Source organism: Paenarthrobacter sp. NPDC056912, assembly GCF_042786555.1.
In the GTDB taxonomy this organism is placed as follows: Bacteria; Actinomycetota; Actinomycetes; order Actinomycetales; family Micrococcaceae; genus Arthrobacter.
Map to the genome: position 1 here is coordinate 339100 of NZ_JBHUCD010000002.1, position 56154 is coordinate 395253.

Consider the following 56154-nt stretch of genomic DNA (forward strand, 5'->3'; position numbering starts at 1 on the left):
GCTGCCGCAGCCAAGCCGATAGGGCCAGCACCGATCACGGCGACAGGAAGGTTCTCATCCATGTGTTACTCGTTCCTCAGTCGGGGATTTGCTCAGAAGTGGGTGGGCTCTTCGACCAGTGCCGTGGCGATGCTGTCAGCGTCGTCCAAGGCTGCGAGGTACCGTTCGGCGTCCAAAGCAGCTGAGCATCCAGTGCCAGCGGCGGTGATGGCCTGGCGATAGCGATGATCCACGGCGTCGCCGCACGCGAAGACGCCGGAGAGATTGGTGCAGGTGGTCGGTGAATCCACCTTGATGTAGCCCTCGGCGTCGAGGTCCACCTGTCCTTCAACCAGTTCAGTCCGTGGCAAGTGGCCGATGGCAACGAAGATTCCAGTTGCCGCCTGTTCCCGGGTTTCACCGGTACGCGTGTCTTTGAGCGTCACGCCCGTGACCTTGGTGTCGCCGTGAATGGCCGTAATGGCTGAGTTCCAGGCAAACGTGATCTTGGGATTGTCCTTGGCACGCTGGGCCATGATCCGTGACGCCCGCAGTTCATCCTTCCGGACCACTACCGTGACGGACCTCCCAAAGCGCGTCAGGAAGGTGGCTTCCTCCATCGCGGAGTCGCCGCCGCCCACAACAATGATGTCCTGCTCCCGAAAGAAGAAGCCGTCGCACGTGGCACACCAGGACACTCCGTGGCCGCTGAGCTTCTTCTCTTCCGGCAGGCCAAGCTCTTTGTAGGCCGAGCCAGTGGCGAGGATGACGGCAGGTGCTTCGTGAGTTTCGCCGGCCCCGGTGACCACGCGCTTGAGGTGACCCTTGAGATCAACCTCAGTGACGTCGTCGAACACTATCCGCGCGCCGAACTTTTCAGCTTGTTCCTGGAGACCGTCCATGAGCTCGGGGCCCTGGATGCCGGCGGGGAAACCAGGGAAATTTTCCACCTCCGTGGTGTTCATGAGGGCGCCGCCGGCTGTGACCGAGCCGGCCAGCACCAAAGGGCTCAACCCCGCACGGGCAGCGTAGATGGCCGCCGTGTAGCCGGCAGGGCCGGACCCGATGATGATGAGTTGTTCGTTGCTCACGGGAGTCGCTCCTGGGTTGTCGGGATTACTTGGCGGCGGGGATTAGTGAGGCGATCAGGCCCTCGATGCGGGCTTTGATCTCATCGCGGATGGGACGCACGGCATCAACACCTTGCCCGGCGGGATCTTCAAGAACCCAGTCCTCGTAGCGTTTGCCGGGGAAGTACGGGCATTCGTCGCCGCAGCCCATGGTGATGACCACATCGGATTCCTTCACGGCCTCGGTGGTGAGGACCTTGGGGATTTCCGCGGACATGTCGATGCCGAGTTCGGACATCGCTTCAACGGCAGCCGGGTTGACCTTGTCGGCCGGCTGGGAACCCGCGGAGCGGACCTCGATGGCACCTTGGGAAAGGGTGGTGAGGAACGCGGCGGCCATCTGCGAGCGCCCGGCATTGTGGACGCAGACGAAAAGGACGGAAGGCTTCTTGGCGGTTTCGGTGGTCATCAATTTTTCCTCGAAGGTCAGGCAGCGATGGCGGTGGGGGTGAAATAGCGCTTGCGCGCCCAGAGGGCTACATACACAAGTGCAACAAGGACGGGTACTTCAATCAAGGGTCCAACGACGCCGGCGAGGGCCTGCCCTGACGTCATGCCGAAGGTTCCGATCGCTACGGCGATGGCGAGTTCGAAGTTGTTGCCGGCCGCCGTGAACGCGAGCGTGGTGGTTTTCGCGTATCCGAGATTCAACAACCGGCCGATCACCATCCCGGCGCCGAACACCACCAGGAAGTAGACGACCAGTGGCAAGGCGATCCGAAGAACATCCATCGGCCTGGAGATGATGGTGCCGCCTTGGAGCGCGAACAAGAGCGTAATGGTGAAAAGGAGGCCGTAGAGCGCCCACGGACCAATCGTGGGCAGGAGGATTCCCTCATACCAGCTGCGGCCTTTGACCTTCTCGCCAACAACTCGTGTGAGGAAGCCTGCGAGCAATGGGATGCCAAGAAATATCAGCACTGAGAACGTAATGGCCCAGAAGGAGAAGTCAGCAGCCGTGGTGGGAAGACCCAAGAGGGACGGCAGCCACTGGAGGTAGAACCAACCCAGAGCACCGAAGGCGATCACCTGGAAGGCTGAGTTGACGAACACGAGCACGGCCGCGGATTCACGGTCTCCGCAGGCGAGGTCGTTCCAGATCATGACCATGGCGATGCAGCGGGCCAGGCCAACAATGATCAGTCCGGTCCGGTATTCCGGGAGGTCGGGGATGAACGCCCACGCCAACGCGAACATGAAGGCTGGAGCGAGGACCCAGTTGATCACCAGCGAGGTGACCATGAGCTTCCGGTCGGCCAGCACTCGGTGCGCTTGGTCGTAGCGGACCTTGGCGAGGACCGGGTACATCATCACCAGCAGGCCCAGGGCGATAGGCAGCGACACTTCGCCGACCTTCACGGCCTCGAGCGCGCTGTTCAAGCCCGGAACGAGGCTGCCCAGCAGCAAACCCAGCGCCATGGCGGCGATGATCCAGACCGGCAGGAAGCGATCCATTGCGGAGAGCTTCCCAACGACGCCGGACTCGGGGGTGGCATCACGGGCTGCGGTTTGCGTCGGGGTGCTCACAAGACTCCTGGCTCTAACGCCCACAAACGAACTGGGCAAAGATTGATGAACTTCGATATTGAGTATGTCCAGGTATATCGATGATTGTCAATGTATGTGCATAATGGATGCATGGAATCCGGGCAAACTGTGGAGCTGACACCAGTGGAGGCCGAAGCGTGCTGCGAGCCGTCGGGGCAACAGGCCATCGACGACTACGAGGCACAGCTAAGGGCCTCGGTTTTCAAAGCCCTTGCAGACCCCAACCGCCTGCGCCTCTTGTCCATCGTCAAGGGTTCAGAGGGGGGCGAGGCCTGCGTGTGCGACCTCACCGAGCCCTTGGACCTCGGCCAGCCAACGGTGTCCCATCACCTGAGAATCCTTGTGGACGCAGGCCTCCTCCACCGCGAGAAGCGTGGCACGTGGGCCTATTACTCCCTTGTCCCGGGAGCCATTGAACGGACCACCGGCCTCTTGGAGACCCTGTGACCGGCCTTGCGGCAACCAGCTCGCGCCCGAACGACGCCGAGGACTGGCCACCCGCATCATGACAGCCCTGCCAGAGCCCGTCAGCTGGATAGCACCAGGCAAAGGCGTGTGGGCACGCAATTTCCGGCTCGGTGAGTGGCTCCCTGATCCGTTGACACCGCTGTTTGCGAACTGGCTCATTCCCCGGGTCGAGAGCGGGTTCCTCGACGGCATGGAGGATGACGTCCACGTGCGTGTGCCGTTTCGATACGGCTCTGTGAACGGCTGGTATTTCAACTCCCCGCCAATTCCTACCCCGTGGACCGTGGCGCCGCTGATACTCCGCAGCCGGGGTCGTCTGCCTTGGTTCCTCATCAACGCCCTTCTCCGCGCGTCAACCAACCCGGCTGCGGCGCACCGCGCAGTTCTCCACGGCTTGGAGCTGAAGTGGCGTGAACAATTGCTGCCTGGATACCAGGAACTCGTGAGGCAAACGGAAGGGGAAGTCGAGACGGCATCGCCGGCCAGGCTCATTGAGTTGGTTGACGCGATCAGCCGGCAGGCCGGGATCCAGCTGTGGTCATTGTCGGTAGTAGGCGGATCGGCCTGGAAGATGGAGGCCGCGTTGGCTGTCTTCTGGAAGAAGCATCTTGCCGGCCCGCTCGGCGACACACCAGCGGGAAACCAAGGACACCAGGTGCTTCTTCGCGGCTTCACGGGCACCCGGCCTTCGGAGGCGAACCACGCCGTCTACTCCCTCGACTGGTACTACCCCACCGCCGGAGAGACCCGAAACGCGGGGAGAGACGCGGACACGGATTCAGAGACTCCAGGTACGCAAGCGCTCATAGCCCGGCGGAACGAAGCAGAAGCTGCGGCCCGGAAGGTATTGCTTGATACTCGAGGGAAGCTGGTTCACTTCGATTCCCTCCTGGCCATGGCCCGCTACTACGCCGTCCTCCGCGAAGAACAATCCCTGAACTTGACGCTCGCCTGGCCCGTACTGCGCCGCTGCGCCCAAAGGCTAGGCGAACACCACGCCATCACGGGTGCCATCGACCACCCCCAGGACGTTCACTTCCTTACCTTGGACGAAGTCCGCCACCCTGAGGGGGACTACCGCGCACAGGTTGAGGTTCGCCGCAGCACCTGGCAGCGGCAAAGGCAGTTGGACGCGCCACTGACCATCGGCGAACCCGTGAGGTTCGGAGGCGAACCGGGCAGGTCCGGAAGCGACCCCGTCGGAAACGCCGTAGCAGCAGCCAGAACCACATCCGAATATCCCAAGGACGCCATCATCGGCCACCCGGCCAGCAGCGGACGCATTGGCGGCAGGGTGCGGGTGATGGCAGGACCGGAAGACGCCACCAGCTTCCAAGCGGGCGAAATCCTCGTGGCCCGTTCAACTGCGCCGGTTTGGACTCCGCTCTTCGCCCGTGCCGCCGCCGTGGTCACCGACGGCGGAAGCCTCGCAGCCCATGCCTCGCTCATTGCCCGCGAATACGGAATCCCCGCCGTGGTGGGAACGGGCGACGCTACCCGGCGCCTCCATACAGGCCAATTTGTGACCGTTGATGGCGGCGCCGGCTACGTCGACCCAAACAACCAGCAAGCCTGACTAGCGCCCCACGGGCGCCTCTTCTTCCTCGCGCGGCCCAAGCGAAGCTGCGGAAGGCTCACGCCCCAGCTTTCCCGGCCACCAGATCTTGCTGCCAATGTCGTACGCCAAAGCGGGCACCAGCAGGGAGCGGACCAGCACAGTGTCCAGCAGCACCCCGAACGCCACGATGAACGCCAGTTGCACCAGGAACATGATGGGGATGACTCCCAAGGCGGCAAACGTTGCTGCCAGCACAACACCGGCAGACGTAATGACTCCACCCGTAACGGCCAGTCCGCGCAGGATCCCGGGCCTGGTCCCGTGCTTCAGCGACTCTTCGCGGACACGGCTCATCAGGAAGATGTTGTAGTCCACGCCAAGGGCCACCAGGAACACGAATCCGAACAGCGGCACGGTGGCGTCGGCCCCGGAGAATCCGAAGATCCCGTTGAACACCCAGGCGGAAACACCCATCGCGGCGCCGTAGGACAGGACCACGGAGAGCACCAGCAGCACCGGCGCCACTACGGACCGCAGCAGAAGCATCAGGATGAAAAGAATGACCACCAGGACAATCGGGATGATGACCACCAAGTCGCGTTGCGCGGTGGTGTTGGTGTCCAGGGCAGTGGCGGTGACCCCGCCAACCAACGCTCCGGCGTCGACCTCGCGGACCGCCACCCGCAGCGACTTCACCGCTTCCTCGGCCTCGATCGAATCGGCCGCTGAGTTCAGCGTTGCGTTGATCAGCACCTTGCCGTCGCGGACCGCCGGTTCCGCCGGTGTGCCGGGCGCACCGGTGATGGGCACACTGCCTTCGGCCAGGAGGTACGCGTCGCCGATGCCGTCGGAGGCCTTCACTTTGTCCAGGACCTGCTGCGCGGCACCTTGGGAGGCGACCACGACGGCGGGGCTGCCGCTGCCGGCGTCGAAGTGGCGCGCCAGCGCGTCCTGGCCGTCCACGGCGTCGGACTGGGACAGGATGACATCCGTTTGCGGGACGCCGTTGGCCTTCAATTGCAGGACGCCGACGGAGGCGACCAGCAGCACCAGGACCGATGCCACCCACACCACCCGCGGCCGCTTGGAAACGATAGTGCCGATGCCTCGCCACAGACCCTTTTGCCCCTCAAGCCCGGTGAGGATCTCAGGTTCGCGTTCGTCGTCGGGCAGCAACTTGGGCCGGAAGGGCCAGAACGCCGCGCGACCCAGCAGCGCCATAAGAGCGGGCAACAGCGTGAGCGCAGCGAACAACGAGCAGAGGATGCCGGCCGCCGCGACAGGACCGAGCGCCTTGTTGGAGTTCAGGTCCGAGAAGAGCAGGCACAGCAGGGCGATGATGACGGTCGCACCCGAGGCAAGAATCGGCTCAAAGGAGGCCTTCCACGCGGTGATGACGGCCTGGGTGCGGTTGGTGGTGTGCGTCAGCGCCTCACGGAACCGCGCCACAAACAGCAGCGCATAGTCGGTCGCCGCGCCAATCACCAGGATGGACAGGATGCCTTGGCTCTGGCCGTTCAGCTGGATCCAGCCCAGCTTGGCCATGCCGAATACCAGCAGGATCGCCGCGCACAGGGCGAACACCGACGTGAACAGTACCGCCAAGGGCAGCACCACCGAGCGGTACACCAGCAGCAGGATCACGAAGACCGCGCCCAGCGCCACCAGCAGCAGGATGCCGTCGATCCCCCCGAATGCGTTGACGAGGTCGGCGGTCAGGCCGGCCGGACCCGTCACGTAGGCGCGCATGCCGTCCGGGGCGCCGGGTTGGACAGTGTCGCGCAGCAGTTGGACCGACTCGCGCAACTCATCGGACGACGCCATGGGAACGATGAACTGGACCGCTTTGCCGTCTTCCGACGGGATAGGCCCGACGACGGCGCTCCCCAGCTTGAGTGCCTCAATATCGGCTTTCAGCTGGGCTGCTTCGCCCAGCTGGGCCGGGGTGAATGCGGCGTCGTTCTCCACGATGACCACGGCAGGGATCTCCTCGGAGTCCCGGAACTTGGCCTGCCAGTCCCCGGCCTCGGTCGCTTCGGCGCCAGCGGGGAGGAACGAGGCCTGGTCATTGGACGAGACCTCGTCCAGACGCCCGAACGTGGGGCCGCCAATTCCGGCGATGCCCAGCCACGTGACCACCAGCACCACGGGCACCAGCCAGCGCAGCCAGAACGGTACTTTCTGCAGGTTCATGAGTCCTTCTTCTCCGGGGATGCGTGATGTCTTTATTCCACCATAGATTATCTCTACCATGGAACTAATCCAAGGGCGGGGAAGCTGATGCCGGATTCCCCAGCCGCTGGGAGTAATATCCGGAAGGCAACAACAAGAGACCACCCTGGCAGGAGGGCAGACATGAACACCGCACCCCAGGAGCTCGTCCGCCTCCTCCAAGACTTCACCCTCGAGGCAAACCACTACGTCGACGCCGCAGGCGGACAAAACGACATGCACCGGACGGACCTCAACGCGCTCGCCGTGATCATGCGCCATTCCGCCGCAGGCCGGGTGGTCACCCCGGGCGTCCTCCGCGCCGAACTCCGGCTCAGCTCCCCCGCCACCACAGCGCTTATCGACCGGCTGCACGCCTCGGGGCATGTGGTCCGCGAGCGTCTTGGGACGGACCGCCGGCAAGTCCAGCTGCACATGACTCCCAAGGCGCACCGCGACGGAAGTGCCATGTTCATGCCGCTCGCCATCCGCATGGGCCAGGCCATGGCGGCGTACAGTGCCGAGGAATTGGAACTCGTCCGGCGCTTCATGACGGACATGGTGGACGCCACGCTGGCCGCACGCGAGGAAGCCACCCACAAGAGCGACTGACCGCGTTCCGCCTAAATTCACCTTTCAAGTTGTAGCGTTTCCCTATGAACGCGCAGCAGCCTGAAGATGTCTACACCCACGGGCACCACGAGTCAGTTGTCCGGGCCCACGCCTCACGAACGGTCGAGAATTCGGCCGCGTTTGTCATCCCCCATCTCACCGCCGGAACATCAGTGCTCGACGTCGGATGCGGGCCTGGCAGCATCACGTGCGACTTCGCGGGACTGGTTGCGCCCGCGCAAGTGATCGGCTTGGACCGCTCGGCGGATATCGTGGCCCAGGCAGCAGAACTCGCTACCGAGCGCGGCGTGGACAACGTGGAATTCCGGACCGGCAATATCTACGATCTCGACTTCGAGGACGAGTCCTTCGATCTCGTCCACGCCCACCAGGTCCTACAACATCTGACCGACCCGGTGGCCGCACTGCGTGAGATGCGCCGGGTGGCCAAGCCCGGCGCCATTGTGGCCGTGCGCGACGCCGACTTCCACGGCATGAGCTGGTACCCGGAAGTTCCGGAACTCGACGACTGGATGACGCTGTACCAAAAGATCGCCCGCCGCAACGGAGCAGAGCCCGACGCCGGCCGTCGGCTGGTGTCCTGGGCCCAGCAGGCGGGATTCACCCAAGTGGCGCCCACCAGCAGCAACTGGCTCTACGCCACAGCCCAACAGCGAGCATGGCAGTCACGGGTGTGGAGTGAACGCGTCCTGCACTCCGCTTTCGCCGAGCAGGCTTTGGAGTACGGCTTCGCCAACGAAGCCGACCTTGCCCGGATCGCTGCCGGCTGGCACCGCTGGGGAGCCACGGATGACGGCTACTTCCTCATTCCCAACGGTGAAGTGATCGCCCGGGCCTGAAAAGCCAAAAAGAATTTCCCCGGCGATGTAGAAAAGCCCGCCCCGGTTCCGACCCATGAGTGAAAGCACCCAAACAGGGCGCCCTTCATAAGGAGTTTTGAGATGAAATACATGATCATGATGTTCGGGTCCGCCGAGGGCATGATGGAGACCGCCGACCCTGAATGGATCAAGGAAATGATCGGCTTCATGATCCAGATCGACAAGGACCTGACCGAGTCCGGCGAGCTCGTCTTCAACGCCGGACTGGCCGACGGCAGCACGGCGAAGCTCGTGAAGCAGACTCCGGATGGAGTCATCACCACGGACGGCCCCTATGCCGAAGCCAAGGAATCCCTGGTGGGCTACTGGGTGGTGGATGTGGCCAGCGAGGAACGCGCTGTGGAGATCTGCTCAAGCATCGTCAAGTACTCGCAGGTTGTGGAGCTCCGCGCCATCCCGGACGGCCCGCCGGAGGTATAGCTCTATTGGCCGAAACCCCGCGGGACACGCGAATCGAGGACCTGCTGCGCAGCTTGGCGCCGCAGGTCCTCGGCGTGCTGGCCCGCAAGCACGGGCAGTTCGATGCCTGTGAGGACGCGGTCCAGGAAGCCCTTATCGAAGCTTCAATCCAGTGGCCCGCAGTGGTGCCGGACAATCCGAAGGCATGGCTGATTGCCGTCGCCACCCGACGCCTGATTGACGCGTGGCGGAGCGACAACGCACGCCGGGCGCGGGAGGAACGCGTTGCGGCCATGGAGGTGGATCTTTCGTCCAGCTCCGCATCGGAAGCAGACGACACCCTCACGCTGATGTTCCTCTGCTGCCACCCGGCATTGTCCGCACCGTCGCAACTCGCCTTGACGCTGCGTGCAGTCGGCGGACTCACGACGGCGGAAATCGCCTCCGCTTTCCTCGTCCCCGAGGCGACCATGGGCCAGCGCATCAGCCGTGCGAAACAGGGGATCCAGAAGGCGGGAGGCAAGTTCAGCATGCCGCCGGCCGATGAGCGCAAGGCGCGGCTCGGCGTCGTACTTCACGTCCTGTACCTGATCTTCAACGAAGGTTACGCAGCGAGCTCGGGTCCCTCCCTGCAGCGTGAGGAGCTCACCACGGAGGCCATTCGGTTGACGCGCCTGGTGCTGGGCGCGGCGCCGGGAGAGTTGGAGGCCGGCGGCCTGCTGGCGCTGATGCTGCTGACCGATTCGCGGCGGGCCGCGCGCGCCCTCCCGGATGGAACGCCGGTGCCGCTGGCCGAGCAGGACCGAAGCCTGTGGAACCCGGGACAGATCGAGGAGGGCATAGCACTGCTGTCCTCCGTCCTCGGACGTGGGGCACCTGGCCCCTATCAACTCCAGGCCGCGATTGCCGCCCTTCATGCCGAAGCTTCCTCTGATGCTGAGACCGACTGGCGGCAGATCGTTGCCCTGTACACCGTCCTCGAGGCCGTGGCCCCCAGTCCCGTTGTGACGCTGAACCGGGCAGTTGCTGTGGCCATGGTGGATGGTCCCGAAGCCGGCCTTGAGCTGTTGGGGGGATTGGATTCAGCGCTGGGTCGTTCGCACCGCTTGGACGCCGTTCGCGGGCATTTGCTGGACATGGCGGGCTCCCCTGCCGAGGCCCGCGCAGCGTACCTTGCCGCGGCGAAGAAGACCGGCAGCCTGCAGGAACGGCGGTACCTAATGGGAAAAGTGGCCAGGCTGTCCAACGACTGACCGCCTATAGTCGAACCCATGGAACAGCGCATACTTGGCAAGACAGGCAGATCAGTTTCCACGGTTGGACTCGGCACGTGGCAACTGGGAGCCGACTGGGGAGACGTCACCGAAGAGGATGCAGTCGCGGTCCTCGAGGCCTCGGTGGACGCGGGCGTCAACTTCTTCGACACCGCCGACGTCTATGGGGATGGCCGCAGCGAACAGATCATCGGACGCTTCCTCCGCATCAACCCTGACCTCAACATCACCGTAGCCACCAAAATGGGCCGGCGCGTGGACCAAGTACCCGAGAACTACACCCTGGAAAACTTCCGCGCCTGGACCGACCGTTCGCGGCGCAACCTGCAGCAGGACACCCTGGACCTGGTCCAGTTGCACTGCCCGCCGACTGCCGTGTACAGCAACTCCGAGGTCTACGACGCGCTGGATACCTTGGTCAGCGAAGGGGCCATCCGCAACTACGGCGTCAGCGTCGAAGGCACGGACGAGGCCCTCGAAGCCATCAAGCGCGGGAACACCGCGACAGTGCAGATTATCCTGAACGCCTTCCGCCTGAAGCCGCTCGACGAGGTCCTCCCCGCAGCACGGCAGGCCGGGGTAGGCATCATCGCCAGGGTGCCGCTGGCCTCCGGTTTGCTCTCCGGAAAGTACACGGCGGAAACGGAATTCCCCGAGGACGATCACCGCAATTACAACCGCGACGGGTCTTCTTTCGACGTCGGCGAGACCTTTTCCGGCGTCGACTTCGCCACCGGCGTCAGGGCCGCCCAGGAGTTCAGCGCTTTGGTGACCGACGGCGTCAGTACAGTGCAAGCGGCCCTCGCCTGGGTCATCGCGCAGGAAGGCGTTACGGCAGTCATCCCCGGGGCCCGTTCCGCCGAGCAGGCGCGCGCCAACGCTGAGGCGGGAGAGCTGCAGTCCGTCGGAGCCGGGCTCACCGCCGGTGTGCAGGACATCTACGACCGTTTCTTCCGCGAAGCGATTCACCCGCGCTGGTAAGTGGGTGCCGGCGTCGGGCGTCCTGCGGTGACGAGCCGCCGCGGGGCTACCAGCCGCCGCGCTGCTACCAGCCGCCCCGCGTGGGCGTGTGTCCTTGTCGGGCTTCTTCCGGCATGGACATTTCGGCCCGCAATCCGAGTAGCCGAATCGGGCGATCCGGCTCAATCTTGGCGGTGAGATCCAGGGCCTGCGCGAGGACTTCGTTCCGGTCGAAAGTTTCGGGGATCTTCCTTGCGTAGGTCTTGGTGAAGAACGGCACATAGCGCACTTTGAGGGTTAGCCCGATCACCGGGCGCCCTTCCGCTGCGACGTCTTCCAAGACGCGGGCGGTCAGCTCCTTGAGAGCGTTTTCGATTTGCCCGGCTTCGGTCAGGTCCTTTTGGAACGTGGTTTCGCGACCATGTGCCCGGGCAACCCACGGAGTGTCATCCACTTCGCTGGAGCCCTCCCCGCGTCCAAGTTGCGCGTACCAAGGTCCCATTTTGGGGCCAAACTCCGGGACCAATTCCTGGGGATCGACTGCCGCGAGCTCAGCGACCGTGGTGATGTCATGCTTCGCCAACCGCTGGGACACTTTGGGCCCGACGCCCCACAACTCCCTGGTGGGCCTGGCACCCATGACGTCGAGCCAGTTCTCTTGAGTCAGCCGGAAGATGCCGGCGGGTTTGCCAAAATCCGTCGCGTTCTTGGCCCGGACCAAGGTGTCGCCGATGCCCACGCTGCAATGCAGCTGCGTGTTTTCCAAGACGGCACTTTGGATCTGCTTGGCGTAGGCTTCAGGGTCCTCCGTGGTCACGCCGACGAACGCCTCGTCCCAGCCGAGTACCTGAACGGTAGCCCCGGGCTGCTCCCGGAGAGTGGACATCACCACGTCCGACGCCGCGAGGTAGGCCTCCTGATCGACGGGCAGGATGATGGCGTCCGGCACCTTCCGCGCCGCGATACGCAACGGCATCCCGGAACCGACGCCGAACGCCCTGGCTTCATAGGAAGCGGTGGACACGACAGCCCGTTCGGTGGGATCTCCCCGTCCGCCCACGATGATCGGCTTGCCGGCGAGCTCAGGCCGACGGAGTACCTCGACCGCCGCAATGAACTGGTCGAGATCAACGTGCAGCACCCACGGGATTCCGCTCACGCCACCAGTGTGCCTCATGGGCTGGCTGTGGCTGTACCTTCCCGACCCTCTTTGAGCTCCTGAATCGCGGAAATCAACCCATTCCGGGTGCATTCCGTGGCTGGCGCGGCCAAAGTGGGTCGTGGCGGCACGCGTCCCGACCACCCGGTCGAGGGGCACACGTCACGAAGCGCTGACCTCGAGCACAAAATCAGTGGGCACTAAGGCCGGGAGCTCGTTCTCTTCTGTCCAAGCAATCTGAGTTGTCCCCCAAAAGACTTCAACGTCGACTGATCCCGCAAGTAGAGATGCTCCTGCGGTCTGCGTACAGCGGAGATTTCGCAACGAGCACCAGCCCTGGCACCGCAGGGATACTATCGAGCAAGTTTAGGCTCAGTCTGGCTAAGTGGTCTTCGTCGGCACTCGGTGTTGCCCTCGTTGCTGCCTTGGTCACTTGGGTGTTGGACAATGTTCAACTCCACCAATAGCCATGGCTTCCAGGCCGGGTTGAAAACCGTGATTCGTCGGCGAATGTCCCTCGCGGGAAAGAGGCTTGCATTCCCTTAGGCTTGACGAATCAGGAAGAAGTCCTGTGGTGCCGTTAAAGAACAATGGACCCGATAGCAGTCGGGTCCCTGTTCAGCGCGGTGCGCGCTCATTTGGTGCGGTTGGAGGGCTGTAGAACCTCAAACATCACCTCTTGAGTCTATGGCCCCACATACTAAAGGCGCAACGTTTGTTGCTCCGCTAGTGTGGCCGTGCCCTGTTCCCTCGGGAGGAGGTGCCCGGTATGACTTCCAAACGTAAACGCGAGGAATCATGGGGCGCCTGGAACCTTGCGGTCAACATCATTCGACTGGTCGTTGATGTTACCCGGTGGTTCTGGCACAACATCCCCTAACCGGGAGCGGTGGCCGCCAGCAATGCTTGGTGGCCACCGTCTGATTCAGCGGTAAAGTCATGGCCGCAAGTCGGGAAGGCACGCGTCCACACCACCCGCCTCACCGGCATAAGCTGAGATGGTGCAATTTTCCCTTTGGCTGGCCTTGGTTGGTGCCGGCACCCTGATCAGTTTCACTCCCGGCGCCGGGGCAATCTTCACTATGAGCAACTCGCTCAACTCGGGCTTCCGACGATCCATCTGGGGAATTCTCGGCCAGCAGGTCGCCTTGGTCATCCACATCGTGATTGTGGCCTTGGGCGTGGGCGTCCTGGTGTCCAATTCGCCGGTGATCTTCAACATCATCCGCTACGCCGGTGCAGCGTACCTTGTGTACCTGGGCATCCGGCAATTCCTGCACAAACCGGACCTGGACAAGGAGCAAGTCGAGGACAAGAAGAACGAGTCCGCCCTGTCCATGTTCCAGCGGGGCATTTGGGTGAACCTGTTGAACCCCAAGGCCATCGTGTTTTTCCTGGCCTTCATGCCGCAGTTCATCAGGCCGGACCAGCCGCTGCTGCAGCAATACGTGATGCTTACAGTCACGATTCTCGCCATCGACATCATGGTGATGTGGTTCTTCTTCGCCCTTGCTGCCCGGTCCTTCCAACGCTTCACCCACGACCAACACGGCCAGAAGGTCCTGAACCGCATCTTCGGCTGCCTGTTCGTACTGGTCGGAATCCTGCTGGCGGTCATCCACTAGGGATCAGGGCGTCCTTTAGGAAGGCGCCGTAGATCCCCGCACCACCAGCGTGCTCTCGAGTGTCACGTGGGGCTCGTCCAAAGGAAGACCCTCCATCAGCCCCTTCAGCTGCTCCCCTGCTTTGCGGCCAAGCGGCGTTGCAGGCAGGTGCACGGTGGTGAGGCCGGGATTGCTCGTGGCTGAGTAGGGAAGGTCATCGAAGCCAGCCACAGCCAACTCCTCAGGGATCCGGACGCCCTCAACGCGGGCTTCCTGCAACACGCCATAGGCGTGCGTATCGGTACCGCAGACGACGGCGGTCACCCCCTCTCGCTGCCACTCCGGCCAGGCGTCGGCGAAGGCGGCCGCGGCAGCACCGACGTCGATGGAGGTGCTGACGATGTGCCCGTCCGCCACCGAGAGCCCACAGCGCGAGGCTTCCTCCAGGAAGGCTTCCCGGCGCAGCTGGAACGTAGTGGTGCCGGTAACGCCGTCCACGTAGGCGGCCCGCCGATGCCCCAGGGAGGCAAGGTGCCGGGCTAGTTGGCGGGCTCCCTGTGCCACGTCGAGGTTCACGGACGGCGCGAAGGATTCCAGTCCGGGTGCATCCAGCAAGACAAGGGGTCCGGCCGCGGAAAGGTCTTCAAGGAATTGCGCGCTGGGGGCACCCACGAGCAAGCCGGCAGGCCGGAGCGCCAATAGTTTGCGGACGTCGTCGGCTTGCGGCGATTCCCCGGCGTCGGTTACTGAAAGCAACAATTGGTACTCGGACCCGAGCGATTCCCGCACCCCGGCGATGACGTTGGCGAAGAACGGGTTGGAGACGTCCGGGGTCACCAGAATGACGATCGAGCTGACCCCGCGAGCCAGTGAACTTCCGATGCTGTCCACCACGTACCCGAGTTCGGCGATGGCTGTCCGGACGCGGGAAATGTTGTCATCGGAGACCCGGCCCTGCGTTTTCCCGTTGGCTACCAGGGACACGGTTGCCGTGGACACACCGGCACGCGCTGCCACCATCGCAGCCGTCACGCGGGGCGCGCGTGCGTTGCGCCGATCCAGGGTATCCATGCATCGATCGTAGCGGTGTTCCGCCGGTCTGGCCCGCCGCAAGGCATCAAGCGCTTGACGCGATCTACGTTAAGCGTTTGACGCGATCTACGTTAAGCGTTTGACGCGATCTACGTTAAGCGTTTGACGTAACCCACCGAGCAGTGCCAGAATTCCCCTGAATGCTTAGCGCCCTGCCCCGGGCTAGTACCAGGCAGGCCCCAATGACGTGGAGAGAAACGTGGACCCCAAACCCATAACAGCACGCAAGAAGATCATTCTTGACTGCGACCCCGGCCATGACGATGCCGTGGCCTTGCTGCTGGCACACGGCAACCCGGACATCGAACTTCTGGCCGTCACCACGGTGGTGGGCAACCAGACCCTCGAAAAGGTCACCCGCAACGCCCTCTCGGTAGGCACCATTGCAGGAATCACGGGAGTACCGTTCGCCGCAGGCTGCGACCGCCCCTTGGTCCGCACCATCGAAACTGCCCCCAGCATCCACGGTGATTCCGGCATGGATGGCCCGGAGCAGCCCGAGTCCGCCATCGAGCTGGACCCGCGCCACGCCGTCGACCTCATCATTGAAACCGTCATGGCGCATGAGCCGGGCACGGTCACCCTGGTCCCCACGGCAGGCCTCACCAACATCGCGATGGCCGCCCGCAAGGAACCGCGCATCGTGGAGCGCGTCAAGGAAGTCGTCCTCATGGGCGGCGGCTACCACGTGGGCAACTGGAGCGCCGTAGCCGAATTCAACATCATCATCGATCCCGAAGCCGCGCACATCGTCTTCAACGAGAGCTGGCCCGTGGTGATGGTTGGCCTCGACCTCACGCACCAGGCACTGGCTACCGACGAGGTAGTGGACCGCATCGCCGCCATCGGCACCAAGCCGGCCAAGTTCGTCCTGGAACTGATGGAATTCTTCAAGAAGACCTACAAGGACGCCCAGGGCTTCGACTTCCCGCCGGTCCACGATCCGTGCGCCGTGGCCTACGTGATCGACCCCACCGTCATGACCACCCGCAAGGTTCCCGTGGACATCGAACTGCAGGGCAAGCTCACCCTCGGCATGACCGTGGCTGACTTCCGCGCACCCGCGCCGGAGGACTGCACCACATCGGTGGCCGTGGACCTGGACCACACAAAGTTCTGGGATCTGGTCACCGATGCGATCGTCAGGATCGGCGAACCAACGCTCGACGGCGGCGCTAACGCCACCGCTGGTGCCGAAGCCGCAGCTGTCCTGGCAGGAGAGGCCAAGTAATGTCCACCCTCGCTGAAACCAAGTCCTCCCGAGGCAACGTCACCGCGCTCATGGTCGCCCTGCTGGCAGCCTGCGTGGCGTTCCAGCTCAACGCTTCCATGCTCAGCCCGGCCCTGGTCACCATGGGCAACGAACTCAACACTGACCAGGCCACCATCGGCCTGTCCCAGACCTGGTTCTTCACGGCAGCTGCCCTGTTCTCACTCTTCCTCCCCCGCCTCAGCGACATTGTTGGCCGCAAGAAGATCCTTGTGGGCATGATGCTCCTCATGGCTGTCGGATCGGTCATCGCAGCCATGGCCCCTGACGTCACCTGGCTCTTCGTTGGCCGCATCATCCAGGGCGTCAGCGGTCCTACGGTCCCGCTCTGCCTGATCATGCTCCGCTCCGCAGTGACCAACCCGCGCAAGTACGGCACGCTCATGGGCCTCATCACCGCCGTGAACGGTGGAGTGGCCGGCGTCGACTCGTTCGTGGGCGGCTACTTCGCTGAGAACTTCGGTTTCCGCAGCATCTTCTGGCTCATGGTTGCCCTGGCACTCGTGGCCACGGTCCTCATTGCCGTCCTTGCCGGCGAGAGCAAGCCTGCTGCCGGCACCACGATGGACTGGCTGGGCGTCTTCTTCATCGTGATCGCCGTGGGCGCACTGCTGACGGCACTGAACGAAGGATCCAAGCTGGCCTCGGCTTTCGACGCCGGCACCTTGACGTTGGCTATCGGACTCACGGTGGTTGCCGCCGTCGCGTTCTTCGCGTTCTGGACTGTTGAGAAGCGCGCCAAGCAGCCCATGGTGGAAACCGTGCACCTGCGCCAGCGCTCCACGTGGGCTCCGCTGCTGACCACCACCCTCACCATGACCGGCATCTTCGCGGTCATCAACGGCATTGTTCCGGCCTATGTCCAGGCGGCCGATCCCGGTTTCGGCGTTGGACCCACCGAGATGTCGCTTATGATCCTCACCCCCTACGCACTCCTGGGCTGGCTCTTCGGCCCGATCAGCGGCCGACTTGCACCGGTTCTTGGCTACACCAAGGTCCTTCGCATCGGACTGCTGGGCAGCCTCGTGGCACTGGCCATCATCGCGTTCTTCGGCCTCAACAGCCTGCCGATGATGATTGTCGGCACGGCCTTGCTGGGCATCATGTACGCCGGTACCGTCAACATCATGCTGAACGGTCTGGGCGTTGTCCTTTCGCCGCAGGGTAACCCTGGATTCCTCCCGGGAATGAACGCAGGTGCCTTCAACCTCGGCGCCGGCTTGAGCTTCCTGGTCCTGCCTGCGGTCCTGGTGGCGACGTCATCGCTTGGTGACACCGGTGCGTCGTATCTGACCGTTGTGGTTGTTGGCCTCGCCATCACCCTCGCGGCGTTCGCGGCATCACTGCTCATCCCCAAGCCCGTCGAGGCCGAGGTTACCGACAACGAAAAGGTGACCGCATGACCAACGCACCCAAGGCGGGAATCGTCGTCGTCGGTTCCCTTAACGCCGACCTCACCATCTATTGCGACCGCCTCCCGCAACCCGGCGAGACGGTGCACGGCAACGGTTTCGCCGTGAATCCCGGCGGCAAGAGTGCCAACCAGGCAGTGGCCGCCAGCAAGCTCGGCGGCCAGGTCAGCCTGATCGGCGCCGTGGGCGAGGACCCCAACGGCACCATGCTCCTGGACTCGACGGCCAGCGCCGGGGTGGACGTTTCCCGCGTCCGGCGTTCCGACGCCGCCACGGGTGTCGCGGTCATCTCCGTGGATGCGGGCGGCGAGAACAGCATCATCATCTCGGCTGGCGCCAATGGGACGCTGCGGCCTTCCGACGTCGCTGCTGACGCTTTCGCTGATGCGGCCGTGGTCTGCCTTTGCCTGGAGGTGGGAACCGATACCGTGATTGCCGCCGCCCAAGCTGGGCACGACGCCGGAGCAACAGTTTTGCTGAACCTCTCGCCGTACGCGGAGGTGCCGGAGCTGTTGGCGGACCTGAGCGACGTGCTGCTGGTAAACGCGCACGAGGCTTCACTGTTCCTGGGCTCGGAAGCAGACGTCCCTGACTCCGACGCAGAGGCCGAAGCGTGGGAGCCGGTTCGTAGCCAGTTCGCCGACCGGGGCTTGCAACGTGTGCTGGTCACCCTGGGCGCACAGGGTTCGGTGGTGCTGGATTCCTTGGCCCGGGGCGCTCAAGACCAGATCACCCGCATCGCGCCCACCCGGGTATCGGCCGTAGACACCACGGGAGCAGGCGACGCCTTTACGGGTGCGGTCGCAGCGCGCCTGGCCGCGGGTGAACCCCTTGCGGATGCCGCCGCGTTTGCTTCGGTGGCCGCTGCCTTGGCTGCGACGAAGAAGGGCACGCAGGCCGCGTACGCGTCCATCGCCGACGTCGAGCAGCTGCGGGGCGCTTAGTCCCAGCCCGGTTAAGCGGACTTGCGGGCTGCTCGGCGCGCTGAGCGTTCCACGGCCTTGCGGCTGAGGGCTCCGTGGCCTGCGAACAGCCGGGGAACAACAAAATAGACGGCTGTCGGCACCACGAATGCCGTAAGGACCAGCGCGCGCAGGACAGGGTGCCACGGTTCCATGATGGGGCCGAGCAGCAGCATGCCGATGGACACCAGGGGGAAGATGGCCAGCCAGGTGATGAGCGCCCGCATGTGGACGGATGGCCCCTGCGGACGGGCAGGTGCGGCGACGGGCGCAGCCGCGGTGATTTCGGACGTAGCTTGGGTAGTCATGGCTTTCTCCAACTAGATAGTTGCAATTGGCTTGGATTCACCATAACCGCGTCCGCAAACAATTACAACTACTTAGTTGGAAAATGGTAATGTGACCCTATGGCATGGGACACAGAACGAACCAAGGGACTGCTGCTCAAGGCGGCGACGTCCGAGTTCTGCACGCGTGGACTCGCCGGCGCCCGCATCGACCGCATCGCTGCCGAGGCCGGGGTCAACAAAGAGCGGATCTACCAGTACTTCGGCAACAAGAATGCGCTGTTCGATGCCGTCATCGTGTCCGCCCTCAGCACCCTCATGGACGAGGTCCCCATCGAGGGCAACGGGCCCGAGGCCATGGCAGACTACGCCGGCCGGCTCTTCGACCACCACCAAAACGACGCCACGGCACCCCGCCTTCTGTTCTGGGAAGGACTGGAGCGCGGCACTGAGGTTGTCGGCCTGCCCAAACGGATGGCCAACTGCGCGTCGAAGGTCAACAGCACCATCGCGGCCCTCCCCGGCATCTCACGGGAAGACGCCGGAGACCTCCTCATCACCATCGTGAGCCTGTGCGACGCCGCCCCCGTCCTGCCTGCGCTCGACGGACTGATGGCCGGCGCCGAGCCGGGCCGGGCCGAAAGGCGACGTGCCGCCGTCGTACGTACTGTTCATTTGGCCGCGGCAGCCCTGGCCGCCGAAGCGCAGGACCTCGCAGCATTCCAGGCCCCAACGCCCACTGCCTAGGCCATCCAAACAATCACCCTGGCAAGCGATTACTACAACTTTGTTCAGCCCATATGACAGCTTCGACAGCAAAAATGACAGCCTTGTGAATTAGCCCCTAGCCAAGAAGGGGTGCCATCACCCATGCTTGCTGCATGTACTCAACGTCGAGCCCATACCGCATCATCACGGTCTGCACAGGAAACATCTGCCGCTCGCCCATGGCAGCGCTCATGCTCACCGAAGCCTTCACTGCGGACGGGCTCGGCAACCTGGTTGTAGTTGATTCGGCGGGAACCACCGGATACGAGGTCGGACACCCCATCGACCCCCGCGCGGCCCGCAAACTGACAGCACACCACATCGCCTCAGAGGACCACATCGCCCGCAAATGGAAGCCCGAATGGTTCGCTGAACGGGACCTGATCCTGGCACTCGACGTCGATCATTTCGGCTGGCTCCAGCAAGGCGCGAAAGACCCTGCTTCCTTGGCCAAAGTCCGGATGTTGCGAAGCTTCGATCCCACCATGGCCGGCCGCAGTTCCCTGGACCTTGGCATCGAAGACCCTTGGTACGGCGGACACACGGACTTCGACAACACCTGGACGCTGATCAAAGCCGCCGTCCCGGGGATTGTGGAGCACGTCAAGGCAGCAATCGCCGCTGCGAACGACACCAAAGCCGACGAGCACCAGCAGGTAACCTCTATGTCATGACTCCTGCACCTGTGATCATCGCTGTTGACGGTCGGTCCGGCGCAGGAAAAACCACGCTGGCCGTTGAATTGGCGGCCCGGTTGCGGCAGCACCACAAGGTTTCCCTGTTCCATCTGGAGGACATCTACCCCGGCTGGAACGGCCTGAGTACAGGCATTGAGCGCTATGTCGCCACGGTCCTCACACCCCTGAGCCAGGGCATGGCCGCAGAGTGGGTCAGCTGGGATTGGGAACGGCACTACGACGGCGGGTTGAACGTGACGCTCCCGGCCGAGATCGTCATTGTCGAAGGCGTCGGCGCGGCAGCGGATGCTGCCCGGCCCATGCTGGACGCCGTCGTCTGGGTCGAAGCGCCCGGCGATGATCGCCGTCGTCGTGCGTTGGCGCGCGACGGGAGCACCTACGAACCGTACTGGGACGGCTGGGCCGCCCAGGAAGAGGTGTGGCTCGAGGCCGACGCCGTGATCAGCGCCGCAGACGTTCGGGTGCAAAACCCTGCCGACGGCAGCGCGCCGGAAGACGTCCTGCAAGCCCTCATGTACCTGCCGTCGCTGGCGGCCATCCTCTCACCGGAGCTCAGCTCACGACGCGGCCTGCAGTTGCGGTCCGAGCGGATCGACGCCGCACCCGACGCGCCGGTGTTGTTCGAGGCCATGTATGGCAACTCCACAAACGCCGTTTGGCTTGATTCCTCCAACGCGTCCGCGGTGGCCGGACGGTCGCAAGCTGCGGCGCGCAGCCGGTTCAGCATACTTGCGGACGACGGCGGTACGTTCGGGCAGTCGGTAGCGCACCGGTCCGGGACCACCCGGTTGACCGCCGGTTCCGCGACCGTGACCACCTCCGGACCGTTCTTCCGCTGGCTCGATTCCGTCTGGGGCCGCCGCGCTGTCCGCGCACCGCGCGGCTACGACGGCCAATTCACCCTTGGCTGGCTCGGCTACCTGGGCTACGAACTCAAGCGTGAAACCGGCGGTAACGACGTCCAATCGAGCACTCCGGACGCTGCCCTGCTCTTCGCTGGACGGGCCGTGGTTCTGGATCATCGCGAGAACGCCGTGTGGTTGCTCGCCTTGGACGCCCCCGACGCCGATGAATGGTTGGGCGAGGCCCGCACGGCGGTCGCGGCTGCTACTTCCGTTGCGCCGGGGGCGGCTGCTGCGGCGGGGACCGCCGTTTCCGGCGCTGTACCCGAGTTTGTTAGCCGGGACTCCGCGACGGACTACAAACGCAAGATCGCCGACGCGCAACACCAAATCAGCGAAGGCAACTCCTATGAAGTCTGCCTCACCACCACCCTTGAATCCGCCGCCGGGGACCTTGATCCGTGGGCGAGCTACCTTAACCTTCGACGCCGGAACCCGGCACCGTTCTCCAGTTACCTTCGGTTCGGGGAATTGGTGGTTGCGAGCAGTTCACCGGAGCGGTTCCTGCGCATCCTCTCCGATGGCGGCATGCGCGCCGAGCCGATCAAGGGAACACGGGGGCGGTCCGCGGACGCCGCCGAGGACGCAGCGTTGCGCCATGACCTGGAGACTTCGTTGAAGGACCGCGCCGAGAACATCATGATTGTGGACTTGCTGCGCAACGACCTCAGCCACTTTGCCGTCCCGGGCTCCGTGACGGTGAGCCGGCTCTGCGCGATCGAAAGCTACGCCACGGTCCACCAGATGGTCAGTGCGGTGGACGCGCATCTCCGCCCGGGGGCGCCTCGAGCTGAAGCGTTGGCTGCTGCCTTTCCTGCCGGCTCCATGACCGGAGCGCCCAAAATCAGCACCATGGACATTCTTGATCAGTTGGAGTCAGGGCCACGCGGCATCTATTCCGGCGCGATCGGCTACTTTTCCTTGAACGCGGCCACGGACCTCGCAGTAGTGATCCGGACTTTGGTGGTGAATCCCGGCAACGAAGGCGGCCGTACGCTGAGCCTTGGCGTGGGCGGGGCGATCACCTCAGACTCGACGGCGGACGACGAGTACGAGGAAATCCGGACCAAGGCATTCGGTGTGCTCTCCACGCTCGGGGCGGAATTCCCCGGCTGATTTCCCCTGTTGGGGACTACTGGAGCGTGGCCGTCAATCGGGCCACGTTATCCACATACTTGGCCAGCGGGGGCCTGTCCATCCAGTCGTCCAACGTAAGCTCACGGGACACCTCGCGATACGTCGACTCCACTGCGCGCATGAGGTTCACGGTTTCGGCGCCCAAGAGCATCACCGAAACCTCCATGTTCAAGGAGAAGGAGCGCATGTCCATATTGCTGGAACCTAGAACTGCCACTTCATCGTCAATGGTGAAGTGCTTGGCGTGGAGCACGTATGGCGCCCTGTACAGATAGATTCGGACCCCCGCCCCCAGCAATGCCTCGTAGTAGGAGCGTTGGGCGTGATGGACCAGGAATTGGTCGCCCTTTTCGGAGACGAAGAGTTCCACGTCCACCCCCCGCTGTGCCGCCGTGGTGATCGCATACAGCAACGAGTCGTCCGGAACGAAGTACGGGCTGCAGATGGAGATCCGGTGTTGCGCCGAGTAGATCAGGGTGTTGAACAGGCGCAGGTTGTTCTCGGTGGCGAACCCCGGTCCGCTCGGCACCACCTGGGCTGTGACATGGCCCGGTGCCGGCTGGGTGGGCAGGCGCAGTTGGTCCTCCAGCGATTCGTCCGTTTCACTGAGCCAGTCCGTAGCGAACACCACGTTGAGGGTAGCCACGATCGGACCTTCCAACCGGGCCATGAGTTCAACCCATTTGCGGCCGACTTTGTGGTGCTTGGGGTTGTTGTATGAGGGCTCGATCAGGTTCTGTGAACCCGTGAAGGCCACGTCGCCGTCGATCACCATGATTTTGCGGTGGTTCCTGAGGTCCGGTCGCCGCCACTGGCCGTGGATGGGCAGCAGCGGAAGCATCCGCTTCCACTGGATCCCGCCTGCCTTGAGCCGGCGGATAAGGCGCCGGTAGCCCCTGACGCGCAGAGTTCCGATGTGGTCGAACAGCAGCCGCACTGTGACACCGCGATCGGCGGCCTTCTCCAGCTCCGTCAGCAAGTCGTCGGTCACGGAGTCGCTGCTCATGATGTAGAACTCGGCGTTGACGTAGGACTTGGCTTCCTTGACCGCTTCGGTCATGGCTTTGATGGACTCCTCATACCCGGGAATCAGCTCCACCTTGTTGCCATCAACCATCGGGAGGGAACCCAGCCTGAAATTGAGTTCGCCGGCAGAGGCCACCCACTCGGGACCGGAATACTCGCTTCCGGCCTCCGCCAGGCCCTCTGTGACGGCACGGACTCGGCGGTTGACTTCTTCCTGCTGCTCGCGCCTGCGCCTGGACAACCTGAAATTGCCGAAGAGGAGGAAAAGTACAAAACCTACAGAGGGGATGAGGAAGACGGCCAATAGCCACGCCATGGCCGTGGTCGGCCGGCGATTGCCCGGGATGACACCCAAAAGGACAATGCGAAGCACCACTTCGGCGATGGCCCATGCGCCCAAAAGCCAGGTCCATTCCTGGCCAAACGGAAAAGGAAAGAGCACTCGACAACCCCCACGGTCCATGAACAACTGTCCACAGCCTATCCGGCAAAGGTGCCTCCTACAGGTCCGCACTAAGCTGGGAGCATGACTTCACCTGCCCCGACGGTCCTCGTTTTCCTGGACCCCGCCTTCGAAAACGGTCGCATCGCCGACTCCAGCCAGCCCCAGATCATGGCAACGGACCTGGGCGCCACCCGCGGCGACGGCGTGTTCGAATCACTCCTCGCCGTCCAAGGACGCCCCCGCAAGGTCCAGGCACACCTGAACCGTCTGGGGAGCTCCGCGGCGGCACTGGACCTGGCAATCCCGGGGCAGGACGCGTGGCGCAAAGCCATCGATACCGCCATCACCGAATTCCGCGAGGTTCACCCGGCCCCCACGCCGGAAGAGGACGAGGTAGTCGTCAAGCTGATCGTTACCCGGGGCGTTGAAGGTGCAGCGAACCCCACGTGCTGGGTACAGGCTTCGCCCTCACCCGCGGGCAGCCGCAGGCAGCGCGAGACGGGCATCGACGTCGTTCTTCTGGACCGTGGCTTCGACACGGAGGCGGGCGAGCGCGCCCCCTGGCTGCTGCTTGGCGCCAAGACGCTCTCTTATGCGGTCAACATGGCGGCGCTTCGTTACGCACACAAGCAAGGCGCCGACGACGCCATCTTCACCTCCACTGATGGCCGCGTCCTGGAAGGGCCCACGTCCACTGTTCTGCTGGCGCACCTGGAAACAATCGACGACGCCGACGGTTCCGTGAGGACGGTTCGTCGCCTGATCACTCCGCAACTGGACAGCGGCATCCTGCCCGGCACCTCGCAGGGTGCGCTGTTCGCCGCGGCGAAAGCTGCCGGCTGGGAACTGGGGTACGGACCCCTGGAGCCGCAGGACCTCTTCGATGCCGACGCTGTATGGCTGATCTCCAGCATCCGGCTGATCGCTCCGGTGAACCACATCAACGGCAAGGAAGTCGGGGCCCCGGCTGTGCGGAAGCAGCTCACTGCCGAACTCAACGAGCTGTTCGCCGGGATCGAATAAGTCCTCGGCTTTCGGAGCCACGGGCCTCCGCTTGGAACCTAGCAGGTGACCAGCGGAGTAATTGCTCGAATGACTCAATGATTAGAAACTCTTGGTCTCGACCTTGGGCGATTTACGCGTTCAATCGCGTTCCTTATCCTCCTTGAAATGGCCATTCGTCATGTGATGAATCTTGTTCTCGTGTTAGTTGGATCACGTCCGGCTGTCACAACTTCAGACTTTGCTGGCTAACCTCCCGGAGGGAAAATGGGACTCAGCTCCCCCACAAAAGCCGAAGCATCGGCAACCGAGGCGCAGTCGACGGCTGATGCCCCGCAGACAGGTCTCCGCCGGTCCATGGAGGCCCGGCACCTGGTGATGATCGCCATGGGTGGCGTCATCGGATCGGGCCTGTTCGTGAGTTCCGGATACACCATTGCTACTGCCGGTCCCTTGGGTGCGGTGATTGCGTTCCTCATCGGTGCCGTGGTGGTGTACCTGGTGATGGCATGCCTCGGGGAGCTCGCCGTTGCGTTCCCTGTGTCAGGCGCTTTCCACATCTATGCCGCCCGCACCATCGGTCCCGCCACCGGATTCGCCACCGCCTGGCTTTACTGGCTTTGCTGGGCAGTGGCTTTGGGTTCCGAATTCACCGCGGCCGGCCTGCTCATGCAGCGCTGGTTCCCGGGCGTGGACGTCTGGATCTGGTGCTTTGTTTTCGCCACCGTTTTGTTCACCCTGAATGCCATTTCATCGCGCGTCTTTGGTGAATCAGAGTTCTGGTTCGCGCTCATCAAGGTTGCCGCCGTCGTCGGCTTGATCATCCTGGGTGGTGCCGCGCTGGCGGGCTTCCACCCCCTGGCCGCGGGAGACTACCCATCATTCGGCGAGAACTTCGCCACCCCGGATGGGTTGTTCCCCAACGGCTTCACCGGCGTTTTCGTCACCTGCCTCGCCGTGTTCTACGCGTTCTCGGGGTCCGAACTGATCGGCGTTGCCGCTGGCGAAACGTCCAACCCGGGCGCAAACATTCCCAAGGCCATGCGGACCACTGTCTTCCGGCTCATGATCTTCTTCGTCGGGGCAATCACGGTCATCGCGGCCACCATCCCCTACGAAAAAGTCAGCGTGGACGAGAGCCCGTTCGTCACCGTTTTCTCCATGCTTGGCATTCCCTTTGCCGCGGACATCATGAACTTCGTGATCATCACGGCCCTGCTCTCGGCCGGCAATTGCGGGCTTTTCTCCTGTGCCCGCATGCTCTTCTCGTTGGCCGACGAAGGCCATGCACCCAAGGCCTTCCGCAAGTTGACCAAGCGCGGCATCCCCATGGTTGCCCTCTGCGTCAGCATGCTTGGCGGCTTGGCTTCCCTGATCAGCAGCATCGTGGCGCCGGCCACCGTGTACCTGGTGCTGGTTTCGGTTGCCGGTTTCGCCACCGTGGGCGTGTGGATGTCCATCGTGGCCTCGCACTTCATTTACCGACGGACTTTCGTGAAGAACGGAGGCGACGTGGACTCGCTCCCGTACAAGGCCCCGCTCTTCCCACTGGTTCCGATCCTCGCATTCGTTCTCTGCGTGGTCTCACTGATAGGCATCGCATTCGACCCCAACCAGGTCGCTGCGCTCCTGTTTGGCGTTCCATTCGTGGGAGCCTGCTACGCGTTCTTCTACTTCAAATACGGACGACGACGGTCGCTCAAGAAAGCTACTAGGGCGTAGGTCTGCGGCTTCCAGGCCTTCTTTGAATGCAGCTCAGCCCCCGGCCAACCCTTTGTGGTTGACCGGGGGCTGAGCACGTCTCAAATTGGATGAGGACACGTCAAGGTCCTCCACGACCAACTTTGAAACCACAACAGCCACGACACCCCTGGCCGTGACCGTGTCGGCCCCACAGTGCCCGCCAAAGTGGGTCGTGGAGGCACGGGACCCTGTGCTTTGGAGCTACTTCTTCGCTGCGCGCACCGGGTGTTCGCTCAGGATCGACAGCCGGTTGAAGGCGTTGATCCCGATCGCCGCCATGCAAAGGACACTGATCTGCTCATCGTTGTAGTGTGCTCGCGCTCGTTCGAAGAGCTCCGGAGTGGGCCGCGAGGTGCTCATTCGCGTGATCTGTTCGGCCAATTCCATGGCGACTACTTCCGAAGGTTCAAACAACTTAACTTCCCGATAGACAGCCACCAGGGATAGACGCTGCTCGGTTTCGCCGTACCCCAGGGCCCTGCGGTGATGAAGGTCAAGGCAGAAGGCACACCCGTTGATTTGTGACGCGAGATAGTTGAGCAATTCAATGGTCCGGCGCGGCACACCGGTCCGGTCGGCTTCCTCCACCACCTGCTGGGCATAGTGGCTCAGAGTCGCGTAAAGATCGGGCTGTTGCTTATCAAGGTATCCGGCAAGACGGGGCGTTGTTTCCTGTTCGGGCATGGTTGGAGCTTAACGCAATCGGCTGATGGCATTCATGTGAGAGAGCGTCCGCCCGAACACGACAGGACGTGAGAGAGCGTCTACCCCGAACACGACGGGATGTGAGAGAGCGTCCTACTCGCGGGCGGCGGGGACGTCGGCAGCCAGCCTGATCCCATGCTCCGCCAGCCACACCGGATTGAAAGCCTTGCTCAGGTAGTTCGTGCCGGCGTCGGGCGCTATTGCCACCACCATGGAACCGTGGGGCGCAGCGCGGGCCACCCGCAAGGCCGCAGCAACCGCGAGCCCGGACGAAGGTCCCAGCGCGAGACCCTCTTCGTCGAGGAGCCGATGGACCGTGGAGTAGACCTCGTCGTTGGGAATGCGCAGGAAACGGTCAACAATGGAGCGGTCAAAGATCTTGGGCCACTCGGCTTGCGGCCAGGAGTTGCCCACTCCGTCCACCAGGATCTCACCGGGATGCCCGCCGCTGTAGGCGGAACCGTAGGGATCTGCCCCGACAACTTCCACGTGCCCACCCGGTCGTAACGCAGCAACACGCTCCTTCAGGAACCGTCCGTTGCCGCTGATGGTCCCGCCGGTGCCGATGCCCGCCACGAAGTGCGTCACCAGGCCGCCGGTTTGTTCCCAGATCTCCGGTCCGGTGGTTTCGTAGTGCGCGGCGGGGTTGGCAGGGTTGTCGAACTGCATGGGCCGCCACGCGCCTGGGGTCTCAGCCGTGATGCGGGCAGCCACAGCCCGGGCATTCTCCGGCGATTCGGACGGCGCGTTCCAGTCCGTCAGGATCACCCTGGCACCGTAGTTGTGCAGCGCGGCGAGCTTCTCTTGCGAGATGGTGTCACCGGTAACCACCACCACCGGATGCCCGGTCAGGTGGCCGATGAGGGCCAGCCCAATCCCAGTGTTCCCGGAGGTGCTCTCCACGATGGTCGCCCCAGGCCGCAGTTCACCGGACCGCTCGGCCGCACGCACCATGCTCAGGGCCGTCCGATCCTTGATGGAGCCGCCGGGGTTTTCCGACTCGAGCTTGATGTGGATGGTGCTGCCCAGCCCACGGCTCAGGGATTCCAGCTTCACCAGCGGAGTGTTCCCCACCCTGTCCAGCACCGAGGCATCCAGCCCGTCCGGCACCGAGGCCGCCGCGTGCACACCATGTTTGCGGATCGCCGTACTCACCACGGCTCCTCCCCTTCCTCTGAACGTTCCTCAGCCACGGCGCTCCGGAGCACAGCCCGCGCCCGTTCCACGAGGTCAGGCGCCGACGGCCGGTCCGCCAGTACATCCGCCAATCGACCCACGACGGCGCCGGTCCCCTTCCCGAGCGGCTGCGCGGCTCCCGCTTCCAGCAGCAGATACGACGCCGTCAACGCTTCGATCGCGAGGAGCTTTTCCAGGGCGTCCAACGACTTTTCCAGTTGCTGAAGGGCGAGCGGGGCGAGCGTCGAGTGGTCCTCGACGTCGGCCGAAAGCGTCGGGGCCCCGAGGGTCGCCGGTGCCGCCAGGACCTTCAGTTCGGCCAGCAGCCCAGCGGCGGAGTACCAGAGCAGCCCGGGCAATTCTTCCTGCGCCAAGCCGGAACCCGACGAGGCCGCAGCCTTCAGATGCTTCGCCCGGATCGCCCGCTGCGGCGGATACAACTTGGCAATGCGCCGCTCACTGGAAATCCCTACGTGCGCCAAAGCCAGTCGCAACCCCTCATAGGCAAGAGCCAGCTGCATGGGTTGGAAGTTCCCGCCGGACACCATCAGCCCGGATTCCACGTCGGCCAAGGGATTGTCTCCGCGCCCGTTCAGCTCCACCTCCAAGGCCATACCAAGCTGCGTCACCAAGGAACGGAAGGCACCGTGCGTCTGGGGCGCAGCCCGGAACGACAAAGCATCCTGCACCGATACCTCAGGCCGAACATCCTCCAGCCACCCACCGCTCAACAGGCGACGCACCGCAGCAGCCGAGTCCCGCTGACCGTCCACCGCCTTGGCCGCTTGGATGGCCGGCGAAAACGGGCTCAGGTTCCCGCCGCCGTCGTACCTTGCGGTGGTCTCCAGTGAGAGGGAAAGCGCGACGTCGGCCAGCTCGCCCAGGTGCTGCAGCCGGAGCAATGCGAGGGTCCCGGCACCTACGGAGTACGCGTTGGCGCTGACCAGGGCGAGGGCCTCCCCCGGCGCGAGAACCAGGGGTTGGAGGCCGGCGTCGGCGAGCGCTTTGGCGCCCGATACCAGCGTGCCGGAGGCGTCGAACGCTTCGCCCTCACCGATGGCAACAGCGGCGACGGCGGCAAGCTGGGTCAGGTCCGATGACCCCACCGAGCCTTCGCGCGGGATGGCGGGAAAGACGCCGCGGTTGACCAGTTCGGCATAGAAGCGGGCGGTCTCGGGGCGCACGCCTGAGCCGCCGCGGCTGAATCCGATGAGCCTGGCGAGGATCACTGATCGTGCAGCCGCGCGGTCCAGATACGAACCCACCCCGCTGTTGTGATACCTGACCACCTGGACTTGGTAGGCCAGGAGGGACTTCGCCTCCACAGCGGTGTCCCGGCCGGAACCGAGCAGGGTGTTGAGCCCGTAGACCCGTTGCCCGGAGGCGGCAGCCTTCTCCACGACTTCCCGGGATAGCCCGATCAAAGACAACGCATCGTGGTTGAGTTTCACGTGAAACGTCGGGTCGGCGGCGGCCAGGGCCACATCCACGGCGCGCACCGGAGCCGTACCAATCGTCAGCGGCTCAGCCGGAGTCATCAGAAGTCCAGGAGGTTCTGCCGGAACCCGCCGTTGCCGTAACTCGTCCTCAACAGCCCGCGGCGCCGCAGTTCCGGGGTGAGTTTGTCCAGCACACCGTGTACCGTCACCGGATCCACGAAGCCGGAGAAGAGGAAGCCGTCGCCGCCCACGGCCTCGCCGGTCTCCTCCAGATAGTCGGCAATCTCGCCCACCGTGCCGATGATCGAGTCTCCCGCCCCGCCAGTGCGTGCCTGCAGGATCTGGCGCAGCGTGGAGCCTGGAGGGGCCGCCTTGGCGAAATGTTCAAGCGTGCCTTGGTTGCTGTTGGTGCTCAGTTCGGGAAGCGGGGCGTCGAGGTCGAACTTCTTGAAGTCGATCACGGACAGGTAGGAGATGGAGTTGAGCTGGCTGTCGATGTCGCGCTGGGTGAGTTCCCGGCGCTGCGCCCGCAACTCCTCCGCCTCGGCAGCAGAACCCACAACGGTGGGCTTGAGGACGAAAAGCACCTTGACGTCGTCGGGGTTCCTCCCGGCCTTGGCCGCCTCCGCGCGGATCGAATCCCGGTAGGCCTTCATGCCGTCAACGCCACGCGCCAAGGCAATCGCCACATCTGCGTGACCTCCAGCGAACGCCTTGCCCCTCGGCGAAGCGCCGGCCTGGACCAGCACGGGTTCCTCCGGCAGCGGTGCCGTGTTCAGTGGTCCGCGGACCTTGAAGAAGTCGCCTTCGTGGTTGATCTGATGGACCTTGGTGTGGTCCGCGAACACCCCGGCGGAAGCATCCTCAAGCACGGCGCCAGGTTCCCAGCTCCGCCAGAGCCGCCTGACGACGTCGACGAATTCCTCGGCCTTCTCATACCGCAGGTCGTGTTCGATTTGCTGGTCCAGCCCATAGTTCTGGGCCGCGAGGTCGCTGCCGGAAGTCACCACGTTCCAGCCAAGCTGGCCCTCGGAGAAGTGCTGGAGGGTAGCGAGGAGCCGGGCCGCAGTGAACGGCGGATAGAACGAGGCGCTGACCGTAGGCACAATCCCCAGGTGCTCCGTTGCAGACAGAAGGTACGGGACCAGCGCCAATGGATCATGCTTGGGCGCGAAGGACGCGTGGGCCAGCGAAACCTCGGCCGTGCCGCCATAGGTGTCCGGGACTGTCAGGGAATCCTCGATGATGAAGAGGTCCAGCCCGGATCGCTCGAACGCGCGCACGGCTTCCTGGTACAGGGCGGGTTTCTTCCAGTCGTAGCCCAGGCTGTAACCGGGAGTCCCCCAGCCCTGGACTCCGAAACCGTGGCCCACAAACCATCCAAAATGCAGCATGGGCTTGAGTGTAGAACTGCTCTGTCCGTTCACCGCGACCTGATTTCATGCGAAGTTACAGGGGGTCGTACTGCGTCAATTATGCTCCCGGGGCGTCTTATTTGGAGAGGTTCCACAGCATCCTCCGGTTACGCAACATGACGAGCCCGCAGCCACCCGCAAGTGCAGGCCTATGCCCGTGGATGTTACGTTTTTCTTGAGTAATGAGCACCAGCGCCAAGCCCTGACTTGCTGGTCGGCAACCCTCTCTCCGGCGGGGTGCCTCAGGTGACTACTCGGCGTATCGACAACTCGAACTGCAAGCGTGACTGAGGAGCACCATCAATGCCTGAACCCACCGAAGAAAAACTCTCCTACCGCCTGGTGACCGGCCCGGATACCCGCGATTTCTGCGAGCGCATCCACAACGCCCTCGCCGAGGGTTACGTACTCCACGGCAGCCCCGCAGCCACCTTCAACGGCACCGATGTGATCGTGGCCCAAGCCGTGGTCCTGCCTACCGCCATCGCCAGTGCCGACGCCGCTGTTGCCAATGCTGTTGATCAGCTGGAGAACTACGAGGACGAGGAAGCATTCGAGGGCCACGCATGAGCTACGCAGGTGACCTGACCCCGCAGGACGCGTGGGCCAAACTTGAAGAAGGCGCCATCCTGGTGGACGTCCGCACTGAGGGCGAATGGGCCCACATCGGCATCCCGGACACCAAAGCCACCGAGAACGATCCCCTGTTCATCCAGTGGAACCTCGCCGGCGGCATCCCGAATTCCCGCTTCATCGAGGACCTGCAGCAGCAGGCACCCGAGGGCGACGGCGTGGAACTGGTCTTCCTCTGCCGCTCCGGCCAGCGGTCCATCTCCGCGGCCATTGCCGCAACACAGATCGGCTTCACCGCCTACAACGTCCTTGAAGGCTTCGAGGGCGAGCCCGACCGCTATGGCGAGCGCACCGTGAATGGCTGGAAGAACCGTGGCCTGCCGACGAATCTAGGAACCGACTAAGTGACTTTCAATCCTGATGCCGCTGGCTGGAGCCCTGACACCCAGGCCGTCCGCGGTGGCCTTGACCGTACCAACTTCCAGGAAACGGCCGAACCCGTTTTCCTGAACTCCGGCTTTGTCTACGAGTCGGCGGCCGCTGCCGAACGCGCCTTCACCGGAGAGGACGAACGCTTCGTCTACTCCCGCTACGGCAACCCCTCCGTGGCCACCTTCCAGGAACGGCTCCGCCTGCTCGAGGGAACCGAGGCGTGCTTTGCGACGGCGTCCGGCATGTCCGCGGTCTTCACCGCCTTGGGTGCCCTGCTGGCTGCCGGCGACCGCGTGGTTGCGGCCCGCTCCCTCTTCGGCTCATGCTTTGTGATCCTCAACGAGATCCTGCCCCGCTGGGGTGTGGAGACCGTTTTCGTTGATGGTCCGGATCTGGAGCAGTGGCGTGAGGCCCTCTCCGAACCGACCACCGCGGTGTTCTTCGAGTCTCCTTCCAACCCCATGCAGGAAATCGTGGACATCGCCGCCGTGAGCGAACTGGCGCATGCCGCCGGGGCGACTGTCGTCGTCGACAATGTCTTTGCCACTCCCCTGCTGCAGCGTTGCGGTGAGCTGGGTGCGGACGTGATCGTGTATTCGGGTACTAAGCACATCGACGGCCAGGGACGCGTCCTCGGCGGCGCGATCCTGGGCACCAAGGAATTCATCGACGGCCCGGTCAAGCAGCTCATGCGCCACACCGGCCCTTCGCTGTCCGCCTTCAACGCCTGGGTGCTGACCAAGGGCTTGGAGACCATCGGGCTCCGGGTCAACCACAGCTCGGCGTCCGCTCTGAGGATCGCTGAGTGGCTTGAGCAGCAGCCCGCCATCAGCTGGGTCAAGTACCCCCTGCTCAAGTCGCACCCGCAGTACGAGTTGGCCGCGAAGCAGATGAAGGCCGGCGGCACTGTGCTGACGTTCGAGCTCTCGCCGTCCGCTGGTCGTTCCGCCAAGGAAGCGGCGTTCGCGCTGCTCGACGGCCTCCGCGTCATCGACATCTCCAACAACCTGGGCGACTCCAAATCCCTCATCACGCACCCGGCCACCACCACCCACCGGGCCATGGGTCCGGAGGGCCGTGCGGCCATTGGGCTGAGCGACGGCGTGGTTCGCCTGTCGGTGGGCCTGGAAGACGTGGACGACCTCATCCTGGATCTGGAGAAGGCCCTCAAACAGGTCTAACCTTGGTGCCATGAGCGGGAAGTATCCGTATCGCCGTGCCGGAGCGGTCATCGTTGCCGGCACGGTGGTGTGGTTCGTGGGAATCTCCCCCGTCAGCCGCGTTTACATCACGCCGGATGCAACCGAACGGCTGCGGATGCTTCAGGCCGGCCGGCGCGGTTGGATCGTGGGACAGCACCTGACTGCCGCGGGAACCATCGCAGTGCCCGTGGGTTTCGCCGCGTACGCGAGCGCTGTTCCGGGCACGGCGGCTTCGCACCGTAAAGCCAGGAAGTGGGCTGTGACCGCGGCCGCCGCACTGCTCGCCGGAGCCCCGCCCTTTGTGTACAGCCTCACGCGGCGGGCTTCGGATCTTGAGCGCTTCGCTGATCGCCGGGGATCCAACGCACCGTTCCTGCTGTACTCCGGGCTGCAGGTGGTTGCCCTTGCTGCCCTGGGCGGGAGCCTTCTGGCGTCGCCGGCCAAACGCTGGATCGGTCTCACTGCTGCAGCCAGCGCACCGCTTTTCGGCGGCATCCTCTTAGCCAAGAAGGACATCCCGCCGTTGGTCTTCTACCTCATCGAGGGGACCACGGGCGCCTACCTGATGACATGGAAGGAACCGGAAAGCTAGGGCCTCCTGACCCTGGTCAGCATCGGTGCGGGATCCTTGTTCGCGTCCGCGGCGACACCGCGCACCGTCATCCTCGCGGCATACCCGACGACGGCGGCGAGGGCTTCGTTGTTAGGCGGACTTCCCGGCTGGTCATGTCCGTCGCGGCGCCTCTTGCTGTATCGCACCGCCGCTTCGCGTTGCTCGTGGGCACCGTTTCCGCGCTCCAGAATGTCGGAGATCCCCGCCTTGACGAGCTTGAGTTCCCCTTGGTCGTCCAGCACAGGACTCAGATAATCAACCAAAGCCCACACCACTTCGGCCGCTGGTTGGGGACGGAAATCGCCGAAGTCCAGGAGCTCTCCACGCAGCCCCGAATTGCTGGCCTGCCAACTCGCCATCCGCAGCAGGGCCGTGGGCACTGAGGTGGGCTCAACGCCGTCGAGCATTTCCAGCGATGCTGTCTCCACCAAAGCCCGCACCAGCACTGCAATCAGCGCGGCGTCCTCGGCACGGAGGCAGACGTCGGCTACCCGCACCTCGACGGTGGGGTGGTTCCTGGAGATGCGGGCATCGAAGTAGATCATGCCCTCGTCCATGATCACGCCCGTTTCCAGGAGACGCTTCACGATGCGCCGGTAGGCAGTGAGCGAGCCAAACACCGAGGAGGGTCCGGACGTGGGCCAACGGTTCCATGCCTGCGTGCGGTAGCTGTCGAAGCCCGTGGGGAGCCCGCGCCAGTAGGGCGAGTTGGCGGTGAGGGCCGCGAGCACTGCGAGTTTGTCCCGCATATGGTCCAGCACCACAACACCTTCCTCGGGCGACTCCACGGATGTGTGTACGTGGAATCCACACGTCAACTGCTCAGTGGCGATGATCCCGAAGCGATCCAGCATCGCCGCGTACCGGGGGTCCGGGGTGGTGTGCGTGTTCGAAGCCAGCGGAGACGTGGCGATGGCAGCCACCCGCGCTCCGTGCTGGCGGGCGGCCTGGTTGGCCATGGCACGGCCGCGGCGAATCTGGTGCAGGAGCTCGCCGTACGTGTGGCACGGACGCGTCTGGGTTTCGATCTGCTCCAGCTTGAGTTCGTGGCTGAGGCCCGTCTCTGTCGGGGGCTCATCGTGGCCTGCGAGCAGCGCGTCCGCGAGGGCCAAGGGCTCCCCCGTCACAGGATCGACGATGAGCAGCTCTTCCTCAACCCCGAAAGTCCGCATGCTCCATTCTGCGCCTGGTGGGCGAGGGAGGACAGCGCTGCGGGTGCCCTCCGGTTCTGCTGGATCATTGCTTCATTTCGGCCTCCGCCCCCCAAACTCCGCGCCACTCGTGAATGCTGACGCGGATGATCCAGCAGAAATTCGGCGTCGTCATCCACATACGCCATTTTCCTCGTCCCTGGCCGCCGCAAATCGTGGCCAGCTTGAAGCATGGACGCACTCGAATTCCTGAGAACAGTGGGCGGAGTGGCACGAGTGGGGCTCCTCCGTGGCCATGGTTACACGCCCGCAATGGTTCGGAGACTGGTGGGCGCCTATCAACCTCGGAAGGGTATATGGGCGTTGCCGTCCGCTGATCCGGAGTACCTCTCAGCTCTCATCAACAACGGGCATCTGACCTGTGCCAGTGCCGCCGTCAGATACGGGCTGTGGCTCAAGACGAAACCCACTAGAGTCCACGTGGCAACACGGCACAACCGGGGCCGGGGATTCGTTCGGCACGGTGGACTCAGGCTGGGATCGGAGGCCCTTCTTCCGCTGGCGTCTGTGGAAGACACCGTCATTCATGCCCTGACGTGCCTGGCGGAAGTTGATGCCATTGCCGTTGCCCAGTCGGCGATGACGAAATTCGGTGTCGCCCGGGAGGTCCTGGAAAGCGAGCTCACCGCCAAGTACTTCGGACAAGCGAGGAAACGGTTGGCCATGGCAGATGGACTGTCCGAATCGGTCCCGGAGATCAGCGCACGGCTGCTCTTCGAATCGGAAGGGCTCTCCTTCCGGCGTCAAGTGCGCATCGCCGGAGTGGGTCGGGTGGACATCCTGATCGACGGGTGGCTCATCGTCGAGATCAACGGATACCAGTTCCACAGTTCGAGGTCAGCCTGGCGAAAGGACATGGGCAGGCTGAACGCTGCGCAGGTCCTTGGCTACCACGTGTTGAGCTACGCACCCGAGCAGATCTGGAACTCACCCGAGCAGGTCATGGCCCAGATCCGGGCGCTGTTGAAACGCAGGTCATGAGCGTTGTTCTGCTGGATCATCCAACTCTGCCGAAGGAAGAACCCCGGAATCCCGAGGACCTTCCCGACGCGGAAGCGAATGATCCAGCAGACAGCCTCAGTCCTGGAAGTACTCCACCTTCGCGCCGATGGTGTTGAGTCGCTCAGCGAGGTCCTCGTAGCCGCGTTCGATCACATAGATATTGCGCAGCTCGGAGGTTCCGCGGGCCGCGAGCATGGCCAGGAGCAAGCAGGCGGCAGGACGCAGTGCCGGTGGGCAGCCGATTTCGGCGGCACGCCATTTGGTGGGGCCATTGACGTAGATCCGGTGCGGATCCAGGAGTTGGACCTGGGCGCCGAGCTTGTTGAGCTCGGTCAAGTAGATGGCCCGGTTCTCGTAGACCCAGTCGTGGATCATGGTCTGGCCCTCGGCGTTGCCCGCGATCACGGCGAAGAACGGCAGGTTGTCGATGTTGAGGCCGGGGAACGGCATGGGGTGGATCTTGTCTTGCGGCGCGCGGAGTTCGGACGGCTTGGTGGTGACGTCCACCAAGCGGGTGCGGCCGTTGCGGGCCGTGTATTCGCCGGAGATCTCGAGCTTTTGGCCCATCTGCTCCAGGGTGGCGAGTTCGATTTCCATGAACTCGATGGGGACCCGGCGGATGGTGACCTCGGAGTTCGTGACGATGCCCGCGGTGATCAGGCTCATGGCCTCGATGGGGTCCTCGGAGGGGAAGTACTCAATGTCCACATCGATGGACGGCCGGCCCGTGATCTTCAGCGTGGTGGTTCCAACGCCCTCAATGTCAACGCCCAAGCCCTGCAGGTAGAAGCAGAGATCCTGGACCATGTAGTTGGGGCTCGCGTTGCGGATGACGGTGCGGCCTTCGCGGTGCGCTGCAGCCATAATGGCGTTCTCGGTGACTGTGTCACCACGCTCGGTCAGGACGAAGGAGCGGTCATGCCCGTCGGCCGGGGGCGCAGTCACCGAGTAGAAGCCGGACTTGGCCTCAACTTCAAGCCCGAACTGCCGCAGGGCCTGCATGTGCGGCTCCACCGTGCGCGTTCCGAGATCGCATCCACCGGCGTACGGCAGTTGGTATTCGCTGGATTCGTCCAGGAGCGGGCCAAGGAGCATGATGACGCTGCGGGTACGGCGGGCGGCGTCCACGTCCATCGACGCCAGGTCCAGGACCTCGGGCCGGCGGATGCGCAGATCGCTTCCGTTGAGCCAGGTGCAATCGACGCCGATGGAGGTCAGGACTTCGACGATCCTGTTGACTTCCTCAATGCGGGCCAGGCGCCGCAATGTGGTGGTGCCGCGGTTGATGAGGCTCGCACACAAAAGGGCGACGCCGGCATTCTTGCTGCTGTTGACGTCCACTTCGCCGGAGAGGGTCCGTCCACCCTCCACACGGAGGTGGGTCATCTGCGGACGCCCCACTTTGACGATCGAGCGTCCGAAGATTGCCTCAAGGCGTTCGATCATTCGCAGGCTCAGGTTTTGCTTGCCCTGTTCCATCCGGGCGATGGCGCTCTGGCTGGTTCCCAGCTCGGTGGCAAGTTGCCCCTGCGTCCAGCCCTTTTCACTACGGGCGTTGCGGAGTAGGAGGCCTACGTGTTCGGCGGCAGGTTGCGTCATACCCAAGAAATATCACAAATGAGCTAGAGCCCAAGAACAAAACGCCGATTCAGTGGAAAACATCACACCTTACCCGCCTCGTGCGATATAGGGCTGAACGCCGCTCGTCGCCTGGAGCAACCCGGAGAAGCTAGACCCGCCAGTAACCCAGCGCATCAATGCGATGCTTGTCCACGCCGAGCCCCTTCCGCAAGTGCTTCACGATTGCACGGGTACTGGAGGCTTCGCATGCGATCCAGAAGAAGTCGTCCGCCACGGACACCGTATCCGCGGTCAGTCCACCGCAGACTTCCTCCACCAGGGCGGCGCCGTCGCGCTTGCGCGGAATCCAGTTGACGACGTCGTCAGGCGAGGTCCGCAGCTCGAGGGAGGGGTCGGCGTCGTGCTGGTATTCAAGCCAGGCCGTCACGGGAGCCTGGCGGCCGGCTGTCAGGCTCCGTTCGTCCAGGAGCGAGTTGATGGCCGGGATTGACGCGGGATCGCCCACTACCCAGATCCGGCGCGGTGCCGGCTTCGGGAACGCGAACGAGCTGCCCTGGACTGTGGCATCGATGGTGTCACCGGCCTTCACCGAGCGGGCCCAGTCGGCTGCGACGCCGTTGTGCATGGCGAAATCCATGCTGAACGTTCCGGCCGCTGGATCCGCGTTCACCAAGGTGTAGGCGCGTTGGTGAGCCTTGCCGGAATCGTCGAACCACAGCCGGATCCACATGGTGGGGTGCACTCCGCTGCGTTCCAGGAGTCCGCCATCCTGGACGTGCACGCGGAGGAAGTCTGGGGTGATCTCTTCCTGGCCGGTGACCTCGAGGGTGAAGTCCTTGGCGCCCATCACTTTGAGGACGACGCCTTCCCAATTGCGCTTCAAGCAACACTCCTTCACGAACGGCCACGATTTGTGAACCGGGCCAAAGCCATTTATCTTGAGCTTAAGTAAGCCTAACCTAAGCTCGAAAGCGGCCTGAGATTATGACGCCTGCCCCGACGCACAAATCCGCCCCGGCAGGCGGCCCCGGCACCTACCGTGATCCGTGGGGAATCCCCCACCTGTGGGCGGACTCTGCCGATGAACTCGCTTTCCTCCAAGGCGTGAACGCCGCCACGGATCGTTCGTGGCAGATCGAGATGGAACGCTGGCGCTCGGAAGGTCGCACGGCCGAGGTCCTGGGCCCGGATGCAGTGGTCTGGGATCGGTTCGCCAGGCAGGTCCGGCTGGATGCGATCGCGCGCCGCTGCTTCGACAACCTCGACGCCGCCACTCAGCGCTGGTGCGGGAAGTACGTGGACGGCGTCAATCAGGCGCTTGCCGACGGACTGCGCGGCGGGCCCGAATTCGACGAGTCGGGCAGCGAACCGGAACCGTGGAACCCTTGGACACCCCTGGGTGTCTTCCTGGTGCACCACATCCTGTTCTCCACGTTCCCCAACAAACTCTTCCGCGCCCACGTAGCGCGCACTCTGGGCGAGGATGCGGTGGAACTCTTCAGCATCGAAGCCCCCGTCTGGTCCGGAAGCAACGCCTGGGCCGCCCACGGCTCAACGACCGCCAGCGGCCTTCCGTTGATCGCCGGAGACCCCCACCGCCTCATGGAACTTCCCGGCGTGTACCAGCAGCTGCGGCTCGCTTGCCCCGAGTTCGACGCCATCGGTTTCGCCTTCCCCGGTGTCCCCGGCCTGCCGCACTTCGCCCACACCGGGCACACCGCGTGGGCCATCACCAACGCCATGGCCGACTACCAGGACCTCTTCGAAGAAGAGCTGCGCCGGGTGCCCGGAGCCAATGGCGAACACGTCCAGGCCCGCGGTGCGGAAGGCTGGGAGCCCGTCGTCGTCAGTTCCGAAACCATCCAGGTCCGCGGCGGTGAGGCCATAAACATCCAGATCATAGAGACCGCTCGCGGCCCGGTCATCTCAGAAGCGCCCGACGGCGGTGCGCTGAGCGTGCGCTTCCCGGCCCAGGTTGAGGGGCGGCTGGGTTTCGATGCCCTCCTGCCGCTGTTGCGGAGCCACAACGTGGCCGAGGTGGAAGCCGCTTTCGACTCCTGGGTGGAGCCCGTCAACAGTGTGGTGGCCGCGGATGTGTCCGGCACTGTCCGTCATTTCCTTGCCGGCCGGATTCCGCAACGGAACCCGGCCAACCGTCGCCTGCCCGCGCCGGCGTACTCAGCCCGTCATGCGTGGGACGGCCAGTACGTGATCCTTCCCCGCACGGACATCCACCGTTTCGCCGTCAGTGCCAACGATCGCGCGGCAGGAGGCGGTGACACGGTGGCCATGGAGTTCGCCCCCGCCCACCGGGCCCTCCGGATCCGTGAGCTCCTGGAAGCCGCTCCGGATGGCGTGCAGACCGTGGACTACATGCAAGCCATCCACATGGACACCCTGCTGGGACCGTGGCCGCTGTTCCGTGGAGTGCTCGGCGGGCTGTCGCCGGACGATATGTCCCGCGAAGCCAAGGAGCTGCGATCTCTGTTGCTGGAATGGGACGGCCGCATGGACGCCGACGGACACCAGCCAGCTGCTTTTGCGTCCTGGCGGGCCGCCTTGGTCCAACGGATTGCACGGCATTCCGCCTTGGAGCCCCTGACGGGGGCAACCGGCTATTCCCCGTTGTTCGGGCCGTGGTTGTCGGTGGCTTCCCGGGTAGGTTTCGCCCTTGAAACGCTTGTGGCGCGGGCCTCGGAACTGGGTATCGCGGTCCCCGTGGAAGCCGCGGCCGCCCTGGAGGACGCTGCCTTGGAGGAAACCTTGCTGGACGGCGGCTCCTGGGGCGGCCGGCACCAGCTTCTTCCCGTTCACGTCCTCCCTGGTTCCCTGTCCGAAGCCGCACCCAGCACCGCGCTCAGCGGCGATACCGGGTGCGTGCTCTGCACGGAAAGTCTTCCCGGCGTGGATGACCGAAGCTTCCGGGGACCCGTTGCCCGCTATGTCTGGGATCTGTCCGATCGGCGCAACAGCCGGTGGATTGTCCCGTTCGGCGCCGCGGGCAAGCCGGGAGACCCCCATTTTTCAGACCAGCTGCCCCTCTGGACCTCCGGCGGGCTCGCCCCGGTGGTCACGGATTGGACTGCCCTGGTCCGCGACACCCACTGACTTTTGACTTACCGTTCCCAGCCCCCGCCCCCGAAGGAAAACATGACCACCATCACCCGGGACTTCACTGTCCGCGACACCATCTACACCGAAGAACTCGAAGGGTGGGGTGCGCTGCGCATCGTCCCCTTGGTCCCTGCCGAGGACATCGACTTCATCCATGAATGGGTTACCCAGCCGCGCGCCAAGTTCTGGGGCATGACTGAGAACTCGCGCGAAGAGGTCTTGGAGATCTACGAATTCCTTGACTCCCTGGAAACCCACCACGCCTTCCTTGTCCTCCTCGACGGCGAGCCACTGGCGTTGTTCCAGACCTACGAACCGCTGCACGACCCCGTGGGCGAGGCCTACCCGGCCCGAGAAGAAGACATCGGCATGCATCTGCTCCTGGCTCCTGCCACGCGGCCCATCCCGCACTTCACGCCGCGGCTGGGCACCTCGCTCATCCGGTACATGTTCTCGCTGCCGGGCAAGGACCGGATCATCGTGGAGCCCGATTCCCGCAACGCCAAGGCACTGCGGCGCCTGGAGGCCACCTGCTTCGAGCTTGGCCCGATCATCCAGCTGGCCGAGAAAGAGGCCCAACTGGGTTTCCTGACGCGGGCGGGCTTTGACGAGATCGAGGAACGACGCGAGCACTGAGTCCCGCACCCTCCCTCAAACACAAAATGCCGCCGGCGATCAATCGCCGGCGGCATTTCAACACGCTGGAGCGCCAAGCCCAAACCCCGGGCCCAAACCCCAAGCCCAAACCCCGGGCCCAAACGCCGGGCCCAAACGCCTAGCCCTAGCGCCAGACGAAACTCCACGTTCCGGCGCCAACGGCCGTCAGCACAGCGGCTGCGGCAATGATCATGCCGCCCAGGAGCACCCACGCGTCCAGCATTGAGTACGTCGATTCACGTGCCCACGTCCGCTGTCCACCACCAAAACCGCGGGCTTCCATGGTCACAGCCAGCCTCGAAGCCCGCCGCACGGCCTGGACCAGGAGTCCGAAGCTTTGGCCCAAGGTGGCTTTCAGCCTCTGCAGTGGTCCACCCTGCGAACCCACGCCGCGGGCACGGCGGGCCATGCCGATCGTCTGCCATTCCTCAGCCATGAGGCCAACCAACCGCATTGCCGCCAGGGACCCCAGGACGAAACGGTGCGGCAGCTTGGCCTTCTGTGCCAGCGCGTCAGCCAAATCCGTCGGGTCGGTGCAGGTCATGAGCAGGATCGCCGGGAGGGCGATCGCCAGGCCACGGAGCATGAAACCCAGCCCCAGCTCTAGGGAACCTTCGCTGATGGACCAGAGTCCGACGTCGAGCAGTACAGCGCCGCTGTCAGCTGCCACGATCGCCGTGCTCCAGCCGCCGATCGCCGCCGCAATGATCAGCGGCCAAGCCCGCTGCCACAAGAGCCGCAGCGTGAGACCGGCCAGCGGGAAGAGCGCCAACTCAGCCAGGAGGGCGGTGGAGGCGGAGACCCAGTCAATGGACAGCGCCAGCACCAGGGAAATCAGGAACACGGCGACGAACTTCGCCAAAGGGTTAGCCCGGGTCAGGAGCGCGTGGTTACCGCGCACGTTGAGGGAGTCCCTCATGCCGCACCTGCTTCCTGGCGGTCGGCCTCGGCCCGGGTTGCCGGATCCAACCGCAGCTCAGTTCCGCCCAGCACAGCGTTGAATTCTTGGTCGTGGGTTACAGACACCACGGCTGTTCCGGCGTCAAGGAGTTCCGAAAGGAACGAAGCCAGCTCCGCCCAGGTGTTGGCGTCCTGGCCGAACGTCGGCTCGTCGAGCACCAGGACCTTGGGATGGGCAGCCAGCACTGTAGCCACCGAGAGCCGGCGTTTCTCGCCACCGGACAAGGTGTACGGATTCGCGTCCACGAGGTGCGTGAGCCGCAACCGCTCCAGCAGTTCGTCAACACGTTCCGCGCCATGGCCCAGATGCTTCGGCCCGAACATGAGCTCGTCCAGGACCTTGCCCGTGACGAACTGGTGCTCCGGCTCCTGGAAAACTGTTCCGATGCGGGAAATCAGCTGCTCGGCTTTCCACTTGAAGGGGTCAATGCCCGCTCCTTCGGAAAGCTCGACGGCGGCACTCACTGTGCCGTCCACCGGCGCCAGAAGACCGGCCAACGTGAGCGCAAACGTTGACTTTCCGGCACCGTTCGGTCCCGTGATGGTGAGAGCCTGGCCAGCCCTGACCTGGGCGCTGATGCCGGCCTGCACTGGAACCGGCTGGATGGTCTTGAAGCCTTTGCGCCGCGTTTTCTCACGCGAAACGGCCAAGTCCTGTGCCGCGAGGAGGAGCTGGGCATTCGTTCCCGGCGTGTGCGCCCGGACGCGCGTTGCAGGGACATAGCCCGGCACCCACACACCGGCTGCCATCAGCAGGGTTCGGGCTTCGGACAGGACCTGATCAGGGGGCCCGTCCAGCAGCACACCCGGTGTGCCGGTTCCAGCTGCTCCAGCTCCGGCGGAACCCGGTTGCAGGACCACGATCCGGTCCACCAGGTCCTTCCACACGGACACCCGGTGTTCCACCACCACCAACGTGGCTCCGGTCTTGTCCAGGCAACGGCTCACGGCGTCGCGGACTTCGAGCACCCCTGCCGGATCGAGGTTGGCCGTCGGCTCATCCAGGAGGATCAGCCCGGGCCGCATGGCCAGGATGCCAGCCAGCGCGAGGCGTTGCTTCTGTCCCCCGGAGAGTGCCGCCGTCGGGTGATCCAACGCCAGGCCGGACCCTGCTGCGGAACGCAACCCGACGTCGTCGAGCGCTTCATGGACGCGGGACCAAATCTCTTCGCGCGGCACGGCGAGGTTCTCCGCACCGAAGGCGACGTCGTCGCCCACCCGTGAGAGGACCACTTGCGTTTCCGGGTCCTGTTGCATGAGGCCGGCGCGGCCACGCTGCTCGCGGGGAGTAACGCCGTCGATCAGCAGCGAGCCGGTCTCGTCCGAGTCGTCTTCCTCGTCGCCCAACACCCCGGCGAGGGCATGCAGGAGCGTCGATTTGCCGGCGCCCGAAGGACCCAGCAGCAGCACCCGTTCGCCGGGTTCGATCCGGAGGTCCAGGCCCTGGATGGCAGGCTGGGCCCGGCCGGCATGCCGCCATCCCCAGCCCTCGGCTGAGATGGCGGCAGGCCTCACCGTGCGGCTGTTGGTGGCGGGCATCAGCTGAAGACTGGCTCCGAAGCGGCCTTGCGGGACGCGAAGGAGCTCAGGACGCCGGTCGTGGCCAGGCCGCGGGTGGCGATCCAGGACACCCCGCCCGCGATGATTGCGCCGGAGATGGTGGTGAACGTGATGTAGGCAAGCTTGTCGATTGCCTCGTAAGCGATGTTCCAGCCCCACGGCAGGAAGGAGTCGTTGAGTCCGCAGAAGAGTCCGGCTCCTGCGCCGGCAAGGAGTGCCGTGGGCAAGTTGAACTTCTTGTAGCGGAACGCAGCGAAGATCAGCTCGGCGCCGAGGCCCTGGAGGACGCCGGAGATGAGCACGGTGGTGCCGTATTGCGAGCCCATGATGAGCTCGCCCGTGGCGGCAACGGCTTCGCAGAACAGGGCCGCGCCGGGCTTGCGGATAATGAGCATGCCCAGGACGGCAGGGATCATCCAGCCACCGGCGATCAGGCCGGTGAGCGGCGGATACGTCGCGTTCATGGGGATGGATACGATCGCGGCGCCCTGGGACCAGGCCCAGAAGATCACGCCGCCTGCGATGGCGATGAGGGCCGCCACTACGATGTCTACTACACGCCAGTTATAACTGGTCTTCTTCACGTTTACCGTGGTCATTTTTCTGCCTCCTGAGGTTACAGGAGGGGAAAGTGCTCCCCGGATTTCCAACCGGCCTGCGCCGCCCGGATCCGGACACTCTGAGAAGCTCGACTCCCTTGCGCCGGTACTAACCGGATCAGGTTCGAGGGTCTGCGGCTGTCCGCACTCTCAGCGCCCTCGCGGTGTTCTGCATCTCTGCAGAGCCCGACGGCGGCGCTCCCCTGTCGTTATCAAATCTGCCCTTGTGGGCTGGTTCAGTTTACACCTGCGGGCCGTGGCGGGCGCTTTTGTCTAGTCACAAACGCGTTCCTCTGTTGCGAGGCCCGCTCTGCGCCCTCCTCCCCCGGGTTTGCACGCACACCAGGCCCCACAACGGAACCTGCGAGAATGAAACCGCAGAATCCACCGCGGCAAAGGGGCACATTTTCATGACAGACCTTCCTCAAGGGGACGTGCCTGGTACGGACTCCGCGCCCCGGCCGCGCCTGGCCGCCAGCGTCATCCTGCTCCGGGACGCCCCGGGCGGGCTCGAAGCCTTCGTCCAACACCGGGTGTCAACCATGGACTTCGCCGCCGGCATGGTGGTGTTCCCTGGTGGCCGCGTGGATGCTGCCGACCACGACGGTTGGGAGTACCCGGCGGAGCTTCTGCAACGCCATGCCGATGACTGGCACTTGAGCTCCATCGGCACGGATCACACCCAAGCGGCCAAGAACGCGGGGACGGTACTGACGGCGGCAATCCGCGAAGTCCGTGAAGAAGCCGGACTGAGCATCCGCGCCACATCCCTGCGACCTTGGGCCAACTGGATCACCCCCACCGACATGCCCAAACGGTTCGATACCTACTTCTATGTGGCCCACCCTGCTCCGGGCGACGAACCACAGCACCAAACCACCGAGGCGTGGCAGTCGTTGTGGATGCCTGTCGATGGCATTCTGGCCGCCGAGGCCGCCGGAACCCTGAAGCTGATGCCGCCCACCTACTTCCTGCTAAAGGAAATGGCAGCGCTGGGAAGCGTGGAGCGGGTGTGGTCCGAAGATCACGCCGTGGTCCCCGTCCTGGCGGGGCCAGGCTCCATGGCAGCCTTCCTGAAGGCGCGGGAAAACCGCGGCTAGCACTACCGGCGCTGCCATTACAGCTAGGCTGAGGGCATGAACCTCTTCTTCAAGCTGTTAGGTGCCGGAGTGAGCCTGGGAGCGGGCTTCGTCGGCAGCAAACTGGTCAACAAAGGGTGGGAAAAGGCCACTGGCAACAAGCCACCCACAGGCAATGACGACATGGAAGCGAGCCTGCGCTCAGCCTTGTCCTTCGCCTTGATTTCGGCCGTTGTCAGCACCCTCATCCAGGTTCTTGCGAACCGGGGCACCCAGCGTGCCATCGCCCGCTTCGCGAAAACCCAGGACATCGTCTAGGCAACACCAGAACAACGCGGGGTCGCTGACGGCCCATCCCGGCAGCGGGATGGGCCGTCAGCGGTCCCGCGTTTGTTTAGCGCTCGGAATCGGATTGCCCGGCGGCTGCCCTTTGAACGACGGCTTCCAGTTCGTCCTTGGTGAGCATTTCCCGGTGTCCGTGCTTGGTGCGGTAAGCAGCCCGCCCCACCATGTGCGCGGAGACGGGGGCCGTCAGCAGCTGGAAAATCCATGCCACCACCAGGACCGGCCAAACCCACCAGGTGCGCATCTGCAGGCCGATCGCTGCGAGCATCAGGAACAAACCCAGCACCTGGGGCTTGGTGGCCGCGTGCATACGGCTCATGAGGTCCGGGAAGCGCAGCAGGCCGATGGCAGCACCGAGGGACATCAGGGCGCCTACCACCAGGAACACAGCGGTCACGGTATCAATCACGGCATCCACGCCGGTGGCATCAGGACTCATTGTTCTGTTCCCGCCGTTCGGCCACGAACCGGGCAACCGTGACTGATCCGATGAAACCGATGACGGCCAGGGCCACAAGGAGCATCAGGTTGTTGAGGTGCCTGTTCATTGCCATATCCACCGCGAGGGCGGCACCAAGGATGGCGAGCAGCACATCCGATGCCAGCACCCGGTCCAACAGGGACGGCCCGATTGCGATGCGCACAATCGCACCGGCAGCGGCCAGGCTGAGAATCACTGCCGTGGCCACGAGAACGAATTCCTTCACAGCCGTACCCCTTCCATGCCGGTCCGCGGCTCGGCCTGCAGCGCCTCGACTTCTTCGCGCGTACCCATGATGCGGATCAGCCCTGCTTCGATGTGTTGGGTTTCCTGGCGGATCTTATCGATGTCCGCTTCCTCGTAGATATTGAGCGCGTGCAAGTAGAGCGTGGACGTCGAGCGGTCCACCTCCACCACCAGCGAGCCCGGAATCAAGGAGATGACGTGACCGGTCGCCGTCACCATGAGGTCCGAATGGCTTCGCAACGGAACAGCGACGACGGCGCTGCGCACCTTGGGCCCTTTGACAACGGCCAAGTAGAGCACCAGGAAGCTCGCTGCCACCACTTTGGCGAGGAAGATCAGGGCAAATGGAATGGCACGCAGTATGTTGAAGCGGCCGCTCAGTTCCACCGGCGGGAGGTAGAACAGCTTTGCCACGAACACCGCGATCAGGGCGCCGAACAGCAGGTTGCCCGGGCTGAAGTCCCGCCACAGCGCGCCCCAGACGATGACCAACCATATGAGCAGCGGCAGCTCAGTGCGGAACGAAATGGGTTTGCGGCTCATCTGGCATCACCTGACTGTCCTATCGGAGGCACAACCGCGGAATCGCCCAGAACCGAATGGATGTAGGCCGATCGGTCCAGCATGATCTCGGCCGATCCGTCAGCGACCTGGAAAAGTGGGCCCGCGAACACAGTCAGCGCGACGCCGAACACCACCAGCCCGGCCGTGGAACCCACCATGGTCCGCGGCAACACCCCCACATTGCCGGGCGTCTTGAGGACGGGATCCGGGTACTCGGCGTCCTCGGGCTTGCGCCAGAACGCCCTGTTCCACACGCGGGCAATCGCCAGCAACGTCAGCAGGCTCGTGACCACGCCACCCACCACCAGCACGATCGCCAGTGGTGTCCCAAGTTGAACTCCGGCCTGCAGGAGGCCCAGCTTTCCGAGGAAGCCTGAGAATGGTGGAATACCCGCCAGGTTCATGGCGGGAACAAAGAACAGCAAGGCCAGCAAGGGTGAGAGCTTGGCGAGCCCGCCCAGCCGGTCAATGGACGAACTGCCGCCGCGGCGCTCTATCAGGCCCGTGACCAGGAACAGGCTGGTCTGCACGGTGATGTGGTGCGCCACGTAGAAGACGGCGGCCCCTAGGCCAGCCACGGAACTCATTGCGAGCCCGAACACCATGTACCCGATGTGGCTCACCAGGGTGAAGGACAGCAGACGTTTTATGTCGCTCTGGGCAAGGGCGCCCAGAATACCCACCACCATGGTGAGCAGCGCCACCACCATCAATGGGACGTTGAGGGTATCCCCGGGGAACAGGAGAGTTTCCGTGCGGACCATGGCGTAGACGCCCACTTTGGTGAGCAAGCCGGCGAACACCGCGGTAACCGGAGCCGGGGCGGTGGGATAGGAGTCAGGAAGCCAGAAGGACAACGGAAACACGGCCGCCTTGATGCCGAATGCCACCAACAGCATCACGTGGAGGAGGTTCTGCGTGCCCTGGTCCAGCTCCGCAAGCTTAATCGCGAGATCGGCCATGGTGATGGTTCCGGTGGCCCCGTAGATCATGGCGATCGCGATGAGGAACAACACGGACGACACCACTGAAACCACAACGTACGTGACGCCTGCACGGATGCGAGGCCCCGTGCCGCCCAGGGTCATGAGGACGTAGCTTGCCGTCAGCAGGATCTCAAAGCCCACGTAGAGGTTGAAGAGGTCGCCGGTGAGGAAGGCGTTGGACACTCCCGCAACCAGGATCAGGTAGGTGGGGTGGAAGATCGAGACAGGCGCTTCCTGGTCACCGTCCGCCATGCCCTGGCCGGTAGCGTAGATCAGCACCGCGAGGCTCACAACAGTGGACACCACCAGCATGAGCGAGGAGAACTGGTCCACTACCAGGACCACGCCCCACGGCGGCAGCCAACCACCCAGCGTGACGGAAGTGGTACCGCCACTCCAGACGGAAACCAGGAGCAGGCATTCGAGCAGCAGTGTAGCGCTCAGGATTCCGATGCTCACCACCCTCTGGGCGGTGTGGTGGCGGATCAGCAGGAACGCCAAGGCAGCGCCCAGAATCGGCAGGAGGACAGCTAGCGGCGACAGGTTTGCAAGGTTCACGCGCTGCCTCCTTCCTGGCTTGAGGATGTGTTGGGCGTCTCGGTGGCATCCGGCTTGTCGCGGTCCGTGGGGCTGGCCGGAGTGACAGCGAATTCCGACGTTTCCAGCGGGACAATGGCGTCGTCCTCAGCATCGAAGCTCGGAGTCTTGGCCACGCGGCGGTCCTCAAGGTCGTCTTGGATCTCGTCTTGGCGGGCCAGGACCCAGGTGCGGTAGATGATGCCCAGCATGAAGGCCGTCACGGCGAAGGAAATCACGATCGACGTCAGGATCAGTGCCTGGGGCAAGGGGTCACTGTACGCCTCGGGGCTGGCCTCCTTGGTGAACAGCGGGGCAAGTCCGGCGTATCCCCCCGTGCTCAGGATCAGGATGTTGGTGGCGTTGGCCAGCAACATCAATCCCAACAGCACGCGGGTCAGGCTTCGCTCAAGGATCAGGTAGATGCCACAGGCGTACAGCACGCCCATGACGATCAGCAGGGTCAGGTTGATGCTCATGCGGTACCTTTCCCGGACGCCGCGGAGTCGGCGGCCTCTTCGGCCAGCACGGAATGGTCAGCGGCGTCTTCCTCTGCGAGGGGTGCGCCCTTGCCTTCAAAATGTTCGTCGATCTCAGCACCTAGGCTGCGCAGGACGTCCAGCGCCAGACCCACCACCACGATGTAGACGCCGATATCGAAAATGGTGGAGGTGACGAACTTGACGTCCCCGAATACCGGGAGCCAGAACTCGATGATGGCGCTCTGGAACACCTGTCCGCCCAGGAACAGCGGTACGACACCCGACGCTGCCGCCGTCGCAAGTCCCGTCCCCAAAAGGGTTCCGGCGCTTACGGTCGCTGCTTCGCTCAACTCGAACCGGCCGCCCGCCAAGTAACGGATGGTCAACGCCAGGCCGGCCGTCAGGCCGCCGGCGAAGCCACCGCCGGGCAGGTTGTGGCCCGCCAGGAGGAGGTAGATGGAGAAGACAATCATGGAGTGGAAGATCAGCCTGGTGACTACTTCGAAGATGATCGAACGCCGTTCGGGAGCCAATGTACGGCCGGCCACCAGCCACACGTCGCGCGAAACGTCCGTGAACTTACGTGCCACGGCCAGCGTGGCACCGTCCCGGGAGCCACGCTCGACGTCGGTGCGGCGCCCCACGCTCCCTTCCGGCACTGCCTCCGAGGTCTTGATGCGATCACCGCGGCTACGAACGAAGATGAGGCTGGCGACACCGGTAGCGGCAATCGCGAGGACGGAAATCTCGCCGAAAGTGTCCCAAGCGCGGATATCCACGAGCGTCACGTTGACCACGTTCAGCCCGCCGCCGCCCTCGTAGGCCAGCCGTGGGAAGTCGAGCGAGATAGGCGCGGCCACGCGGGCGCCCATGGCGTAGATGGCCACGAAAATCATGGTGATGCCGAAGGCTGCGCCGATGATCACGCGGATCACCCTGAGCCTGCCGCCGGTCCGGTCCCGCAACTCTGCCGGGAGGCTGCGCATGGCCAGCACGAAGGCCACCAGCACGATGGTTTCCACGAGCATCTGCGTCAGGGCGAGGTCCGGCGCTCCCTGCAAGGCGAACATGAGGGCAATGCCATAACCGGTGACTGACACCATGAGCACGGCAAGGAAGCGCTTGTTGGCGCGGACCGCCGCCAGCGCACCCACCACGATGCCCGCACCGGCAATCATCTGCAGCGGAGAGTTGGGGTCGATGAAATAGATGCCGTCTGGCAGCGGCTTGTTGGCCACGATCAGGGCCGTCAGGGGCACTGCGAAAGCAACTGTCAGGATGACCGCAAGGTAGAAGTACAGCGAACCGCGCTGTGTGCGGCCTGTGACCCAGACGGCGACATCGTCCAAAGCGCCAATGGTGTGCTGGTAGGCGCGGTCACCGTCCACCCAGTCGGGGACCAGGCTTTGTACGCGGGAAACGATATTGCGTCCGTAGAACATCGCGGCACCGGCCGCGAACGTTATCCCGGTCAGTCCCAAGGCGGGAGTAAACCCGTGCCACAAAGCCAGGTGTCCGGCGTCGACGGCGTCAGGACGATCGGCGAACAACGCCGCGTAAGGCTGGATCCAGGTGTCCACCGGCGCGGGCCACAGGCCATAGGCGATGGTGAGGAAACTGAGGATGGCCGGGGCGGCGAGGAACGCGGGCTTGATGGGTTTGAAGGGCGTGGGTTCCACGCCCGGTTTGGTGGCAAACGCGCCCCACATGAACCGGGCGCTGTAGGCGAAGGTGAGGATGGAGCCGATCACCAGACCCACCAGGATCCAGATGCCCCAGGCTGGGGCGTCGTCGCCGATGCCGTAGTGGACGAACGCCTCGAACACCGACTCTTTCGCGACGAAACCTGCCAGCGGAGGCACACCGGCCATGGACGCGGCGGCAATCGCCGCCACGACGCCCAGGGCGCGCGAAGACCGGAAGACTCCGGAGAGTTTGCGAATGTCGCGGGTCCCGGCCTGGTGGTCAATGATGCCCACCACCAGGAACAGCGCGGCTTTGAACAAGCCGTGCGCCAGCAGCAACCCGAGCCCGGCCAAGGCGGCATCGGGACGGCCCAGACCCACCACCATGGTCAGGAAGCCGAGCTGGCTGACGGTGCCGTAGGCAAGGATGAGCTTGATGTCAGTTTGTCGAAGGGCCCGGTAACCGCCCACGAGCATGGTGGCCAGGCCCAGTCCCAGGGCTACGGGCAGCCAGAACTGCGATTCGGAGAAGCCCGGCGCCAGGCGCGCCACGATGTAAATACCGGCCTTCACCATGGCAGCCGCGTGCAGGTAGGCGCTGACGGGCGTAGGGGCGGCCATGGCGCCCGGCAGCCAGAAGTGGAACGGAACGAGCGCCGATTTCGTCACCGCGCCTGCCAGGATCAGTACGACGGCGGCAGTCACCGCGCCCTGCATGGGTCCGGTCATGAGTGACCCGGCTTGGTCCAGGATCGCCGAGATGCGGTAAGTCCCCGCGGCCTGGCCCATGATGATCAACCCGACAAGCATCGCGAGGCCGCCCGCGGTGGTCACCATAAGCGCCTGCAATGCCGAACGGCGCGCGGCCAGGCGGGTGCGGGCATAGCCGATCAGCAGGTAGGACAGGATGGTGGTGAGCTCCCAGAAGATGAACAACATCAGGAGGTCATCGGAGGTCACCAATCCGAACATGGCCCCGGCAAAGGCCAGCAGCTGGGCACCGAATCCGCCCAGGTCCGCGTCCTTGTTCTTGAAGTACCGGGCGCAATAGACAAGCACCAGGGAACCAACACCGAGGATCAGCAAGGACATCACCCAGGCCAAGGGATCCATCCGGAATGCGAGTTCGAGCTTGAGGCTGGGGATCCATGGCAGAACTTCTTCTATGCCACCACCGGAATATACAGGTCCGTATTGGAACAGGAGCCAAACGAAGGCCGCCGCGGGCACCGCAGCCAGGACATAGAAAGCGTTCCTGCCGAGTTTCCCGAAGATCAAGGGCGCCACAGTTGCCGCTACAAAGGTGATGGCGAGAACTGTGATCACTGTTATCTCCGCAAAGTCAGGAACGAATTGTCAAAAGTTGGAGCAGGCGGTCATACGTTGGGTTCGGTCTGACCAGTTTATCAAGGGGGACGGACAGTTTTTGGCCACTTTCCGGTGTGCCCGTGACGTTTCAATCCCCGTTCTCCACCACTTCTCCACAACGCGGTCCGTCATCTGCACGCCGTTCTCCCGCTCCCTATAGCATTCAAGCTATGAACGCGGCCGCAGTCCCCGAAGCCTCCCACCCGGCGTCCGAGCTTGCCTCAGGACCCGCTGTCTCCAAAAAGGGACAAATCCTTGCCTGGGCGTCCTGGGACTGGGGTTCGGCTGCCTTTAACGCAGTGATGACCACGTTCGTCTTCACCGTCTACCTCACGTCCAATGCCTTCGGCGGCGAGGATGCGGCATCGGCGGCACTCGGTGCCGCGCTGGCCATCGCTGGTCTCGCCATCGCGCTGCTGGCACCGGTAACAGGACAGCGTTCGGACGCAGGAGGCCGCCGCAAGCTCTGGCTCGGCGTTAATACCGCTGCCACGGCAGTCCTCACGGCACTGTGCTTCTTTGTGTTTCCACAACCGCAGTTCCTGCTGCTGGGGGTCTGCCTGATCGCGTTGGGCAACGTTTTCTTCGAATTCGCCGGCGTCAACTACAACGCCATGTTGGCCCAGATTTCCACACCCAAGAACATCGGCAAGGTCAGCGGCTTCGGTTGGGGCATGGGGTACCTCGGCGGGATCGTGGCACTCCTGCTGGTATTGCAACTGTTCGTCCAGCCCTCCTTCGACTGGTTCGGCGCCTCCACGGAGAACTCCCTCAACATTCGGCTCGTGGCGGTGTTCTCAGCCCTGTGGTTCTTCATCTTCGCCCTTCCTGTCCTGTTCGCTGTGCCAGAGGTCTCCGTCAAAAAGGACACGGCAAACCTGGGTTTCGTCGAGTCCTACAAACTGCTGGTCCGGCGGGTCAGGGCCATCTACCGCACCAGCCCCCACACCATCTACTTCCTGCTGTCCAGCGCGATTTTCCGTGACGGACTCGCCGCCGTGTTCACCTTCGGTGGCGTCATAGCTGCCGGCACGTTCGGTTTCGAGCTCAAGGAAGTCATCTTCTTCGCCATCTTCGGCAACGTGGTCGCCGCCGTAGGGGCCATCCTGGGCGGCTTCCTGGACGACAAGATCGGTCCCAAAGCCGTCATTGTCCTGTCCTTGGTCGGCCTCCTGGTTGCCGGCACCTTCATCCTCGTCCTGGGTAACGGAGACTACGTTTTCCTTGGCAACGAATGGCCGGCGGCGAACACCTTCTGGGTCTTCGGCCTGCTGCTCTGCTTGTTCGTAGGGCCCGCCCAGTCGTCCTCGCGGGCATACCTCGCCAGGCTTGCCCCGGCGGGCGAATCCGGTGAACTGTTCGGCCTCTACGCCACCACCGGGCGCGCTGTCAGTTTCCTCGCGCCCACACTCTTCACCCTATGCATCGCCATTGCCTCGCCGCTGGTCCAGGAAGGCGAAGCCCAACGCTGGGGAATCCTCGGAATCATGGTTGTCCTGTTGGCAGGGCTCCTTGTGATCCTGCCGGTGAAGCCACCAGCCAAAGTGGAAATAGCCGTGGTACCAGAGCGTTAACTACATAGGACCAGCTGAACGCGAACGCCGTACCAGACCGGTTCAACAGAGTTAGGGTGGAGCTATGAACGTGGATGAGACCGAACTCCCGGGCCTTGGGGTCCGTAAGGATTTCGTCACGGCCTCGGGCCGTCGCATTGGTGTGGTGGAACTTCGCGAAGGCGAGACTGAGCTTTTCGTGTCCACCTGGGATGACCCTGACACCTGCCAGGCTTCCATCCCACTGACGGCCGATGAGGCCGCGTGCCTTGGGAACCTCCTGGGCGGGCAGCACATAGCCATGGGCCTGGCCGAGGCGCACCGTGAGATTCCGGGCATCGTTACCCGCCAGTTCTCCATCACTCCGGATTCGCCCTTCGTCAACCAGCCCATGGGCAAGGCACAGGTCCGCACGCGCAGTGGCGTCTCCATCGTGGCGATCATGCGCGAAGGCGAGGTTGTCCCCTCGCCCGCACCCGACGTCGTACTTCACATTGGTGATCTGCTCGTAGCAGTCGGCACGCAGGAAGGTCTTGACTCGGCAGCCGACATCCTCCGTAACGGCTGACCGGAATGGATCCGCTCGCACTAGCCCTCGTTGAACTGGGGGCCGTCGTCTTCTGCCTCGGTCTCCTGGCTCGGTTAGCGGGCCGAATCGGCATGTCCCCTATCCCGCTGTATCTGGTGGGTGGCTTGGCCTTCGGCGCGGGCGGGTTCGTCAAACTGGACGGCATGCATGAGTTCGCCCACCTCTCGGGCGAAATCGGCGTCATCCTGCTCCTGCTTATGCTCGGACTGGAATATACGGCGTCTGAACTCGTTACCGGGCTTAGACGGTCCTGGCAGGCAGGCGTTCTGGACTTTGTCCTCAACTTCCTGCCGGGAGCCGGAATAGCAGTCCTGTTGGGCTGGGGCCTCGTGGGCGCCATCGTGATGGGTGGCGTTACCTATATCTCGTCGTCAGGAATCGCCGCCAAGGTGATCACCGACCTCGGCCGGATCGGTAACCGTGAAACTCCCGTGGTGTTGTCCATCCTCGTCTTTGAAGACCTGGCCATGGCCATCTACCTGCCGATCCTCACCGCCATCCTGGCCGGCGTCGGCTTCCTGGGCGGATTGCAGACTGTGGGCATCGCCCTTGCCGTAGTCACCGTGGTGCTGCTGATAGCCCTCAAGCACGGTCACCGGGTATCCCAAGCGGTCCACAGCGAGAACTCCGAGGTGTTCTTGCTGAACGTCCTCGGGCTGGCTCTCCTGGTAGCCGGCATTGCCTCGGCCCTTCAGGTTTCCGCCGCCGTAGGTGCCTTCATGCTGGGCATTGCCATCTCGGGCGCCACGGCCCACAATGCGACGCGCATCCTTGAGCCGCTGCGGGATCTCTTTGCCGCGATCTTCTTCGTGGCCTTCGGACTCAATACCGATCCCACGTCCATTCCCCCCGTCCTTGGATGGGCACTGATCCTGGCCGCACTGACCACGGCCACCAAGATGCTCACGGGGTTCTGGGCTGCGAAACGTGCCGGCATCGCCGTGCCCGGTCGCTTCCGTGCCGGCGCCGCACTCATTGCCCGTGGTGAGTTCTCCATAGTCATCGCCGGGTTGGCGGTGGCCTCGGGAGCCGTACCGGACGAGGTCGCGGCACTCGCCACGGCCTATGTGCTCATCATGGCCATACTGGGTCCGCTGGCCGCACGCTTCGTGGAGCCAGTGGTCAAAGCCTTCCGCAAGGCACCCGGCGCTCCCCCACGGAAGCAGGAACGGACCCCGGCCTAAGCGTCCCTTCGCCGAGGGGCGACATCTCAACCCAAACCCCCTCGCGAGGGGCGACATCTCAACCCAAACCCCCACGCGAGGGGCGACATCCCAACCCAAACCCCCACGCGAGGGGCGACATCCCAACCCAAACCCCCACGCGAGGGGCGACATCCCGCCCGAAAGAGCCCCTCAAAACCCCGAGAGCTAACCCCTCGGCGCCCACCCACCACGAACTCCTGCCCCACAC

53 protein-coding genes and 2 riboswitches (1 of these 55 only partly in view) are annotated in these 56154 nt (G+C 64.0%); of the genes, 28 read left to right on the forward strand and 25 right to left on the reverse strand.

Going from position 1 to position 56154, the window contains the following annotated elements:
• The 4 genes in view from ACFRJ9_RS03605 to arsB are tightly spaced (at most 30 nt apart) and all read right to left on the reverse strand, a layout consistent with a single transcriptional unit that may run on beyond the window.
• On the reverse strand, window positions 1-62 hold the start of the coding sequence (locus tag ACFRJ9_RS03605; RefSeq protein ID WP_377664511.1) for an FAD-dependent oxidoreductase. Its footprint begins 1315 nt before the window's first position; the window shows 62 of its 1377 coding nt (coding positions 1-62); it begins with the start codon at window positions 60-62; its stop codon lies beyond the left edge, outside the window.
• A gap of 30 nt (window positions 63-92) precedes the next feature.
• Window positions 93-1070: a thioredoxin-disulfide reductase gene (gene trxB, locus ACFRJ9_RS03610; protein ID WP_377664513.1), complete on the reverse strand. Its 978-nt coding sequence runs from the start codon at window positions 1068-1070 to the stop codon at window positions 93-95.
• Between the two features lie 25 nt (window positions 1071-1095).
• Entirely contained in the window at window positions 1096-1518 is a 423-nt protein-coding gene (locus tag ACFRJ9_RS03615) for an arsenate reductase ArsC (protein ID WP_377664515.1), read from the reverse strand.
• A 17-nt stretch (window positions 1519-1535) separates the two neighbouring features.
• Window positions 1536-2636 (reverse strand): ACR3 family arsenite efflux transporter, encoded by a 1101-nt coding sequence (gene arsB / locus ACFRJ9_RS03620; RefSeq protein ID WP_377664517.1) that lies wholly within the window; start codon window positions 2634-2636, stop codon window positions 1536-1538.
• A gap of 111 nt (window positions 2637-2747) precedes the next feature.
• Between arsB and ACFRJ9_RS03625 the strand changes: the two genes are divergently transcribed.
• Together ACFRJ9_RS03625 and ACFRJ9_RS03630 are read left to right on the forward strand one after the other, a co-directional pair.
• Window positions 2748-3104 (forward strand): ArsR/SmtB family transcription factor, encoded by a 357-nt coding sequence (locus ACFRJ9_RS03625; RefSeq protein WP_377664519.1) that lies wholly within the window; start codon window positions 2748-2750, stop codon window positions 3102-3104.
• Between the two features lie 58 nt (window positions 3105-3162).
• Entirely contained in the window at window positions 3163-4701 is a 1539-nt protein-coding gene (locus ACFRJ9_RS03630; RefSeq protein WP_377664521.1) for a PEP-utilizing enzyme, read from the forward strand.
• On the opposite strand, the gene ACFRJ9_RS03635 is transcribed toward ACFRJ9_RS03630, so the two are convergent.
• Window positions 4702-6876 (reverse strand): MMPL family transporter, encoded by a 2175-nt coding sequence (locus tag ACFRJ9_RS03635; protein ID WP_377664523.1) that lies wholly within the window; start codon window positions 6874-6876, stop codon window positions 4702-4704.
• Window positions 6877-7038: 162 nt separating this feature from the next.
• On the opposite strand from ACFRJ9_RS03635, the gene ACFRJ9_RS03640 reads away from it, so the two are divergent.
• From ACFRJ9_RS03640 to ACFRJ9_RS03660, 5 genes are all read left to right on the forward strand, one after another.
• Complete coding sequence (locus ACFRJ9_RS03640; protein ID WP_377664525.1) at window positions 7039-7506, forward strand: MarR family winged helix-turn-helix transcriptional regulator; 468 nt, start codon at window positions 7039-7041, stop codon at window positions 7504-7506.
• Between the two features lie 44 nt (window positions 7507-7550).
• The gene (locus ACFRJ9_RS03645; RefSeq protein WP_377664527.1) at window positions 7551-8366 is read left to right on the forward strand and encodes a methyltransferase domain-containing protein; all 816 of its coding nucleotides are present in this window, start codon (window positions 7551-7553) and stop codon (window positions 8364-8366) included.
• A gap of 102 nt (window positions 8367-8468) precedes the next feature.
• Window positions 8469-8828: a YciI family protein gene (locus tag ACFRJ9_RS03650; protein WP_377664529.1), complete on the forward strand. Its 360-nt coding sequence runs from the start codon at window positions 8469-8471 to the stop codon at window positions 8826-8828.
• Window positions 8829-8833: 5 nt separating this feature from the next.
• Complete coding sequence (locus ACFRJ9_RS03655) at window positions 8834-10060, forward strand: RNA polymerase sigma factor (RefSeq protein ID WP_377664531.1); 1227 nt, start codon at window positions 8834-8836, stop codon at window positions 10058-10060.
• 18 nt (window positions 10061-10078) lie between these two features.
• Window positions 10079-11062 carry an aldo/keto reductase gene (locus ACFRJ9_RS03660; protein WP_377664534.1) on the forward strand — a complete coding sequence of 328 codons (984 nt, stop codon included), beginning with the start codon at window positions 10079-10081 and terminating at the stop codon, window positions 11060-11062.
• A 64-nt stretch (window positions 11063-11126) separates the two neighbouring features.
• Here the strand turns inward: ACFRJ9_RS03660 and ACFRJ9_RS03665 are convergent, their stop codons facing one another.
• Entirely contained in the window at window positions 11127-12218 is a 1092-nt protein-coding gene (locus ACFRJ9_RS03665; protein ID WP_377664536.1) for a DNA polymerase IV, read from the reverse strand.
• Window positions 12219-13198: 980 nt separating this feature from the next.
• Between ACFRJ9_RS03665 and ACFRJ9_RS03670 the strand changes: the two genes are divergently transcribed.
• Entirely contained in the window at window positions 13199-13825 is a 627-nt protein-coding gene (locus ACFRJ9_RS03670; RefSeq protein ID WP_377664538.1) for a LysE family transporter, read from the forward strand.
• A 15-nt stretch (window positions 13826-13840) separates the two neighbouring features.
• On the opposite strand, the gene ACFRJ9_RS03675 is transcribed toward ACFRJ9_RS03670, so the two are convergent.
• Complete coding sequence (locus tag ACFRJ9_RS03675) at window positions 13841-14875, reverse strand: LacI family DNA-binding transcriptional regulator (protein WP_377664540.1); 1035 nt, start codon at window positions 14873-14875, stop codon at window positions 13841-13843.
• Between the two features lie 208 nt (window positions 14876-15083).
• Between ACFRJ9_RS03675 and ACFRJ9_RS03680 the strand changes: the two genes are divergently transcribed.
• Genes ACFRJ9_RS03680 through ACFRJ9_RS03690 form a run of 3 tightly spaced genes read left to right on the forward strand, consistent with a single transcriptional unit; the run spans window position 15084 to window position 18522 of the window.
• On the forward strand, window positions 15084-16127 hold the full coding sequence (locus ACFRJ9_RS03680) for a nucleoside hydrolase (protein ID WP_377664542.1): 1044 nt from the start codon (window positions 15084-15086) through the stop codon (window positions 16125-16127).
• Window positions 16127-17569: an MFS transporter gene (locus ACFRJ9_RS03685; protein WP_377664544.1), complete on the forward strand. Its 1443-nt coding sequence runs from the start codon at window positions 16127-16129 to the stop codon at window positions 17567-17569. The genes ACFRJ9_RS03680 and ACFRJ9_RS03685 overlap by 1 nt, the downstream gene beginning before the upstream one ends.
• Window positions 17566-18522, forward strand: a complete 957-nt coding sequence (locus ACFRJ9_RS03690) for a ribokinase (protein ID WP_377664546.1) — start codon at window positions 17566-17568, stop codon at window positions 18520-18522. Before ACFRJ9_RS03685 ends, ACFRJ9_RS03690 begins: the two co-directional genes overlap by 4 nt.
• An 11-nt stretch (window positions 18523-18533) precedes the next feature.
• Here ACFRJ9_RS03690 and ACFRJ9_RS03695 read toward each other — a convergent pair whose 3' ends face one another.
• Window positions 18534-18848 (reverse strand): hypothetical protein, encoded by a 315-nt coding sequence (locus ACFRJ9_RS03695; protein ID WP_377664548.1) that lies wholly within the window; start codon window positions 18846-18848, stop codon window positions 18534-18536.
• A 99-nt stretch (window positions 18849-18947) separates the two neighbouring features.
• Between ACFRJ9_RS03695 and ACFRJ9_RS03700 the strand changes: the two genes are divergently transcribed.
• The 3 genes from ACFRJ9_RS03700 (at window position 18948) to pabB (ending at window position 22311) form a co-directional block, all read left to right on the forward strand.
• Entirely contained in the window at window positions 18948-19574 is a 627-nt protein-coding gene (locus tag ACFRJ9_RS03700) for a TetR/AcrR family transcriptional regulator (protein WP_377664550.1), read from the forward strand.
• Window positions 19575-19708: 134 nt separating this feature from the next.
• A complete protein-coding gene (locus ACFRJ9_RS03705) occupies window positions 19709-20269 on the forward strand; it encodes a low molecular weight protein-tyrosine-phosphatase (protein ID WP_377664552.1) in 561 nt (186 codons plus the stop codon).
• Window positions 20266-22311, forward strand: a complete 2046-nt coding sequence (gene pabB / locus ACFRJ9_RS03710) for an aminodeoxychorismate synthase component I (RefSeq protein WP_377664554.1) — start codon at window positions 20266-20268, stop codon at window positions 22309-22311. Before ACFRJ9_RS03705 ends, pabB begins: the two co-directional genes overlap by 4 nt.
• 16 nt (window positions 22312-22327) lie before the next feature.
• Here the strand turns inward: pabB and cls are convergent, their stop codons facing one another.
• The gene (gene cls / locus ACFRJ9_RS03715) at window positions 22328-23800 is read right to left on the reverse strand and encodes a cardiolipin synthase (protein WP_377664556.1); all 1473 of its coding nucleotides are present in this window, start codon (window positions 23798-23800) and stop codon (window positions 22328-22330) included.
• 84 nt (window positions 23801-23884) lie between these two features.
• Between cls and ACFRJ9_RS03720 the strand changes: the two genes are divergently transcribed.
• A complete protein-coding gene (locus ACFRJ9_RS03720) occupies window positions 23885-24826 on the forward strand; it encodes an aminodeoxychorismate lyase (RefSeq protein WP_377664558.1) in 942 nt (313 codons plus the stop codon).
• Window positions 24827-25072: 246 nt separating this feature from the next.
• Window positions 25073-26527 (forward strand): amino acid permease, encoded by a 1455-nt coding sequence (locus tag ACFRJ9_RS03725; RefSeq protein WP_377664560.1) that lies wholly within the window; start codon window positions 25073-25075, stop codon window positions 26525-26527.
• A 222-nt stretch (window positions 26528-26749) separates the two neighbouring features.
• Here ACFRJ9_RS03725 and ACFRJ9_RS03730 read toward each other — a convergent pair whose 3' ends face one another.
• The 4 genes from ACFRJ9_RS03730 to ACFRJ9_RS03745 form a co-directional block, all read right to left on the reverse strand.
• On the reverse strand, window positions 26750-27232 hold the full coding sequence (locus ACFRJ9_RS03730) for a carboxymuconolactone decarboxylase family protein (protein ID WP_377664562.1): 483 nt from the start codon (window positions 27230-27232) through the stop codon (window positions 26750-26752).
• A 114-nt stretch (window positions 27233-27346) separates the two neighbouring features.
• A complete protein-coding gene (locus ACFRJ9_RS03735) occupies window positions 27347-28411 on the reverse strand; it encodes a PLP-dependent cysteine synthase family protein (RefSeq protein WP_377664564.1) in 1065 nt (354 codons plus the stop codon).
• Window positions 28405-29967, reverse strand: coding sequence for an aromatic amino acid ammonia-lyase (locus ACFRJ9_RS03740; protein ID WP_377664566.1), 1563 nt, complete (start codon window positions 29965-29967; stop codon window positions 28405-28407). The genes ACFRJ9_RS03735 and ACFRJ9_RS03740 overlap by 7 nt, the downstream gene beginning before the upstream one ends.
• Window positions 29967-31295, reverse strand: a complete 1329-nt coding sequence (locus tag ACFRJ9_RS03745; RefSeq protein ID WP_377664568.1) for an NtaA/DmoA family FMN-dependent monooxygenase — start codon at window positions 31293-31295, stop codon at window positions 29967-29969. Before ACFRJ9_RS03745 ends, ACFRJ9_RS03740 begins: the two co-directional genes overlap by 1 nt.
• A gap of 166 nt (window positions 31296-31461) precedes the next feature.
• Window positions 31462-31573, forward strand: a riboswitch (SAM riboswitch).
• A 13-nt stretch (window positions 31574-31586) separates the two neighbouring features.
• On the opposite strand from ACFRJ9_RS03745, the gene ACFRJ9_RS03750 reads away from it, so the two are divergent.
• Genes ACFRJ9_RS03750 through ACFRJ9_RS03765 form a run of 4 tightly spaced genes read left to right on the forward strand, consistent with a single transcriptional unit; the run spans window position 31587 to window position 34082 of the window.
• A complete protein-coding gene (locus tag ACFRJ9_RS03750; RefSeq protein ID WP_377664570.1) occupies window positions 31587-31853 on the forward strand; it encodes a DUF1737 domain-containing protein in 267 nt (88 codons plus the stop codon).
• Window positions 31850-32260, forward strand: a complete 411-nt coding sequence (locus ACFRJ9_RS03755; RefSeq protein WP_377664572.1) for a rhodanese-like domain-containing protein — start codon at window positions 31850-31852, stop codon at window positions 32258-32260. The genes ACFRJ9_RS03750 and ACFRJ9_RS03755 overlap by 4 nt, the downstream gene beginning before the upstream one ends.
• A complete protein-coding gene (locus ACFRJ9_RS03760) occupies window positions 32261-33469 on the forward strand; it encodes an O-succinylhomoserine sulfhydrylase (RefSeq protein WP_377664574.1) in 1209 nt (402 codons plus the stop codon).
• Between the two features lie 10 nt (window positions 33470-33479).
• Window positions 33480-34082 (forward strand): hypothetical protein, encoded by a 603-nt coding sequence (locus ACFRJ9_RS03765; RefSeq protein WP_377664575.1) that lies wholly within the window; start codon window positions 33480-33482, stop codon window positions 34080-34082.
• Here ACFRJ9_RS03765 and ACFRJ9_RS03770 read toward each other — a convergent pair.
• The gene (locus tag ACFRJ9_RS03770; protein ID WP_377664577.1) at window positions 34079-35275 is read right to left on the reverse strand and encodes a glutamate--cysteine ligase; all 1197 of its coding nucleotides are present in this window, start codon (window positions 35273-35275) and stop codon (window positions 34079-34081) included. The two genes, ACFRJ9_RS03765 and ACFRJ9_RS03770, sit on opposite strands and share 4 nt — an antisense overlap.
• A gap of 210 nt (window positions 35276-35485) precedes the next feature.
• Between ACFRJ9_RS03770 and ACFRJ9_RS03775 the strand changes: the two genes are divergently transcribed.
• Window positions 35486-36295, forward strand: coding sequence for an endonuclease domain-containing protein (locus tag ACFRJ9_RS03775; RefSeq protein ID WP_377664579.1), 810 nt, complete (start codon window positions 35486-35488; stop codon window positions 36293-36295).
• 96 nt (window positions 36296-36391) lie between these two features.
• Here ACFRJ9_RS03775 and ACFRJ9_RS03780 read toward each other — a convergent pair whose 3' ends face one another.
• Together ACFRJ9_RS03780 and ACFRJ9_RS03785 are read right to left on the reverse strand one after the other, a co-directional pair.
• Window positions 36392-37915 carry a UDP-N-acetylglucosamine 1-carboxyvinyltransferase gene (locus ACFRJ9_RS03780; RefSeq protein ID WP_377664581.1) on the reverse strand — a complete coding sequence of 508 codons (1524 nt, stop codon included), beginning with the start codon at window positions 37913-37915 and terminating at the stop codon, window positions 36392-36394.
• A gap of 130 nt (window positions 37916-38045) precedes the next feature.
• Complete coding sequence (locus ACFRJ9_RS03785; protein WP_377664583.1) at window positions 38046-38780, reverse strand: siderophore-interacting protein; 735 nt, start codon at window positions 38778-38780, stop codon at window positions 38046-38048.
• A gap of 101 nt (window positions 38781-38881) precedes the next feature.
• Between ACFRJ9_RS03785 and ACFRJ9_RS03790 the strand changes: the two genes are divergently transcribed.
• Both ACFRJ9_RS03790 and ACFRJ9_RS03795 read left to right on the forward strand, forming a co-directional pair.
• Entirely contained in the window at window positions 38882-41005 is a 2124-nt protein-coding gene (locus tag ACFRJ9_RS03790; RefSeq protein ID WP_377664585.1) for a penicillin acylase family protein, read from the forward strand.
• A 42-nt stretch (window positions 41006-41047) separates the two neighbouring features.
• Window positions 41048-41647 (forward strand): GNAT family N-acetyltransferase, encoded by a 600-nt coding sequence (locus ACFRJ9_RS03795; RefSeq protein WP_377664587.1) that lies wholly within the window; start codon window positions 41048-41050, stop codon window positions 41645-41647.
• 145 nt (window positions 41648-41792) lie between these two features.
• On the opposite strand, the gene ACFRJ9_RS03800 is transcribed toward ACFRJ9_RS03795, so the two are convergent.
• From ACFRJ9_RS03800 to ACFRJ9_RS03810, 3 genes are read right to left on the reverse strand one after another with little or no spacing between them, the layout of a single operon-like run.
• Window positions 41793-42587 (reverse strand): energy-coupling factor transporter transmembrane component T family protein, encoded by a 795-nt coding sequence (locus ACFRJ9_RS03800; RefSeq protein ID WP_377664589.1) that lies wholly within the window; start codon window positions 42585-42587, stop codon window positions 41793-41795.
• Window positions 42584-44167 carry an ABC transporter ATP-binding protein gene (locus ACFRJ9_RS03805; RefSeq protein ID WP_377664591.1) on the reverse strand — a complete coding sequence of 528 codons (1584 nt, stop codon included), beginning with the start codon at window positions 44165-44167 and terminating at the stop codon, window positions 42584-42586. The genes ACFRJ9_RS03800 and ACFRJ9_RS03805 overlap by 4 nt, the downstream gene beginning before the upstream one ends.
• Window positions 44167-44787, reverse strand: coding sequence for an ECF transporter S component (locus tag ACFRJ9_RS03810; protein ID WP_377664593.1), 621 nt, complete (start codon window positions 44785-44787; stop codon window positions 44167-44169). The genes ACFRJ9_RS03805 and ACFRJ9_RS03810 overlap by 1 nt, the downstream gene beginning before the upstream one ends.
• 77 nt (window positions 44788-44864) lie before the next feature.
• Window positions 44865-45002: riboswitch (TPP riboswitch) on the reverse strand.
• 195 nt (window positions 45003-45197) lie between these two features.
• Between ACFRJ9_RS03810 and ACFRJ9_RS03815 the strand changes: the two genes are divergently transcribed.
• Together ACFRJ9_RS03815 and ACFRJ9_RS03820 are read left to right on the forward strand one after the other, a co-directional pair.
• Entirely contained in the window at window positions 45198-45887 is a 690-nt protein-coding gene (locus ACFRJ9_RS03815; RefSeq protein ID WP_377664595.1) for an NUDIX domain-containing protein, read from the forward strand.
• 36 nt (window positions 45888-45923) lie between these two features.
• Window positions 45924-46184 carry a DUF4235 domain-containing protein gene (locus ACFRJ9_RS03820; protein WP_377664597.1) on the forward strand — a complete coding sequence of 87 codons (261 nt, stop codon included), beginning with the start codon at window positions 45924-45926 and terminating at the stop codon, window positions 46182-46184.
• A 76-nt stretch (window positions 46185-46260) separates the two neighbouring features.
• Here the strand turns inward: ACFRJ9_RS03820 and mnhG are convergent, their stop codons facing one another.
• Genes mnhG through ACFRJ9_RS03850 form a run of 6 tightly spaced genes read right to left on the reverse strand, consistent with a single transcriptional unit; the run spans window position 46261 to window position 52557 of the window.
• Complete coding sequence (gene mnhG, locus ACFRJ9_RS03825; RefSeq protein ID WP_377664600.1) at window positions 46261-46650, reverse strand: monovalent cation/H(+) antiporter subunit G; 390 nt, start codon at window positions 46648-46650, stop codon at window positions 46261-46263.
• Window positions 46640-46918 (reverse strand): monovalent cation/H+ antiporter complex subunit F, encoded by a 279-nt coding sequence (locus ACFRJ9_RS03830; protein ID WP_144649191.1) that lies wholly within the window; start codon window positions 46916-46918, stop codon window positions 46640-46642. Before ACFRJ9_RS03830 ends, mnhG begins: the two co-directional genes overlap by 11 nt.
• Window positions 46915-47481, reverse strand: a complete 567-nt coding sequence (locus ACFRJ9_RS03835) for a Na+/H+ antiporter subunit E (protein WP_377664603.1) — start codon at window positions 47479-47481, stop codon at window positions 46915-46917. The genes ACFRJ9_RS03830 and ACFRJ9_RS03835 overlap by 4 nt, the downstream gene beginning before the upstream one ends.
• Window positions 47478-49046: a Na+/H+ antiporter subunit D gene (locus ACFRJ9_RS03840; protein WP_377664605.1), complete on the reverse strand. Its 1569-nt coding sequence runs from the start codon at window positions 49044-49046 to the stop codon at window positions 47478-47480. Before ACFRJ9_RS03840 ends, ACFRJ9_RS03835 begins: the two co-directional genes overlap by 4 nt.
• Window positions 49043-49543: a Na(+)/H(+) antiporter subunit C gene (locus ACFRJ9_RS03845; protein WP_377664608.1), complete on the reverse strand. Its 501-nt coding sequence runs from the start codon at window positions 49541-49543 to the stop codon at window positions 49043-49045. Before ACFRJ9_RS03845 ends, ACFRJ9_RS03840 begins: the two co-directional genes overlap by 4 nt.
• Window positions 49540-52557, reverse strand: coding sequence for a Na+/H+ antiporter subunit A (locus ACFRJ9_RS03850; protein WP_377664611.1), 3018 nt, complete (start codon window positions 52555-52557; stop codon window positions 49540-49542). Before ACFRJ9_RS03850 ends, ACFRJ9_RS03845 begins: the two co-directional genes overlap by 4 nt.
• Window positions 52558-52769: 212 nt before the next feature.
• Here ACFRJ9_RS03850 and ACFRJ9_RS03855 point away from each other — a divergent pair, with 212 nt between their 5' ends.
• The 3 genes from ACFRJ9_RS03855 (at window position 52770) to ACFRJ9_RS03865 (ending at window position 55925) form a co-directional block, all read left to right on the forward strand.
• Entirely contained in the window at window positions 52770-54173 is a 1404-nt protein-coding gene (locus tag ACFRJ9_RS03855; RefSeq protein WP_377664613.1) for an MFS transporter, read from the forward strand.
• 64 nt (window positions 54174-54237) lie between these two features.
• Window positions 54238-54720, forward strand: coding sequence for a cation:proton antiporter regulatory subunit (locus tag ACFRJ9_RS03860; RefSeq protein ID WP_377664615.1), 483 nt, complete (start codon window positions 54238-54240; stop codon window positions 54718-54720).
• 5 nt (window positions 54721-54725) lie between these two features.
• The gene (locus ACFRJ9_RS03865; RefSeq protein ID WP_377664617.1) at window positions 54726-55925 is read left to right on the forward strand and encodes a cation:proton antiporter; all 1200 of its coding nucleotides are present in this window, start codon (window positions 54726-54728) and stop codon (window positions 55923-55925) included.
• The last annotated feature ends 229 nt before the right edge of the window (window positions 55926-56154 follow it).

Coding starts and splice junctions, on each gene's coding strand:
- ACFRJ9_RS03615 (WP_377664515.1), bottom strand. CDS start 1,518: ATGACCACCGAAACCGCCAAGAAGCCTTCCGTCCTTTTCGTCTGCGTC.
- ACFRJ9_RS03625 (WP_377664519.1), top strand. CDS start 2,748: ATGGAATCCGGGCAAACTGTGGAGCTGACACCAGTGGAGGCCGAAGCG.
- ACFRJ9_RS03630 (WP_377664521.1), top strand. CDS start 3,163: ATGACAGCCCTGCCAGAGCCCGTCAGCTGGATAGCACCAGGCAAAGGC.
- ACFRJ9_RS03635 (WP_377664523.1), bottom strand. CDS start 6,876: ATGAACCTGCAGAAAGTACCGTTCTGGCTGCGCTGGCTGGTGCCCGTG.
- ACFRJ9_RS03640 (WP_377664525.1), top strand. CDS start 7,039: ATGAACACCGCACCCCAGGAGCTCGTCCGCCTCCTCCAAGACTTCACC.
- ACFRJ9_RS03645 (WP_377664527.1), top strand. CDS start 7,551: ATGAACGCGCAGCAGCCTGAAGATGTCTACACCCACGGGCACCACGAG.
- ACFRJ9_RS03650 (WP_377664529.1), top strand. CDS start 8,469: ATGAAATACATGATCATGATGTTCGGGTCCGCCGAGGGCATGATGGAG.
- ACFRJ9_RS03660 (WP_377664534.1), top strand. CDS start 10,079: ATGGAACAGCGCATACTTGGCAAGACAGGCAGATCAGTTTCCACGGTT.
- ACFRJ9_RS03665 (WP_377664536.1), bottom strand. CDS start 12,218: ATGAGGCACACTGGTGGCGTGAGCGGAATCCCGTGGGTGCTGCACGTT.
- ACFRJ9_RS03670 (WP_377664538.1), top strand. CDS start 13,199: ATGGTGCAATTTTCCCTTTGGCTGGCCTTGGTTGGTGCCGGCACCCTG.
- ACFRJ9_RS03675 (WP_377664540.1), bottom strand. CDS start 14,875: ATGGATACCCTGGATCGGCGCAACGCACGCGCGCCCCGCGTGACGGCT.
- ACFRJ9_RS03685 (WP_377664544.1), top strand. CDS start 16,127: ATGTCCACCCTCGCTGAAACCAAGTCCTCCCGAGGCAACGTCACCGCG.
- ACFRJ9_RS03690 (WP_377664546.1), top strand. CDS start 17,566: ATGACCAACGCACCCAAGGCGGGAATCGTCGTCGTCGGTTCCCTTAAC.
- ACFRJ9_RS03695 (WP_377664548.1), bottom strand. CDS start 18,848: ATGACTACCCAAGCTACGTCCGAAATCACCGCGGCTGCGCCCGTCGCC.
- ACFRJ9_RS03700 (WP_377664550.1), top strand. CDS start 18,948: ATGGCATGGGACACAGAACGAACCAAGGGACTGCTGCTCAAGGCGGCG.
- ACFRJ9_RS03705 (WP_377664552.1), top strand. CDS start 19,709: ATGTACTCAACGTCGAGCCCATACCGCATCATCACGGTCTGCACAGGA.
- pabB (WP_377664554.1), top strand. CDS start 20,266: ATGACTCCTGCACCTGTGATCATCGCTGTTGACGGTCGGTCCGGCGCA.
- ACFRJ9_RS03720 (WP_377664558.1), top strand. CDS start 23,885: ATGACTTCACCTGCCCCGACGGTCCTCGTTTTCCTGGACCCCGCCTTC.
- ACFRJ9_RS03725 (WP_377664560.1), top strand. CDS start 25,073: ATGGGACTCAGCTCCCCCACAAAAGCCGAAGCATCGGCAACCGAGGCG.
- ACFRJ9_RS03730 (WP_377664562.1), bottom strand. CDS start 27,232: ATGCCCGAACAGGAAACAACGCCCCGTCTTGCCGGATACCTTGATAAG.
- ACFRJ9_RS03740 (WP_377664566.1), bottom strand. CDS start 29,967: ATGACTCCGGCTGAGCCGCTGACGATTGGTACGGCTCCGGTGCGCGCC.
- ACFRJ9_RS03750 (WP_377664570.1), top strand. CDS start 31,587: ATGCCTGAACCCACCGAAGAAAAACTCTCCTACCGCCTGGTGACCGGC.
- ACFRJ9_RS03755 (WP_377664572.1), top strand. CDS start 31,850: ATGAGCTACGCAGGTGACCTGACCCCGCAGGACGCGTGGGCCAAACTT.
- ACFRJ9_RS03765 (WP_377664575.1), top strand. CDS start 33,480: ATGAGCGGGAAGTATCCGTATCGCCGTGCCGGAGCGGTCATCGTTGCC.
- ACFRJ9_RS03770 (WP_377664577.1), bottom strand. CDS start 35,275: ATGCGGACTTTCGGGGTTGAGGAAGAGCTGCTCATCGTCGATCCTGTG.
- ACFRJ9_RS03775 (WP_377664579.1), top strand. CDS start 35,486: ATGGACGCACTCGAATTCCTGAGAACAGTGGGCGGAGTGGCACGAGTG.
- ACFRJ9_RS03780 (WP_377664581.1), bottom strand. CDS start 37,915: ATGACGCAACCTGCCGCCGAACACGTAGGCCTCCTACTCCGCAACGCC.
- ACFRJ9_RS03790 (WP_377664585.1), top strand. CDS start 38,882: ATGACGCCTGCCCCGACGCACAAATCCGCCCCGGCAGGCGGCCCCGGC.
- ACFRJ9_RS03795 (WP_377664587.1), top strand. CDS start 41,048: ATGACCACCATCACCCGGGACTTCACTGTCCGCGACACCATCTACACC.
- ACFRJ9_RS03800 (WP_377664589.1), bottom strand. CDS start 42,587: ATGAGGGACTCCCTCAACGTGCGCGGTAACCACGCGCTCCTGACCCGG.
- ACFRJ9_RS03805 (WP_377664591.1), bottom strand. CDS start 44,167: ATGCCCGCCACCAACAGCCGCACGGTGAGGCCTGCCGCCATCTCAGCC.
- ACFRJ9_RS03810 (WP_377664593.1), bottom strand. CDS start 44,787: ATGACCACGGTAAACGTGAAGAAGACCAGTTATAACTGGCGTGTAGTA.
- ACFRJ9_RS03815 (WP_377664595.1), top strand. CDS start 45,198: ATGACAGACCTTCCTCAAGGGGACGTGCCTGGTACGGACTCCGCGCCC.
- ACFRJ9_RS03820 (WP_377664597.1), top strand. CDS start 45,924: ATGAACCTCTTCTTCAAGCTGTTAGGTGCCGGAGTGAGCCTGGGAGCG.
- mnhG (WP_377664600.1), bottom strand. CDS start 46,650: ATGAGTCCTGATGCCACCGGCGTGGATGCCGTGATTGATACCGTGACC.
- ACFRJ9_RS03835 (WP_377664603.1), bottom strand. CDS start 47,481: ATGAGCCGCAAACCCATTTCGTTCCGCACTGAGCTGCCGCTGCTCATA.
- ACFRJ9_RS03845 (WP_377664608.1), bottom strand. CDS start 49,543: ATGAGCATCAACCTGACCCTGCTGATCGTCATGGGCGTGCTGTACGCC.
- ACFRJ9_RS03855 (WP_377664613.1), top strand. CDS start 52,770: ATGAACGCGGCCGCAGTCCCCGAAGCCTCCCACCCGGCGTCCGAGCTT.
- ACFRJ9_RS03860 (WP_377664615.1), top strand. CDS start 54,238: ATGAACGTGGATGAGACCGAACTCCCGGGCCTTGGGGTCCGTAAGGAT.
- ACFRJ9_RS03865 (WP_377664617.1), top strand. CDS start 54,726: ATGGATCCGCTCGCACTAGCCCTCGTTGAACTGGGGGCCGTCGTCTTC.